We start from the raw sequence: 57,671 nt of genomic DNA, 5'->3' as shown, positions 1-57,671 counted from the left end.
GCGTGCCCGACCCCGCTCGTCGCCTGCATCAGCGTCCAGCCGAACTCTCGGGTGGGCTGCTGCAGCGCGTCATGATCGCATCGACGCTCGCCATGGATCCGGAAATCCTCCTCGCCGACGAGATTACGACCGCGCTCGATGTCACCACCCAGGAAGAGGTGATGGCGGTCATTGCTGATCTCCGGCGCGAGCGTCACTTGTCGCTCCTATTCATTACTCACGATCTCGCCCTCGCGGGGGCGGTATGTGATCGGGTGGTCGTGATGCAGCACGGGCGCACTATTGAGACGTTGGCCGCAGCTGGCATGCGCGAGAATGCGCGTGAGACGTACACCAGGCAACTGATGTCTGCGGCGCTTGACGATGCACCGCTTGACGATGCGGCACGAGGGGTGAGCGCCCCGGCCTTGTCGACGCTCGAGGAACTGGGTGCTCCGGTGCACCCGGAGAGCCCGGCGCAGGGAGCGGCCGAGCGCCACCACGCACCGCTCATTCACGTGGCGGATCTGCGCAAGACCTACCGGGTGCGGGCAATCACCGGGCGAAAACGAGAGACGCTGGTCGCGGTTGACGGCGTCGGATTCGAGCTTTCGGCGGGCGGCTCGCTCGGCATCGTCGGCGAGTCGGGATCAGGCAAGTCCACCACCGCGCGGATCCTGTGCGGCCTCGAACGGGCCGACGCCGGCACCGTTGCCGTCGACGGCGAAGACTGGAGCCACCCCGCCCGCTCGGGCCGCGCCCGCCGCGCCCGAGCGAAGATCGTGCAAATGGTGTTTCAAGACCCGTACCAATCGCTTGATCGGCGGCAAACGGTGCGCCAATGCCTCGCCGAAGCGATCCGGGTGCATCGGCCCCGTGATTCCCGAGACGCCGTTGACTCGCGCATCCGGGAGCTCATGGCTGCGGTGCGATTGGACGAAGCCCTGCTCGACACCCGGCCACGGGCCTTGTCGGGTGGGCAACGGCAGCGCATCGCGATCGCCCGTGCGCTCGCCGCTGATCCGCGGGTTCTCGTGCTCGATGAGGCGGTGTCGGCACTTGACGTGACCACACAGGTTGAGGTGCTCAGTCTGCTCGATCGCATTCGCCGCGAAACCGGGGTGGCCCTGCTCATGATCACGCACGACCTCACCGTGATTCGTCGGCTCTGCGAACGGGTCGTCGTGATGCGGGCCGGACGAATCGAAGAGTCGGGCCCCGCTGCTCAGATCCTCGATGCCCCACGCGCCGAGTACACGCGGCTCCTGCTTGACTCGATTCCGCGCGAGGGGTGGGTGCCCAGGCGCCGACGCCCGATCCACACCTCAGCGATTCCCATCGCCCACGAATAACCTGGCTCAGGAGACCCAAATGACCGAATATGCTGATCTGTGCCTGGTGAACGGGCGAGTGTTTGATGGGCGCGTGCGACTCGCCATGACCGCGGTCGCGGTGCGTGCCGGGCGTATCATCGCGATGGGCGACGACGAGCGTGTGCTCGCGCTGCGCGGCCCCGAGACGCGGGTGGTTGATGCCGCAGGCGGGCTCATCACCCCCGGCTTTGTTGATGCCCACGCGCACGCGGCGTTCGCCGGGGTGGAACGGTTGAGCTGCGATCTCACCTCCGCACGCAGCGTCGAGGAGACCCTGGAACTCATTCGGGCGGCCGTCGCAAGGAGCGAACCGGGGGAGTGGGTCACCGGCGGAGGGTGGGATCACGGGCTCTTCCCGGAGCCCACGCGGCAACAGCTGGATGCGATCTCTGCGAGTCAGCCCATCGCGCTCAGCGACGCCGGGCACCACACGCTGTGGGTGAATTCGCGTGCACTCCAACTGGCCGGCGTCAACCGCGAGTCGCCGCAGCCCGCGAACGGGCACATTCATCTCGATGCGAACGGCGATCCCACTGGGTATTTGAACGAGACGGCCGCCGAGCTTGTGGGCCGCGTTATTCCGCCAGCTGACGATGCCACCATTCGTGCGGGGCTCCTCAATGCGCAGCAGTATCTGTGGTCACTCGGCATCACCGGTTGGCACGAGGCGATTTTGGGAGAGTACAACGGCAAGGCCGACTGCACGGCCGCATACCGTGCTGCAATTGCCGACGGGTCTGTGTCGAGCCGCGTCTCGGGTGCGTTGTGGATCGCGCCCGGCCTCACCGTGGCTGAGGTTCCTGCGCTGGTTGCGCGGTTCGTCGCACTCCGCGCGGAGAACGCGGCCGCGGGCTTTGACACGAACACCGCGAAGGCGATGATCGATGGGGTGCCGCACGGAGAAACCGCGGCGCTCCTGCAGCCGTACTGCAGCCACGCACACAGCGGCGAGCTGCACTTCGACGAGGCCGCCATCTTCGCGTTCGTCGCCGCGCTCGATGCGGCTGGTTTTGCCCTGCACCTGCACGTGATGGGCGACCGTGGCATTCGGGTCGCGCTTGATGCGATTGAGGAGGCCCGCGTTACGAACGGAGCCGGGCCGCGTCACCACATCGCGCACCTCTCGATGATTCACCCCGACGACGCACGCCGATTTGGCCCGCTCGGGGTTGCCGCGAACATGCAGGCGCTGTGGGCCGCGCCCGATCCCTACGTTGTGCCGATGATCGGTGAGGAACGGATGCTGCGGGGGTACCCGTTCCGGGCGATCGCCGACAGCGGTGCGGAACTCGCGATGGGTTCTGATTGGCCGGTGTCTCCGCCCGACCCGTGGCTCGCGATCCACGTCGCAGTGAACCGTGCGCTGCCGGGTGCCCCGCCCGAAGCTGGGGTGCTCGATCCTGCACAAGCGCTCACCCTGACCGAGGTGCTCGCCGCCTATACGAGTGGATCATCGTCGCTCGTGCTCGGTGACCCGGGCCGCATTCGAGTGGGGGCCCGTGCCGATCTGACTGTCGCGACCCATGACCCGTTCGAGGCGCCGAGCGAACGGATCGCGGAGACCGCAACCGCGGTCACCGTCGTCGCTGGAGAAGTTGTGTTCGAGGTCGCCAAATGATGCCCACGCCACCTCTTCCGGAGCTCCGTTTTGTGATGCGGATCGTAGCCGAAGTTGACCCACACTTGGAGATTGAGCGGCGAGGAGACGACTCGCTCCTCATCATCCCCATCACCGGGGGAACCGTCGAGGGTCAGATTGCCGGGCGCGTGCACCCCGGGGGTGCCGACTGGTGTCGGCTGCGCGCCGATGGTGCGTGCGAGGTGGAGGCGCGATACTGGATTCGTACCGACACCGGAGCGATCGTCGACGTGGTGAACGTGGGCCGCATCGCCCCCGGTGAGGAGCCCGGCGAAATGGGCGTGTTCATGACCACCCCGCAGTTCCGTACGACCGAGCCCGAACTGCAGTGGCTCACGCAGCGGGTGTTTCTCGGGCGCGCTGAGGCGTTCGGTACCCACACCACGATCGACGTGTTCGAAGCGGTTGGCTAGGCAGTGCAACGCACACGCACTGCCGAGAGGTCAGTGCGGGCCGCAGTCCATGGGCGGTCCAGGAGGAAGAATCCGCCGCTGCCCCCCACACGAATGTGGGGGGGCATCGCCCTGCAAGCCTTCGCGGGAAAATAACTGGCCTTGACCCCGGAGCGTGGACACGGGATAAGCGGCGAGTTGGATCTGCGCGGCCTGTGACGAGTATTGCATCTTAAAGTCCACTGGCGTGACGTGCCCGATCGAGGAGTGCCGGCGGCGGCGGTTGTAGCGATCCTCGATCCAGTCCGCGACGCCTTGGATCGCGCGGGCTCGGGTGGGCCAAACCCGTCGGTAGTAGAACTCGGTTTTCAACGTCGCGAAGAAGCTCTCGGCCATGGCGTTGTCCCAGATCCCGGTGTAGCCCATCGACCGGGTGATGCCGTTCTGGGCGGCGAAGAAGGTGATCTGTTCTGACGCGTACTGACCATCTTCAAGTCCGAATTCTCTTTCCGAAGCCGCAGCAACTCGGCCCGTTCGGATTCCGTCACCTCGGTCTGTCCGGTCTCGTTGCGAGCCTTGAACGCCGCCACCCACCGGCCCAGCGTCGCCTCGTTGACGCCGAGCTCGCGGGCGACGGTCGCGACCGCTCTGCCGGTGGTCAAAACCAGCTTCACGGCCTCGTCTTTGTACTCAGGAGTGAACTCCCGACGTGATCTTGCCACAGTGAACATTCTCTCTTGTGAGGTGTCCACCCGACGGGGTCAGGGCCACACCTACGTCGAGTCCACTGCGCACTGCGGCATGACCGCAGCGCGCAGTGCGCGAACGATCATTGATCATGCGCCTGCTGCCTGTCTGTGACCCTGCCGACGCAGGAGACTTTTCTTTGAAGCCCAGCGCAACGGAGCGGTGCGGCATGGTTCAAGGAGGAAGTGTTGTCAGACGTAGGTATGCTGCTCAAAGCGATCACGGTCGGTGAATCGACAGGCCGTGCAATCCCCGATGCCGCCACCGGTGAGACCATCGGGTACGCCCCCGTTCACACCGTGGCCGATCTTGATACCACGGTGGAGCGGGCACGGGAGCGACAGCCGGAGTGGGCATCTAGGGGTCACGCCGAACGCTCTCGGCTGCTGCATCTTGCCGCCGACGAAATCGACGCGCATGCGGAAGAACTTGCGGTCATCATTGCTCGGGAGCAAGGGAAGCCGCTCAATGGTGCGGGCGCTCGATTCGAAGCTGCAGGATGCGCGGCCTGGATCCGCAATGCCGCCGACACGACGATTGAGCCCGAGGTGTTGTTTGAAGCTGAGGGGACGCGCTCGGAATTGCACTACGTGCCACTTGGCGTGGTCGCTGCGATTGGCCCGTGGAACTGGCCCGCTCTCATCGGGATTTGGCAGATTGCACCGTCGCTGCGAATGGGCAACGCAGTCGTCGTGAAGCCTAGTAGCTACACTCCGCTGAGCGTATTAGCGGTGGTAGAACTGATGAATCGTCACCTCCCTGAGGGGGTTCTCACTGTGGTGGCCGGCAATCGTGAGGTTGGGTCGCGAATCGCGAGCCATCCTAAGATCGACAAGATCATGTTCACGGGTTCTACCGAAACCGGGCGCGAGATCGTGCGCAGTTCGGCCCACAATCTCGCGCGACTGACGCTCGAGTTGGGTGGAAATGACCCGGGGATTGTGCTTCCTGGCGCCGATGCGAAGGTCATTGCCGAAAGCCTGTTCTGGGGCATCTTCATCAACACAGGCCAGACCTGCGCGGCGCTGAAACGGCTCTATGTGCACGATTCCGTTTACGATGAGGTGGTTGCCGAGCTGAAGGAGCTCGCTGAGAGCACCCCTATGGGGCACGGTACAGATGAAGCGAGTCTCCTCGGGCCTCTGTCGACTCCGCAGCAGTTTGACATTGTGAGCCGCCTCGTCGCGGATGCAGTCGAACGTGGTGCCACCATTGTCACCGGGGGTGAGGCCGCACCCGAGCTCGGGAAGAACTTCTTCCGAACGACGATTGTTACCGACATTGAAGACGGCGCAGCATTAGTCGACGAGGAGCAGTTTGGTCCGGTCATTCCCGTGATTCGTTACACCGATCTCGAGGATGCAATCGTGCGCGCCAATGCGTCCGAGCAAGGACTCGGCGCCTCGGTATGGGGCGACCCGGAGGAAGCTCGCAAGGTTGCAGAGCGGATCGATAGCGGTACGGTATGGATCAACCAGCACGGCACGCTCAATCCCATGGTGCCATTTGGCGGCATCAAAGCATCGGGTTACGGTCTGGAGTTTGGCGCACACGGCCTCAAATCGGTTGCGGCGCCCAAGGTCATCACCGTCTAGTCGACCCGCTTGCACCCCGGCGCGTGCAGGGTCGAGTTGCCCTGCGGCGAACTGAATTGACACTGGCGCGCACGGTCGCCTTATGGGTGCCTTGTCAGGGCTCCCTACCACTTACGGTTGCTCTAAGTGAAAATCTTAGGTTTTCGCCTCAGGTGATTGCCGGGCATTCCCATATTTCAACGATGAAACAAAGCACAGGAATGGAACACAATATGAACGCTTTCACACGTCCACAACGAGACGCATACCGGTATAGCGGTGTCCGCAGTACCATGGCCCTCGGCCTTCTGGTTCCCATCGCACTCGCGCTTACGGCCTGCTCCGGTGGTGGGACGTCAAGTGCCGGGGCTGGTAACAGCAGCGCACCCGAAACGGTTAGCGCCGCCGCCTGTGGCGACGTGCCGACCAAAGCACCCAACGACCCAGACGGTCTTCTCAAGGAGCTTCCGGAGAGTGTTCAGGCGGCTTTCAACGGCTGGCCTGATCTTATCGAAGCCAGCGCATTTGCGGATCTCGAGTCTCAGGTATCAGATGGACCGGTCACGGTCGGGTACCTGCAGCAGGACTCGGGAAGCCCGGTTGCCGCAGCATTGAGCGCAGAGATCGCGAAGCTGGCTGAGCAGTCCATCGTGGCGGGCGAGGTGGCAGAACTGCTCATCGAAACTCCCGGCGGCGCAGGTGGAGAAGTTACCGCGGCTGACCAGGTGCGGGCATTCGAGCAGCTCGTGCGGAAGGGTGCTGATATCATCATCGCGCAGCCGTTGTCCGGTGAAGCCCTCGTGGGTGCAGTCAACGCTGCCGGCGAGCAGGGCATCCCGACAGTGACTTTCACCGGGTATGTGGCCTCCCCATACGCGCTGAACATTAGCCCGAATGGCTACGACTCTGTGGCACAGCATGTTGCGCGCGGTGCACAGATGATTGATCAGTCGGGCAAGGTGCTGATCGTGCAGGGCATCGAGGGAATGACGGTCAATACTACTTCCGTAGAGACCGCGCTGGAGACCCTTTCATCATGCGAGAACATTGAGGTTGTCGGGCAGCCAGCGGGCAACTTCAACGATCCGGGTGCGAAGACGGCGGTCATGAGCTTCTTATCCTCCTACCCGGGAGAGATTGACATGGTGTATCAGGTGGCCTCGATGGGTGCAGGCATCTTCTCAGGCTTCTCGGACAATAACCGCGAGAAGATGCCGCTCGTGCTCGATAATCTTCCGACTGCCGCTTCGCTCGCCTGGTGGGAGCAACTGCGCCCGGAGGGATACGAGGGTCTTGCGATCCCTGGAACAGGCACACAGTTCGGTGAGGCGCTCTGGTCGGTTGCCATGCGCACCATGAATGGGGAAGGGCCCAAGATCAATCAGATCGCGCTCGAGACCCAGTTCATCACCGATGAAAACCTCGGCGAGTATGTCGTTCCTGGTTCGACCACGACCTCCGCTGGTGAGAGTCAGACTGTCGGAAGCCTCTTGCCTGATGAGTACTTGGATGGGTACTTCTCTCAGCCGACTCAATAGGCGCGGGTGCTACCCGGCACGGTTTGGCCGTGCAGTGTTGTGGCGGGGATCGGTCGAAAAGTCTGTGAACCGCCACGCCCCCACCCTGTGGATAGACGTAGATTGCAATCAGCGAGTAGAGGAGCCTGTGTTGACGCAAGTTGTTGGAGGTCGCGAAAGGTTGGATCAAGACGGCCACGTGTTGCTTCGTATCAAGTCGCTGAGTAAGCGATTCGGGCCAACCATTGCCTTGCGCGACGCATCTTTCGAAGTGCGTAGTGGAGAGGTACATGCACTCGTCGGCGAGAACGGCTCTGGCAAGTCCACCCTGGTGAAAATCCTGAGCGGGATCCATGCCCCGAGTGGGGGCAAGATTGAGATCGAAGGGCGGAGCTACGAGAGCTTCGGGTCGCCTCGAATTTCACAGGCGGCCGGCATCGTTACGGTATTCCAGGAGGTGCTCTCGGTCGAAAGTCGCACCGTCCTGGAGAACTTGTGGCTCGGATTCGACGGCTCATTTCTCAAGTCCCTCTCCCATGCCGAGAAGGTCCAGCGGGCACAGATGATACTGAACCGGTTGCTCGAGAACCCGCCAACGCTGGAGACCAAACTTGAGGATCTGTCGTTGAGTGAGCGCCAGGTGTGCAGCATTGCGCGCGCTCTGCTGCGTTCTCCCAAGGTCTTGATCCTCGACGAAGCTACCTCAGCTCTTGATTACGACAGCCGCTCACGGCTTTTCGCAGCTGTTGAAGCGCTACGAGCCGAGGGTGTTGGCATCATTCTCATTACTCATCGCATGGATGAGATCGAAGAGATCGGTGATCGAGTCACTGTGCTGCGCTCCGGTGTGACCGTTGGCACTCTCGACGATGAGCACCGAACAACGGAACAACTGGTCACTATGATGACTGGCGGTGAGTACGTTGCACCCTCCGCGGCGCGTTCCGAGGCGCGTGGAGTATCCGAGGAAGCTCCCGTTTTGTTGGAGACTCGTGGGCTACGGCTGGGCATGGGTCGTGCGCCCATAGACCTACGTATCCGTGCGGGGGAACTAGTCGGACTTGCCGGGTTGGAGGGGCAGGGGCAGGATGCCTTCATCAAGGCGCTTGCGGGTATGGGAACTGGCTTCGGCAAGGTCATTCGCATCGACCGCGATGGACGCGAGACTGTCATCAGTTCCCACGAGCTCGCCCATGCCTCACGCATTGCGTATGTTCCGCGCGAGCGTCGAGGGGAGTCTTTGTTCGAATGGATGTCTATTCTCGACAACTTTGCCATCACAACAATCGCCGAGGATGCGCGAGTGGGAATTTTGCGTCCGAAGGCAACGGTGAAGCGTTTCGCCGACTACGTCTCCCGATTGAGCATCAAGACGGGGAATGTCGCGAACGCGATCACGACACTCTCTGGTGGTAACCAGCAGAAGGTCATCATCTCGCGTTGGCTCGCGACGCGGCCCCAGGTTCTCCTGCTCAATGATCCAACTCGCGGTATCGACGTGAACGCGAAACGGGACCTGTACCGGTTGCTCAGTGAACTCACCGCAGAAGGGTTAGCTGTGGTCATGTTGTCGACCGAGGTTGATGAGCACATCGAACTGATGGATCGCGTCCTCGTCTTTGACGACCTCGAGTGTACGCGAGAAATTCCCCACGCTCGAATGACCCGAAACACTCTGGTCGCGAGCTTCTTTGGAAAGGATTCGGACGATGATACCAACGCTTGAGCGCTCCGCCTCGCGAGTGTTTCCGTCGGCAACTGGAGCAGAGCGGCTGCGACTCTTCTTGCGCGCACGACCCGCCGCGTTCGCTACCGCACTCGCCGCGATAATGCTTGTTGTAAACGTCGTTATGCAGCCTAATTTCGGCCCTGTGCAGCAGTTTGCCGCGTTCGCCCCTCTCGCGCTCGCATCAATGGCTACAGCTGCAGCAGTCATCGGCGGTGGCATTGACCTGTCGATTAGTGCCCAGATGACACTTTCGTCGATTCTGCTCGTCGGATACCTTACTCCAGCAGGTCTGGGCGGTTACGTGGCGATCCCGATTCTGCTGGTGATCGGTGCCATTATCGGCGGTCTCAACGGACTTCTTGCCGTCGGCTTGCGCTTGCCTCCGATAGTCGCATCTCTCGCTTCGATGTTTATCCTCACCGGTATCAACCTGCGATTGGCGCCCACCCCCGTCATTCTCTACGACGGCTGGGTACTCGACTTGACCAGACAGGTCTGGGTGATCCCCACCGCATTGTTGGTCGTCGCCGTGCCGCTGGTAGCGTGGATGTTGCTCATGCGCTCGGCTTACGGTCGTAATCTGTACGCGGTAGGAGGCAATGACACTACAGCGTTCTCTGCTGGGGTCAACGTTTCTCTCATCCGAATCGTGTCCTATTCGATCGGAGGCATGATCGCGGCGATCGGTGGCATCGCTCTGACGGCCCTCGTCAGTTCTGTCGATGCCTCTTCAAGTTCCTCCTACATAATCGGAGCGATCACCGCGATCGCTCTGGGCGGCATTTCCCTCATGGGCGGCCGGGGTGGGCTGCTTGGAGCCATAGCCGGCGCGGCTGTGATCTTCCTCGTGCAGAACATGCTCACTCTGTTCAATGTCTCGCAAGTCTGGCTCAACTTCGTGTTCGGTGCACTGCTGCTCTTCGCGGTAATCGCCGGCGCAATCATGGCCGCACCGCGGAAGGAAAAGAAGGCATGACCACGCCGCTGAACACCCAAGTTGTGAATGCAATGGATCAACGCCCACGATTCCTCGAAGCGCTCGGTCGGGCGCAGAGGCGTTTCCCGATCATGCAACTGGCGATCACGATTATCGTGTTTCTGATCGGTGCCATCACGCTCGAAGGGTTCGCCTCGGCGAACACCGTGAAGTCCCTCCTCATCCTGGCATCGCTCGTGGGGCTTGCCGGTATCGGCCAGACCCTCGCGATCCTGCTCGGCGGAGTGGACATGTCGGTGGCCAATTTCCTCGTCGTCGGCGCGGTCTTTGCCACTCAGATCACCAGCCTCTACGGTATTGACTTTGGCATGGCGATGCTCATTCTGGTGCCGTTCACTCTGCTGCTCGGGGCCATCGTCGGATGGGTCTGCCACAAGTACAAGGTCGAACCCTTGGTGGTGACGCTCGCGATGGGCACCTTCGCGCTCGGCCTGATGCAGATCCAGACCGAGGGCACCATTGCCGGGGGCGCACCCGAGTGGCTCATGGCACTCACCTCACTGCGATCCACCACCTTCGGTCTCCCGTTTCCTCCGGTGCTCCTGATCTGGGCGATTCTCATCGGTCTCCTCAGCTTGTTCATCCATCGGACAACAGTCGGCCGCCGAATGCTCGCCGCTGGGGCAAACGACCGCGCCGCGGAGCTCTCGCTCATTAAGGTTCGACGCATGTGGATCATGGTTTTCGCGCTGAGTGCTCTCTGCGCAGGTTTGGCCGGCGTGGCTCTGGCGGCCTTCTCTGGCACAGTGAACACCTCAATCGGTGGACCATACCTCTTCCAGAGCCTTGCCGCGGTGATTATCGGTGGCACGGTGTTCGGTGGCCCCGGCGACTACTCGCGCACGGTGATCGGCGCGCTCATGCTCACGGTGATCACCACAGTACTCATCGGGCACGGGCTCGCAACGAGCGATCAGCAGATCCTCTACGGGGTCGTCATTCTGGTCGCAATGGTTATTTATGGTCGGGGGCGATCGCTCAGTGATCGGGTCTGAACGCTTTGCATAGGGGTCCGTCAGCCCGCAGAAATCGACGTGTAACTTACCTCACACAGAAATCAAAGGAGATAATCATGACCGCAGCTGACCCGCTTGAGTACTGGCAAGTGCCTCACTTACTGGCACTCGACTTCGATGCACTGATGCAGTTGTTCACCACGCTCGACGCGCCGTCTCCGGGTGAGATGCGTGGAGAGTATGCCGGTATTGATTATTACGGCCTGACAGAGGAGACGTTTGCCGCGGCCCTCGGTCGGGTAAAAGCTGGGAACGGTTCGTTCTGGCTGGGGAAGGGATTTCCGGGCGAGGAGGGCGAGGGTGCGTCGGGCTACAATCGGATCCTCCACCCCAATGGAACGGTTGCACGCCGAGACCGGTTCGGTATCTACCGGCTTCCATCTCCCCTCGACGGGAAAATCTCGCTCTGTTTGAAGTACAGTGACTTTGATAACGGCGCAGGGAATATCGGCTTTTTCGACGAGATTCGCAAAGTGAATGACACACTTTTTCTCTGCACAGGCACCCCCGAGGAAGGAGCAGGTGCTCCTGGGTTTTTCATTCTCTCTGGACCAGCCGTGCCCTTCGGCGGCGTCGACGATCCTCAGGGAGAGCTGCTGCCGAATTCGCCGCAAAGGGGTGACGCATAGTGCGCGCCGCCGTCGTTCGTGCCCCGGGTGCTGGGTTCGAGATCGCCGAGATCTCACTCGCCGAACCCGGCCCACAGGAGATAGTCATCGACGTGAAGGCGAGCGGACTCTGCCACAGCGACCTCTCGATCTCGCAACACGGCATGGGATTTCCGATGCCGGTATTGCTGGGTCACGAGGTGGCCGGCGTGGTCGCCGAGGTGGGGCACGCTGTGACCACCGTGCGAGTCGGCGACCGAGTTACGGTATGTATGGTTGCAGGCTGCGGAATCTGTGGTGAATGCCGCCGGTCGCGCCCGTACCGCTGCCAGCGAGTGAGCACTCTTGAGCGGGGGCCGGAGGAAGAGCCGCGACTTCGTCTCGAGACCGAGGGCATTGCGCAGTTCATGGGTGTCGGTGGCTTCGCCGAGCAGGTTCTCGTGCATCAGAATCTCGCTATTCCTATTCCCAGTGACATCCCGTTTGAGGCAGCATGCCTACTCGGGTGCGGGGTTGTGACCGGCGCCGGAGCGGCGATCAATACCGCCGGTATCCGACCAGGCGACACAGTTGCAGTCATCGGCTGTGGGGGGGTCGGCCTCAACACGATACAGGGAGCGGCTCTCGCCGGCGCCGCGCGCATCATCGCGGTAGACCTGCAGCCCGCGAAACTCGAACTCGCGCGACGGTTCGGCGCAACCGACCTGGTGAACGGGGCAGACTGTGACCCGGTCGAAGCGGTGCGAGATCTCACCGGAGGCGGGGCGACGTACGCCTTCGAAGTGATCGGTCGCTCGTCCACCGCCGAGCAAGCAGTGCGCATGCTCGCCGTAGGGGGCGCCGCCCTCTTAATCGGTGTGCAGAAGGCCGGTACACAACTGGGTCTCGATCTCTTTGGTGAGATCATCCTGCCTCAACGTCGCATCGTGGGCGTCGCAATGGGATCGACGAACCCGCACATCGACATCCCGATGTTCGCGAGCCTGTACCTGCAGGGCAGGTTCAATCTTGACGATCTCGTTTCCGAACGGATCGGCCTCGAAGAGATCGACCGGGCCTACGACGACCTCGCGAGCGGTGGGGTTGCTCGCGCCGTGATCACGCGGTTCTAGATCATAGGTACGTCGGTACCGCTTCGGTAAAACTGCACACCCCAGCCTTGACATTGGCAGTGTCGAAGTGAATGACGAAGACAGAGAGGAAGTGAGTGCTTGTGAAGGCGCTTGTGCTAGAAGAGATTGGCTCGACCTACCGACTAACAGACGTGACAGTCGACGCGCCGCTGGGGAGGGAGGTGCTGGTCGATGTGAAGGCGAGCGGGCTATGCCAAAGCGATCTGACCGCGAGCTCCTTGGGCGGTTGGCCACTGCCCGCGATTCTCGGCCACGAGATCTCAGGGGTTGTTGCCGCGGTGGGGCCGGATGTCACCGATTTCAAAGTCGGGCAACATGTGGTCGCCTCATTGCAGTCGCACTGCGGCAACTGCGCCGCCTGCGCGTCTGGCGACATTAATATGTGCACGCAGCCTGAGGTCGTCTCGCGTACCTCAGAACAGCCGCCTCGTCTCTCGATCGACGGAACGCCGGTGACCGCAGTCGCGAACTTGGGTGGGTTCGCGGAGCAAGCGTTGCTCCATGAGAATAACCTGGTGCGGATTGAGCAAGAAGTTCCTCACGAGATTGCCTGCATCCTCGGGTGCGGTGTGCTCGCTGGTGCGGGGGCTGTGCTGCGTGCCACACAAGTGCAGGAGCGCGCTACCGTAGCCATCTTCGGATGCGGTGGTTTGGGCCTGACTGCGGTGCAGGCAGCTCTGCTGGCAGGCTCTGAGCGAGTCATCGCGGTGGATGTGGCGGAAGACAAGCTAGAAATGGCGGTCCGCTTTGGCGCAACTGATACGGTCAACTCAACGCAGACGGATCCGGTTGCCGCGATTCGTGAACTGACTGGCGGAGGAGCAGACCACGTGTTTGACTTCGTGGGTCGCCCAGAAGTGACCAAGTTGGCCTACGATTCCGTAGGTCGTGCAGGTGAGCTCGGCGTGGTGGGTATCAATAAGCCTGGGGCGACTTTGGAGATCGGCATCGGCCCGGACTTCATTTGGAACCAAGTCCGCATTCGCCCAATCTTTAACGGTTCCACGAATTTCCGTCGCGATATCCCATACTTCGCCGAACTGTATGCGCAGGGGCGATTCAAACTCGACGAGTTGGTGTCGAGGACAATTTCGCTTGACGAAGTGAACGATGCCTATGCAGACATGGCACGGCACCTGGGCCGTACTGTGGTGACATTCCCTTAGAGCAGTTACATCCCCACACAGCGGGTGCCGTGCGAGTCTTTTCGCGGGTACCCGCTGTGGTATTTGATGCCACCTGTTCGGTAGTCCGTGGTGGGTCGCTGCTGATCGAATCCTACGGAAAAGGCAATTGTCTCACCTCATGAGACTTTTTCACCAGGTGAGACTGATCACACCTAGAGTGATCAGGACGCAATCATGCAACGACGCAAGAGGAAGCGAGATCATTGTGACTGTCCTAAGTTCTACTACCCCGGCTTTCCTAGGCTTACACACGACCGTGACGAAATCGCTCGATGAATACTCTCGGCTCGTACGCAACTCTGTGATGCCGCTCGAGGTGTCGAGTGCTCAACGCAAGCATTTCTCAGGCATCATGCGGATCGCTGGTCGAGGGCGCGTGTACTGTTTCGAGGTCACCGCGCCGGAGCACACGATCCAACGCACCCCTCAGCTGATCGAGGAGAGCGTCGGCAACGGATTCCTTAAGTTGAGCCTCATGCTCACGGGCGAGAGCATCGTTATGCAGGACTCAAGAGAGGCGGTGCTGCGCAAGGGCGATCTTGCGATCTATGACACTTCGCGACCGTACTCACTGCTCTCGAGCGAGGGCGCGCGCACGGCGATCATCATGTTTCCTAGGGAACTACTGAGCCTCACCTCCGAAGCGACCTCGCAGCTCACTGCCGTGCGTTTCGACCGGGAGCGGGGATTCGCCGCGAGCGTCTCGCCATTCATGACTCACCTGATGTCGCAGCTCGATCAGTTGGCCCGCCCATCCGGCTCGCGGCTCCCTTACAACATCGTCGATCTGGTTGGAACCATGCTCTCCTTCGAGCTCGAGGATCGCAGTGACTACGGGTCAAACAGTGCACTGCTGCGGGGGATCATGAACTACATCGAGGAGAACCTGGGAAACCCCGAACTTTGCCTCAAAGCGATTGCCAATGCACATTTCATCTCGCCCAGATACCTTCAGGTGCTGTTTCAGCGCAACGACCTGACGGTGAGCGCATGGGTACGCGAACGCCGTCTCGAGCGCTGCCGGAGGGATCTCGAAGATCCCAACAAGCAGAACGAGCCGTTGGCCAGCCTGGCCGCGAGGTGGGGCTTCACCGAACCGACGCATTTCAGCCGCGCCTTCAAACGCGCGTATGGCTATAGTCCACGGGACGCGCGCGGAATGTTGCGATAGCGAAGCCGCATCCTGAGTCCCGCTCCGAACCAGTGCGTCTGAGGTCAACAACTGTGTTCCCGGTGTCAAGGCATCTTCGAAGGATGTCGATACTGTGAACAGGAGACATTGAGCCTTCGGGGTTCGACGGAGATGAGAGCGAGGAAGCCGATGATTGCTCAGTATCGGCACCCCGTGCCACAGCACGCATTTGGAGAGGAAGCAACCCGGCATACAGTTCGAAGTGTGCACGGCGCCGAACCCTCAGCAGTTCCTGATGTCGCTCAACTGCTCGTTCGGGCGGTAGCACTGCTTCGCTGTTTCACTCAGGATGAGAACACTCTCTCGGCAAAGGAACTCGTGCAGCGTTCGGGAATTCCGCGTTCCACGGCGCATCGACTCATCAGCGACCTCGTATCACTGGGGCTTCTCAGTCGCACCGGGAGTGGTCGGTATTGCGTTGGATCCCTTGTCTGGGAGTTGGCGCAGTTCTCGGAGCTTCAGGTCAAGCTGCGTCGGGTCGCGCAAGTGCACCTCACCCGTCTCTACGATGCGAGCGGTGAGAACGTGTTTTTGGGAGTGCTCACCACAGATTCTCCTGACACTGCCGAGGCTCTCTACGTCGGGAATGTGCGCGGAGCTCAGTCCGCTCCCACTCAGGCGCAGGAGGGAAAAGTCTTCCCGCTGTTTGTTACTGCACTCGGGGCAGCGCTCGTCAGCGCGCAACCGGTGGACTGGCGAGAGCGTGCCCTCCGTCGCGTTACCGGCCGGGATGCGCTGGCGATTCAGGACGGTCTGAACGGCATCAGTAAGTCTCTTTCCGCCTGCCATCAACACGGCTATTTTGTGCAGTACGGCGAGGGAAGCGTAGCGATCGCTGCACCGATTCCGACTCTGACCGGATTCCCTCATGCTGCGATCGAGATGGTTCTCTCGCCCGAGCATTGGGACGAGCGCTATTTCGCCCATCGCATCCGAGAGGCGGCCCAGGCGATCGCGCAGGAGCTTCGCCAAGTGCACTGAGCAGTCTCTACATCACACACTTTTAGCCCTGTCGATACAACTTAGGAGACAAATCCCCATGCAAACCCCAGCAACCGACTTGCCACAACTCATCAACATAACGGCCGTCGCCGGCAAAATTTTCATCGACGGCGAATGGGTCGTAGGTGAGGGCGGGAGTATCCCATCGATCGAGCCCGCGACGGGTGAAGTGCTCGCGCAGGTCGGCATCGCGGGAGCAGCCGACGTGAGCAGAGCCGCGAAGAGTGCGGCGGTGGCACAGCAGGAGTGGGCGGCGCTTCCGCACCCGGCACGAGCCGCGGTACTGCGCCGTGCCGGTGCGCTCTGGGAGCAGCACGCAGAGGAGATCGGCGGCTGGAACGTTCGTGAAGTCGGTGCGATTCCTGCTCTCGCTGGTTTCGCACTTCACGTCTCGGCTGCAGAGTGCTATGAGGCTGCCGCCCTACCCTCTGCACCGCTTGGGACCATGCTCTCCAGTGAAGAACCTCGGTTGTCACTTGCGGAGCGCGTGCCTGTAGGTGTGGTCGGGGTTATCTCGCCCTTCAACGTTCCACTCATCCTCGGTATCCGTGCCGTTGCGCCCGCGCTCGCGCTCGGCAATGCGGTGCTACTCAAGCCAGATCCCCGCACGACGATTACTGGCGGTATTGCAATGGTGCGGATCTTCGAAGAGGCGGGTCTTCCGAAGGGCCTGTTGCAGCTCGTGCCCGGCGGGGCGGAGGTTGGAGAAGCTCTGGTCACGCATCCGTTGGTGCGAGTGATCGCATTCACCGGATCGACGCGTGCAGGTCGAAGCGTGGGCGAGCTCGCCGGCCGGTACCTCAAAAGAGCGCACCTCGAACTTGGTGGCAACTCTGCATTCATCGTGCGGGAGGACGCTGATGTTGATCAGGCGGTGAACCTTGCGACCTGGGGCTCGTTCCTCCATCAGGGTCAGATCTGCATGACAGTGGGGCGTCACATCGTGCACGAGTCCCGCTTCGACGAGTATGTCGAGAAACTCGCGGCAAAGGCAGACTCGATGTTCGTCGGAGATCCCGCTGTAGGTCAGGTGCACCTTGGTCCACTCATCGACGAGACTCAGCGCGACCGCGTGCACGCGCTCGTTGAAGAGGCGGTTGCTCAGGGGGCGATCCTGGCTGCGGGTGGGACATTCGAAGGCCTCTTCTATCGGCCCACGGTTCTATCCCGCCCGCCGCGTACCGCGAAGGCATACTGCGATGAAGTCTTTGGTCCTGTGGCGTCGGTCGTGTCGTACTCGACCGACGAAGAAGCGGTGGACTTCGCTTCCGACACCGAGTACGGACTCTCGCTGGGGATCGTCAGCCGCGACGCGCTCGGTGCTCTGGAACTCGCACGCAAGATTCCGTCGGGCATCGTTCACATCAACGATCAGACCGTGAACGATGAGGCCAATACCCCCTTCGGTGGAGTGGGCTCGTCAGGCACGGGCTCACGTCACGGTGGCTTAGATGCGAATATTGATGCGTTTACCGAGACTCGCTGGATTACAATGCGTCGCGAGCCCGGACAATACCCGCTCTAAGCGATTCGTCGATCACACACGGACTAGGCGGTCCCCAAAGTTTAGGCTTTGGGGGCCGTCTGGGTGTTCACCAGGTGAATGGATGCCAGAATCTATTTGTGTGATTCTGGCGTCTTGCATCGTGTCCGGGCACTTCAAGCACCTCTTCAGGCGAAGCGGGCCCGCAGGTCTGCCTTGCGGATCTTGCCCGAGGCCGTGCGCGGGAACTCATCGACCACGATCGCGCGCTTCGGGATCTTGTAGCGGGCCAGCTTACCGTCGAGCGCGGCCTTCACGGCCTCGGTCGAGACGGTTTCCGGATCCACCCCTTCGCGCACGGTGAGGATCGCCCAGCCCACCTCGCCCCACTGCTCGTCGGGTACGCCGATGACCGCGGCACCGGTCACGCCCTCCATGCTGTTGAGGTGATCCTCAATCTCGGCCGGGTAGATGTTCTCGCCGCCCGAGATGATCATGTCTTTCAGGCGGTCGGCAATGAACAGGTACCCGTCACTATCGAGGTACCCGAGATCACCCGAGCGGAACCACCCATCGGGCGTGAACGCCTGCTCGGTCGCGTCGGGCAGGCCGTGGTAGCCGGCGAACACGTTGGGGCCGCGCACCTCGATTTCGCCGACCGTGCCACGCGGCACGACCGTGCCCGTCTCGGCATCGGTGATGCGCACATCGGTGAAGAAATGCCCGACGCCCACGCTGCCCTGCTTCTCGCGGCTGCGCTCGGGCCGGAGGTAGCTCGCGCCCGGCGATGTTTCGGTCATGCCGTATCCCTGCGAGAAGCCGAGCCCGCGCTGTTCGTAGGCATCGAGAATCCGGGTGGGCACCGCAGATCCGCCGCAGGTGAGCTTGGTGAGGCTCGAAAGATCGGTGCGATCCCAGCTCTCATGGTCGGCCATCAGCTGATACGTCGTCGGCACACCGCTGAGGCTGGTGATGCGGTATCGCTCGATCAGTCCGAGCGCGCGGCCCGCATCGAACCCCTGTTCGAGCACAATGGTGGCACCCTTGAGCACCAGTGGGAGCGCGCCCATCCCGAGCGCCGCGGCGTGGAAGAGGGGTGAGATGAGCAGTGCGATATCGCGCGAGACGAGATCGTAGTCGAGCGCTGTGTTGATGCTCACCCAGGTGAGATTGCCGTGGGTGAGCACCGCACCCTTCGCCCTGCCGGTGGTGCCCGAGGTGTACATGATCATCGCCGAGTCGTCGAGCGTGACCGCAGTGTCGACGTGCCCGCGAGTGCCCGCGCGCAGCAGCGGGCGGAGCCCCGGCATTCCGTCTGAGCCTTCTTCGCCCGTCTGCAGGCGGTGCCTCACCCCGGCGCGCTCAGCCACCTCCGCGACCGTGTCGGAAAAGTCGGGTCCGTGCACGAGCACGGTGGTTCCGCTGTCGGCGAGCACATGCTCAATCTCGGGCGGTGCGAGGCGCGTATTGATCGGCACGAAGATCGCCCCGAGTTGTGCGCAGCCAAACAGAGTCATCAGAAACTCGGGGCAGTTCTCGCCGATGAACGCGACCCGGTCGCCCTTGCTCACGCCATGCTGATGCAAGAGACCAGACATAGCATCGGTGAACTCGGCGAGCTGCAGGTATGTCATCTCGCGACCTTCCCCGTACACGAGCGCGACTTTTTCGGGGGTGGTCTGCCGCCGCTTGGGCAACCAAGCGCCGAGTCCGTGGTTCTGCATGCTGCTCTCCGTTGAGTCATCGGGTGAGATATCAGGGGTGGATCAGGCCGCGTTATCGAGCGCCTCAGCGCATGCGGTGCTCATGTTCGGGCGGTGAGTGGAGGCGCAGGCGCGGGAGTTGTTCGATATGAGGCCCGACAACGCGAAATCAGTGCGACGCACGTGCGCCTCGGTCTGAACTAGCGAGTGGTCGCGAGGTCGTTCGATCCCGCGAGCGTGCGCAGGATCGAACCGAGCCGCTCCGCGTCTTCCTGAGGAAGGATCGAGAACCAGTGATCTTCTGACACCTTTACCGCATCGCGGGCCTGCTCTGCGAGTTGCTTGCCCTGGGGAGTGGCTACCACGACGTTGGCGCGCCGGTCGCGCGGATCGGGTTCACGTGTGACGAGTCCGCGCTTTTCGAGGTAGTCAACCAGAGAAACAATCTGACTGGGGTCTAGTTGCAGGAACTCGGAGAGTTCGCGCTGTGACGGCCGGGCATCGGTCGCAGCAATTGCGAGCACGGAGTAGTGACGGATCTTGATGTCGAAGTCGGCGAGCGCGGCATTGACCCGAGCGAGCGACAGCGCATTCGCGCGCGCGAGGAGAAATGCGAGATCGTCACCGACCTTCGTACCCCAGAGTCGATCGCCCCCGCCAGCGATCCCCGTCGATTCTGTGGATGTCTCAGCCATGGCATCAGTCTACTTGATTACAAGATGATCTCAATAGTTGACATTTTCAAGAATGTGCGATTCCATGGCATTTATTGTCGACCAAAAGGAGTGTCAATGACGACGATGATTCCGTTCGCGGAGCTGCCCGAATACGTAGGGAAGGATCTGGGCTACACCGACTGGTTCGAGATCACCCAAGACCGCGTGAACCTCTTCGCCGATGCGGCTGATGACCATCAGTGGATCCATGTGGACCCGGTACGGGCGGCAGATGGCCCGTTCGGCGCCCCGATCGCGCATGGTTTCCTGACGCTTTCGCTGCTGATCCCGCTCCAGACGGCACTGTTTGACATTGAAGGTGCCAGCACGAAGGTGAACTACGGTCTCGACAAAGTGCGATTCGTCTCACCAGTTCCCGTCGGATCAAAAGTTCGACTGACGGCCACGATCGCTGAAGTGCTCGAGGTGCCGGGCGGTCTGCAAGCCGTCATCGATGTGGTGATCGAACTCGAGGGTGGAACGAAGCCCGCGGTCGTCGCACGTAGCTTGCAGCGCTTCTACGCGTAGGCACACCTGACACACCCGCGTCTCTTGCACATTTTCTAACTGAATATCGGAATGCATCGGCGCTCGCGTCGGTGTGTTCGCCCCCATCCAGTAACAAAGGAGTCACTGAAATGAAAAAACTACGTCTGTCTGCGCTTGCCGCATTAACCGCAGCCGCGGCGCTCGTCTTAACCGCCTGCTCTGGCGGGACGCTGGATGGGGGCACCACCGAGACTTCGGAGCCCGCCTCGGGTGAACTCACCAAGGTCGTCGTCGGTGTGCTGCCGATTGCCCCCGCGGCGGCCGTGCAGCTCGGCATTGACGAGGGCATTTTCGAGAAGCACGGCCTTGACGTCGAGCTGCAGCTGGGCGACGGTGGAGCCGCATTGCTGCCCGCAGTGTCGAGCGGTTCCATGCAGTTCGCAGTCGGCAACCCTCTCTCGGTGCTCACCGCAGCGAGCCAGGGCCTCGACATGCGCATCGTCTCGGGCTACTCACGCAACAACGAGACCCCGAGTGACCCGGAGGAATTGGCTCCTTCAGGAATCACCGTCTTGGCCGACTCGGGGATCACCCGGTGGAAGGATCTCGAGGGCAAGACCGTCGCTATCAACGCGCTGAACACCCAGGGTGACCTGGGTACCAAGGCCATGGTCGAGGCAGACGGAGGTGACCCGAACCTGGTGAAGTTCATCGAGATCGCCTTCCCTGATCAGCTTGCCCAGCTCGAGCAGGGCAACATCGATGCCTCGTGGACACCCGAGCCGTTCATTTCAAAGGCCCGCGCCACTGAGGGCATTGAGTTCCTCGGCGATCCGCTTCGCGCTATTCCCGGGCTGTACACGATGGTGACCTTCACCTCGGGCGACTACGCAGATAAGAACCCCGAGATCGTCAAGGCGTTCCGTGATGCAATCATGGAAACCGCTGAAGCGGCGATGGGAGATACCGACGCGTTCCGCGCCGCAGTTGTCGCGCACACAGGCATGGATGCCGCGGTTGTCGAGACCATCAACCTCGAGTTCATCTCGGGTGACCTTGACCCGAAGGTGATCGAAGAGCTCAGCGCTACGGCGCTCGACTTCGGCTTCATCGAGTCGCAGCCCGACCTGTCGACGGTCATCCTGACCAAGTAACGAAAATCGGGGTGCAGGGCATTGCCCTGCACCCCGACCCGGTCGTTATGGCATCCAGAGGAATTCAGAGAGGAATCCCGTGCAGAACGAAGGCATCGGTCCGTGGATCGAGCGGAAGCGTGAGCGTTTGCGTGGCGTCGTCGCGCTCGTGCATCAGGGGCACCGACTGACCTATGACGAACTCGCCGAACGCATCGCGCGTCTGAGCCGGGCGCTGCACGAACGCGGTATTTCAAAAGGCGACCGGGTCGCCTACCTCGGCAATAACCATCAGGCGTTCATCGAGGTACTCTTTGCGACGCTCAACCTGGGTGCGATCTTCGTGCCGCTGAATACTCGGCTCGCGGCACCTGAACTCGAATACATGCTCGAGAACTCCGGCGCAACACTGCTCGTCTTTCACAGTGAACTTTCTGATCTGGCGCGTGCCGCCAGCTGGTCGACTCAAATCGACCAGCGCATCATTGTCGACGGTGAGGCCCGGGCCGGTGTGGAAGAGCTCGAGGCAGTCATCTCCTCGGGTGCGGATCAGCGGATCGACACGCAGGTGAGTCTCGACGATCCGGCAATCATTCTGTATACCTCCGGCACGACCGGACACCCAAAGGGCGCGGTGATCTCGCACGGCAACATCACCTGGAACTCGTTCAACGTGATGGTCGATTATGGCGTGTCACCGGGCGAGCGGGTACTCCTTATTTCCCCGATGTTCCACGTTGCCGCGCTGACCAACGGTGCGGTTGCGGTACTGCTGCAGGGTGGAACCGTGCTGCTGCATGAGAAGTTCGACCCCGCTGCCGTGCTTGAAACGATTGAGGCCGAGCGCATCACCATGCTCGCCGGAGTGCCGACGACCTATCAAATGCTGCAGGAGCATCCGAACTGGGAGTCGACTGATATCAGCAGCCTGCGCCGACTCACCTGCGGTGGGTCGGCCGTGCCTGAGCGCACGATGGCCGCCTACGAGGAACGCGGGCTCGGATTCTCAGTGGGCTATGGCATGACCGAAACCTCGCCGGGCGCGACCGCGCTGCCGGCCGACAAGGCGATGCAGAAGGTCGGCTCGTCGGGGCTCAGACACTTCTTCACTGACGTGAAGATCGTTGATGATGCCGGCGCGGAGGTGCCGCCTGGCGTTGTCGGCGAGATCTGGGTGCAGGGCCCAAACGTCATTCGGAGTTACTGGCAGAATCCCGCAGCCACCGCGGCCGCGTTTGTCGACGGATGGTTCCGCTCGGGAGATCTGGGCTACTTCGATGATGAGGGCTTCATCTACATCTCAGACCGTCTGAAAGACATGATTATCTCGGGCGGCGAGAACATTTACTCCGCCGAAGTCGAGGGCATCATTATGGAGCTCCCGGCGATCGCCGCAGTGGCACTGGTCGGTGCCCCCGATGAAAAGTGGGGCGAGGTACCACACGCCTATGTGATGGTGCAGCCCGGTGCGACAATTGGTGATGAGGAGATCATCGCGCACCTTTCCGGACGCTTGGCAAAGTACAAGATTCCCCGTCAGATTTACTTCGTTGATGACTTCCCCCGCACCGCTAGTGGAAAGATTCGAAAGAACGAGTTGCGGGCAACGCAGCCCGCACGCTGATTCCAAAGGAGTACAGCTTCCATGACCACGCAAATCGCGCCGCAAGACAACCCCACCAGGGTTGTTGCTATCGCGAGAGAACAGACCAAGAAGCGTAGGGGCCGCCCCAAGCAGCTGCTGCTCGGCTTCGCCGGCATCCTCACGTTACTCCTGATATGGGAGGGCGCAGCGAGAGTCGGCCTGGTCGACTCACGCTTCCTGCCCCCACCCACCGAGGTGATCCCCGCCTTCTTTACCATCCTCACATTCGGCGACTTCTGGATCGCGATGGGCACCACGGTCCTGACGTGGGGCATCGGCCTGGCGGTCGCACTGGTGGCCGGTACCGTCCTGGGTGTCACGGTCGGACTTTCGCCATTCCTGCGACGCGCGACGCACACCACGGTTGAATTTCTCCGGCCGATCCCATCGGTTGCCCTGATTCCGCTCGCGGTCCTGCTGTTTGGCGCGCAGATGCAGGCGGCACTGTTGCTCATTCTCTACGCGTCGTTCTGGCAGATCTTCATTCAGGTGCTGTACGGGGTGGCTGACGTCGACCAAGTCGCCATGTCGACCGGGCGCAGCTACGGCTTCAGCAAGTGGCAGCGCATCCGATACATTGTGTTCCCCACGATGCTGCCATTCCTGATGACCGGACTGCGGCTCGCGGCCGCAGTCGCGCTGATCCTCGCGGTCACGGCACAACTTCTGATCGGCACTCCGGGTCTTGGCCTTGAGATTTCGAAGGCGCAGAACGGTGGCCAGTATGTCACGATGTACGCGCTGATCCTCGCGACTGGCATGCTCGGCGTGCTCATTAACTTCGGCGCCCGTGCGCTCGAGCGGTGGCAACTATCCTGGCACGAATCGGTACGAGGGGAGATCCCAGCATGAACAAGCTACTCTCGGGGATCGGGTTCGCGCTCGGCCTCCCGATCATCCTGATCGCGCTGTGGTGGATCGGGACGATCGTTTCCCCCAACTTCTTTGTGCCGACCCCGCCCGAGCTCGTCGTCACGTTTGTTGAAACCTGGCTCGGGCCGCGTATCTGGATCGACATCCTGCCGAGCATCGGTCGATTCCTCGCCGGTGTGACGATCGCGATCGTCAGTGGCATCGTTTTGGGTGTGCTCGTCGGACTCAACCCGACTCTGCGTTCGTTTACCGAACCGGTGTTTGAGTTCTTTCGCGCGCTCCCGCCGCCAGTGCTGATCCCGGTGCTGCTCCTCCTGTTCGGCACAACCGACGCGATGAAGATCGGGATCATCGCGCTGGCCGCGGTGTGGCCGGTGCTACTCAACACCGTCGAGGGGGTGCGCGCCGCCGACTCGGTGCAGTCTGACACCAGTAGGTCGTACGGCATTGCTGGGTTCAAGCGGGTGAGGTACCAGGTGCTCCCCGGCGCATCACCGCAGATCTTCGCGGGCGTGCGGCAGAGCCTCCCGATCGGCCTCATGCTGATGATCATCTCCGAGATGTTCGCCTCGAGCTCGGGACTCGGGTTCTCCGTGATCCAGTTCCAGCGCCGGTTCGCGATTCCCGAGATGTGGTCGGGCATCCTCGTGCTGGGCTTGCTTGGCCTGACCGTAGCCGTCATCTTCCGCTTCGTGGAGCGCCGCGTGCTCCGCTGGTACCACCGACTGAAGGATCTTGAAAATGCAGCCTGAAACTCAGACCCCACTCGATACCGTCTCTTACGGGCGCACCCTGCCCCCCGAAGAAACTCTGCTCTCGGTGCGGAACCTGAAGAAGATCTACCACACCGATGGCGGCGACATCGAGGCGGTGCGAAACCTCACCTTCGATTTGGGGAAGAACGAGCTGACCTGCTTGGTCGGCCCGTCCGGGTCCGGCAAAACTACGCTGCTGAAGTGCATCGCCGGGCTGCTCGAACCGACAAGCGGTCAGGTGGTGCTCGACGGCAAAGAGGTCACCGCGCCGCCCAAGAAGATGGCGGTCGTGTTCCAGGAGTACGGGCGCTCGCTGTTTCCGTGGCTGCGCGTCGCCGAGAACGTCGAGTTGCCGCTCAAGAATGCGGGAATGCCGAAGGCCGAGCGGCAGAAGCTTGTCGCAGAGGCGCTCGAGAATGTGGGCCTCTCGCACGTGCCGAAGTCGTACCCGTGGCAGCTCTCCGGTGGCATGCAGCAGCGTGTTGCCATCGCGCGGGCCATCGCGTACCAGCCCGAGGTCCTGCTGATGGACGAGCCGTTCGCCGCGGTCGATGCGCAGACACGCGCCGACCTGGAGGATCTGGTGCGTAAGGTACGCAAGACGCTCGGCATCTCCGTGCTCTTCGTGACGCACGATATCGATGAGTCGGTGTATTTGGCCGAACGGGTGATCATGCTGTCGAGCTCGCCGACGGTGGTGCAGGAAGATCTCGTCGTGGATTTGCCTGAGGTACGCGATCAGCTCGAGACCCGGGCGCTGCCGCGTTTCACGGAACTGCGTCACCATGTCTACCAGCAGATCCAACTCGCGAAGAAGGGGTTCCGGGCAGACGACGCGTCAGCTCAGTGACGAACCTCGCATCAACGCATGAGCCCCGGCGAATCTCGCCGGGGCTCATGCTTGCGCTCGGGTACGTGGCGATGGCTGCGGCTGTCGCCACCGACCTCTACCTTCCCGCGTTCCCCGACATCGCGTCCGACCTGGGCGCTCGCCCCGCGGTCGTGCAACTCACGCTCACTGCGTTCCTTGGCGGTGCAGCGGTTGGGCAACTGTTCTCGGGTTCGCTCTCTGACGCACTTGGGCGGAAGCGTGTACTGGTCATCGCCTTCACCGTCTTCGTCATCGCCGCGTTTCTCGCCGCCGCCAGCCCGTCGATCGAGGTGCTCATCGCTTTGCGTGCCGTGCAGGGATTCGCGGGTGCGTCGGGCGCGGTACTCGCCCGGGCAATCATCGCCGACATCGCGACACCTCGTGAAACCGCGCGAGCGTTCGGAACGCTCTTCGCGATGATGGCCCTCGGCCCCGCGGTTGCGAACCCGCTGGGGGCGTGGCTGACCGAACTCGGAGGTTGGCGTCTCGCACTGTTGGGCCTCGGTGTCATCACCGCGGGCATGCTCGCCGTGGCGCTGTGGGTGATCCCCGAGAGCCGCCCGCCAGCGCAGCGACACCCCTTCAAGGTGCGGGTATTGCTGCGCAATCTGCGCTCGCTCGCGCGGAAGCTCGTATTCATGGCCTACGTCATCGCGTTTGGCGCAGGCTACGCGGCGATGATGGTCTACATTGCTTCGTCGTCGTTCATCGTGCAGGGGCTGTTCGAGACCACCCCTGTCGGCTACTCACTCACCTTCGTGGTGGGTTCGCTTTCGTTCATGCTGGGGGCGTGGGGGAGCGGACGGCTGGGCAACCGTTTCACCGGGGCACAACTCTTGCGCGTGGGGCAGCTGCTCCAGGTCGGGGCCGGGGCAGTGCTCTTGGTGCTCGCACTCGTGGGGCTGCTCGCCGGCGCTCCTGGACTGTGGGTCTGGGTGCCGCTGATCGCAGTGCTGAACGCCGGCAGCGGCATGGTCATGTCCACGGCCTCGGCCCTCGCTGTGGCGCAGGCGGTCGGCGTGGTGGGAGCCGGATCCGCGCTCGTCGGCTTCAGCCAGTTCGTGTTGGGAGCGATGGCTTCCCCACTCGGAGGCATCTTTGGCACGGGTACGGCCGTGCCCGCCGCGGCTGCGATCCTCACATGCGCACTGCTGTCGCTCGTCAGTGGGCTCGTCGCGGCTCGCGCAGCGCGCTGAGCGGGCACCGCGGGCAAGGTGAGAGAGCGGTGCGCGGCGTCGTTCACCGACCCCAACGTGAGTGATGGTACGGCCAAACTCAGCTCCAACATGGCACAGCGGGCCGGGGAGTTCTTCCCTGGCCCGCTGTGCTCGCGCAGTGCTGGATTACACGAACGCCGAAGCGCCGGTGAGGGCTCGCCCAACGATGAGAGAAGTGATCTCGTGTGTGCCCTCGTACGAATACACGGCTTCGGCATCTGCGAAGAACCGCGCGACATCGGTGTCGAGCACAATGCCGTTTCCTCCCACGATCTCGCGTGCGAGCGCGACGGTCTCACGAGCCCGCAGTGCTACCCACATCTTTGCGAGCGAGGAATTTGCATCACTGAAGATGCCGCGATCCTGCAACTCGGAAATCTGGATCACCATACCGAGTGAGGCGACGGCATTGCCTGCCATGCGCGCGAGTTTCTCCTGGATCAGCTGGAACCCAGCGAGCTTGCGGCCAAACTGCTCGCGCTCGCGCACGTAGCGGATCGCGGCCTCCAGCGCGCCGGCCTGCAGACCTGCCGCGATCCACGCGACGTCGGCGCGCAGTGTGCCCATGATTTCGGAGACATCTCGCCACGAGTTGATGCGCTGCAGCCGTGCGGAATCCGAGACGCGCACGTTGGTGAGTGTGAAGTCGGCGTTCTGCATGGGGCGCAGTGAGACCTTGCCGGTGATCGTGTCGATTGCGACACCCTCGGCCTCGCGGGGCACCAGGAAGCACTTCACCTGACTGTCAGCGGTATCGCGGGCGAACACAGCGAGCACGTCGGCGCTGATCGCGCCGCCGATCCAGCGCTTGTGCCCGGAGATGATCCAGTCGTCGCCGTCACGGGTCGCGGTCGTGGCCAATCCACCAGCGATGTCACTGCCGTGTTCGGGCTCGGTCAGGGCGAAGACGCCCTTCACAGCGAAGTCGCGGATCTGGGGGTCGAGTTCGGCTACCTGCTCAGGTGACCCGCCCATGCGCACGGTCGCCCGAAACAGCCCCGCCTGCGCGTTGTAGACCGTGGCGACCGACACGTCGGTGCGAGCGAGCACATAACTCCGGAAGCCCTTGAAAAGCGATGAGTCGGCCTCTTCTGAGGTCACACCTTCGGGTGCCATGAGACCCAGCGGGGCGAGCGCGCCGATGATGCCGGGAGGCATCGTTGCGGTATCCCACGCCTCATTGACGAGCGGCTTCACGCGCTCGTCGAGGGTGACCTGGAGTTGCTCGAGCGCGGCCCGCGCGGCCTCGCTCAGCTTCCCGTCTGCGAACTCAAACGGGTCGAGACCGATCGCGCCGGTCGCGGTGATCTCTGGCTCACGTAGGGGGGTGCTCACGCGCTCGTCTCCTTGGCTTGGTCAAGGCCCAGCAGGCGGATGGCATTGTCTTTCAGAATGCCGGGGAGTGCCTCAGGCTTGATGTTCGTCTGCTCGATGTCTTTCATCCAACGATCCGGAGTGATGAGCGGAAAATCTGTGCCGAACAGCACGCGCTCTTTCAGGATTGTTCCGGCATAGCGTTGCAGCTCGGCCGGGAAATACTTCGGGCTCCAGCCCGACAGATCGATCCACGTGTTGTGCTTGTGGGTCGCGACCGACAGTGCTTCCTCCTGCCATGGCACCGACGGGTGCGCCATCACAATCTGCAGGGTCGGGAAGTCAGCGGCGACGCCGTCGAGCAGCATCGGGTTCGACAGTCCGAGCCGCAGGCCGCGACCGCCGGGCATGCCCGCGCCGATGCCCGTCTGGCCGGTGTGGAACAGCGCGACCACGCCCGCCTCTTCGAGCACGCGGTAGAGCGGGTAATAGCGTTCGTCGCTGGGGTCGAAGCCCTGCACGGTGGGGTGAAACTTGAAGCCGCGCACGCCGTGGTCTTCGATGAGGCGGCGGGCGTGATCCACAGCAGCATCGCCCCGCAGCGGATCGACCGAACCGTAAGGGATCAGCACGTCGTTGTGACGTGCTGCACCCTCGGCGATGTCTTCGCTGGGAATGGGATCGTGGCCGAGGCTCGTACGCGCATCCACGGTGAAGACCACCGCGGCCATGTTGCGCTCACGGTAATACTCGGCCACGGCATCGAGTTCAGGCCGGAGGCCGCCGTTGCCGAAGTAGGCGCCGACCGCGGCTGCGAGGTCATTGGGCAACGAATTGTGGCCGTGTTCGTCGCCTTCAATGTGCACGTGCGTGTCGATCGCGATGAGCGAGTCGAGATCGAGGGCTGGTTCGTAGCGGGTCATGGGTGCTCCGTAGATTGCGTTGACGGCTCTTGGCGGATCGCTTAGGCGGCCGGGGGCTGGAGCTCTGCGGGCAGTGCCGGGAACTTCTCGCCGACAGACTGCAGGTTCTCGCCGACCACGCGATCGAACTCAGCGGCGAGAGCCTCGGCGTTCCACCCGCCATCGTGGAACGCGGTCGCGACGGGCTCGGGGTGTGACCAGACCTGAATGCGGTCGCCGCCCACGCCAATGGCCTGACCGGTGACACCGGCTGCCGCGTCGGAAGCGAGGTGAGCGATCAGCGGCGCCACGTCTCTCGCGCCGCCGAAGCCAATCTCCTTGCGGAAGAAGTCGGGCATGGGCTCGCCCTTCGCGTCAGCCTCAACTGCTGCGTGAAAGTAGGGAACGGTCGCCGTCATCGCGGTCGCGGCAACGGGGATCACGGCGTTCGCGGTGATGCCGGCTTTCTTGAGCTCAAGAGCCCAGGTGCGCACCATGCCGACGATGCCCGCCTTCGCCGCAGCGTAGTTGGTCTGACCGAAGTTGCCGCGCTGACCGGTGGGGGAGCCGATGCAGATGATGCGCCCGCCTTCGCCCGCTTCGCGCATGTGGATCGCGGCCTCGCGCACGCAGGTGAATGTGCCGCGCAGGTGGACGTTGGTGACGAGGTCAAAGTCTTCGTCGCTCATCTTCCAGAGCACGGTATCGCGCAGCACGCCGGCGTTGGTGACGAGAATGTCGAGGCGCCCAAAGGTCTCGACGGCGGCGGCAACGAGCTGTTTCGCGGTCTCGCTTGGGCCGACCGGGGCGACGACGGCTGTGGCCTTGCCACCCGCGTCCACGATCGAGGCGACGGCCTCGGCTGCGGTGGCTGCATCTACGTCGTTAATGACGACGGCTGCACCCTGGCGTGCGAGTTCCTGTGCGTATGCGAGTCCCAGGCCGCGGCCTGATCCGGTGACGATGGCGACTTTGCCTGCGAGCGACATGTGGGTTCCTCCGCGTTGTGGTTCTGGGGGCGAGCGTGCGTCAGCGAACGAGAGTTCTGACGGCAGTGTCTTAAGTAAACCCGAATTTGATTGAAAAAGTCAACTATTGAAATGACCTCTTTTTGCATGTCTTCGTTGCACGAACTCGGCTGCGCGGGTGCAAGTTCAGATGTGTTCTCGGCGGCTGATACATCAATATTTTTGATGTATCAGCCGCAAATGTTCAGACTTTTGGAGCGGTGAGGTCTGCGCCACACTGGGTGAACCGCAGCGCAGCCATCGCTGCTTCGTGAACAGCAATGACGCAAACGAAGGTGGAGTCCATGCAGAGTCGCATCGACACAACGAATACGAACTTCGCGGGAGTGGTTTCCGCGCATCTCCGGAGCGCTCGGCTTTCTGACATGCCGCAGTCCGTGATCGATCGCGCGAAAGAACGACTGCTTGACAGCGTCGGCAACATTCTTGCCGGGGTGGATGCCACGGGCAATGCAGCTGCGAGGTCGGTCTTCTTGAAAACGGGAGACACACCCGAGGCGACGGTGTGCGGTGTGCAAGGTCGTACCTCCGCTCCGCACGCGGCGCTTCTGAATTCCTTGGCGATGAGATCGTACGATTTTGAAGCAGTCGGGGCGGAAAGCGCAGACGCCAGCATGATTGCTGCGCACATTAGTGGCACCACCGTGCCGGTGGCTCTTGCGACAGGTGAGCGCGCAGCAGCTTCTGGGGCGCAGGTACTTGAGGCACTGATTCTGGGAGATGACCTGGCCTCACGGTTGGCCGTCGCATCCGGATTCCACACCGCGAGCGGCGGAGACAACACGGGCACAGTCAACGTGATGGGTGGCGCAGCGATCGCCGGAAAGATCGCTGGGTTTAGCGAAGTGCAGTACCGATGGGCGCTCGGGCACGCGCTCAATCAGATGGCTGGAACGGTGCAGAGCCTCTTTGACAAGGCGGATTCATTCAAACTCCCTCAGGCGCTGGGTGCTCGTAACGCAGTGGTGGCAGCAGACCTCGCTCAGGCTGGATTCACTGGGTTAAAAGATGCCATACATGCGCCATTCGGGTTCTTTAAAATGTTCAGTCCGAATCCGGCACCGGAAAAGCTGCTGGAAGCACTGGGCGAGACCTTCTACGGAGACATGATCATTAAGCCGTGGTCGTCATGCCGTGCAGCGCACCCGGCGCTCGATGCGGTGCTCCGTGTGCGCGAAGCCAATCACTTGACCGCTGGTGAGATCGAATCGATCGAGGTGCACGTCACTCCCACCACCAAACGCGGCTTCACCGCCCAGGACTTTTCGCAGACCCCCGCGTCAGAAACCGACGGCATTTTCAGCATCCCCTTCAACGTCGCAGTTGGCATGATTGAAGGAACAGTGCGGCCCGAGCATCTTTCGGTTGACTACATGCGCAGCGACGCAGTGCGAGCGATGCTGAATCGAGTATCAATCGTCGACACCCTTCCCGCGGGTGAATACCAAACCGCCGAAGTCATTGTGACGACCAAGTCGGGAGACCGCCTGCATCAACGGGTGGACAACATCCTCGGCGACATCTACCGAAACCGATTGAGCGCTGACGCACTTCTCGAGAAGTACTACATGAATATTGAGTTCGGCGGGCAAAAGAGTCGTGAACAGGCAGAAGAGATCCGGGATGTGATTGGGCGGATCGACGAACTCGACAGCATCAGCGACCTCACCAGATTGCTTGCCTAGCAGTGTCGACCCAAATCCAAACTCACCAGGAGAGCAGAGACATGCACGACCGTCACACGGACACACCCCAGCTCAGCGTCGACGACGTCACCTTTCGGCACGTCGTGGGGCACTTTGCGAGCGGTGTCGCTGTGGTCACCACCGCAGTTGATGGAGAGCTTTTCGGCACCACAGTTTCGGCAGTGAGTTCACTCTCGATGGATCCGCCCATGATGCTGGTGTGTCTGAACCGGTCGAGCAACACGCACGACCAGGTGAAACTCGCGCGTACGTTCGCGATCAACGTGCTCAGCTCACATCAGTCGGATCTGGCCTACCGCTTTGCCAAAAAGGGCGACAAGTTCTCTGGCGTAGACGTCGATATGGTGCAGGGCGTGCCCGTGATCCGCGGCGCGCTCGCGCACATCATCTGCGTGACCGAGGAAGAGGCAGTCGGAGGCACACACACAGTATTTCTCGGCAGGGCCACCTCGGCAGGTGCTTCGGACGCTCAGCCCCTGGCGTACTACCGGGGAGCCTTTGGATCGTTTCACTCGGGAAGCGAGGAGCGCACGTATCTCGACGTTCGCCGGTGGATCCTTGAGCATCGCGACCTGCGGGGTCACGCCGTTTCGATCTCTCGAGTGGTCGAGGAACTGAATCTGCCGCGAGCAGCCGTGGGTCGGGCACTCGCCAAACTGGCGGTGGATCGCCTCCTCGCGATCGAGACCGAGGACACGTTGCAGATCCTGCCGATCACCGCGAAGTTCATGCAAGGCTGCATCGAGGGGCGATCGGCGATCCAGTGCGGGGTGATCACCACCCACCTGGATACACTGACTGATTCAGATGTCACGGAGATGAGAGAGATATTCGAAGAGATGCAGCACCTCCGAGGCTCTGCGGGGGCCATGCGAGCGTTCTTGGATCTCAACGCCCGTCTCCAAGACAGAATCATTGGTCTCGCGGGTTCGGAGGAGCTGACACGGGCGTTCAACCACATGGGCGTCGGTGCCGTCTGGTCCCACACCGTTCCCGAAGATTCGTGGGATGAGTTCTTTGACTCGAGCAACCAGAGGCGACTGATCGACGCGCTCGAGCGCCGAGATATTGCCGCAGCCTGCCAGGCATCCCGCGATCATGCGACCGTGACCCTTGGCTTAGTACACGAGCTCCTGGAGCAGAATGGTGGTGAGGTGTGAATACCGAACTGATGGTGAAGAATGCGACCCAGGTGAAGGTCGATGAGTTTCTCACTCGACCGCTCCGCATGCTCATCGACGGTGCGTGGGTCGACGGCGAACACGGCGAGAGAGAGTTGATCGACCCGACGACTGGAGCGGCATTTGCGCGCGTCACCCGGGGATCGGAGGCCAACGTTGATGCGGCGGTGCGCGCTGCTGAACGTGCCGGTGCCGTATGGCGAGAACTCACACCGGCCCGCCGGGCCGAACTGATCCATCGACTGGGCGAACTGATTCATGAACATGCCGATGAGCTTGCGCTGCTTGAATCGAAAAACACGGGGAAGCCACTCTCCCAGGCGCGGATGTTTGATGTGGCGCATGCCGCTGAAACCGCAATCGCCAATAGCGGGTGGGCGACTCGGCTGAATGGCGAGACCCGAGACATGTCCCGGCCGGGCGACTGGCACGCGATGACGATTCGGCAGCCGCTGGGAGTGGTCGGCGCGATCGTCCCCTGGAACGCCCCGCTTCCCATGGCGGTGAATAAGACAACCGCGGCGCTCGCCGCCGGCTGCACCGTCGTGCTGAAGCCGGCGGAGATTACTCCCGCGACAACCGTACGTCTCGGGGAACTCATTCTTGAAGCAGGTATTCCTGCCGGGGTCGTGAACATCGTCCTGGGGGCTGGATCCGTCGTGGGTGAGGCGATGGTCCAGCATCCCACCGTGGCGAAGATCAGTTTCACCGGATCAACCGAGGTGGGCGTCAGGATCGGCCAAGCCTGCGCGGCCAGCATGAAGAAGTGTTCGCTTGAGCTCGGGGGAAAGTCCCCGGTGATCGTCTTCCCAGACGCCAATCTCGCGAAAGCGGTTCCCGCGGTCGCCATGGGTATTTTTGGGAACAGCGGTCAAGTGTGTGCTGCTGGATCGCGCTTGTTCGTGCACCAGGCGATCCACGAAGAATTTGTGGCCGCGATTGCACAATTTGCGAATCAACTCCGAGTTGGTGCCGCCGGGGATGCAGACCTCGGCCCGCTCATCTCCGATACGCAGAAGCAGACAGTCCTGGGGTACATCGAATCCGGAATCCAAGAGGGAGCCACCCTGGTGTGCGGTGGGGACATTACCGGTCCCGGCTATTTCGTCAGACCGACGGTGATGACCGACGTGCACGCAGACATGAAAATGGTGCGCGAAGAGATTTTCGGCCCGGTGCTCGCAGTGCAAACGTTTGATGACGAGACCTCGCTGAGCGAACTCCTGGCCCGTGCAAACGACTCAGACTATGGTCTCTCAGCATCAGTCTGGACACGTGATATCAGCACCGCCCTCACCCTCGCTCGCGGGCTCGAGGTCGGCACCGTGCGCTTGAACAGCGCGGTCGGCATCGATCCAGCCCTGCCGTTCGGCGGAGTGAAGATGTCTGGCACCGGCCGCGAAAATGGAATCGAAGGCGTCGAACAGTTCACTGAAATCAAGACAATCGTGATTGACCTGAGCAGCTGAGCCAATCGGAGACAGCAGCTCCCCACAGCTCTATTGAGCGAGACAGAAAACGTGCACACCTGTGCGCACTACAAGGAGGTAGTACATCTATGAAGAAAAACCTATGGGCCGCCGTCGCGATCGCGGCAATTGCAGGTCTGGCGCTCTCGAGCTGCAGCGCAGATCCACTTGCCGAGGAGGGTGCAGCCGAAGCAGGAAACGCGGATGCATCGCTCACCTCACTGAAGGTAGTTGTGGCGCCGATTCACTTTGAACCCGCATACATCGCGCAGCAGGAAGGCTTCTTCGAAGAGCAGGGTCTTGAAGTGGAGATCATCCGTGGCGCGGACCCCACCTCGAACATCGCGCGAGTGGTCAGTGGCGAGGTGGATATCACCACCGGCTCCTTGGGAACTCTGATTACCTCCGCGGCGGCGGGTGTGCCGGTTGTTGCCATCGCCGGGAACGGGTACACCGATGCCGAGGTGCCGACTTCTGGCATTTTGGTGCTCGATTCGAGCGACATTCAGTCTCCCGCGGATCTCGCCGGCCGCACGGTGGGCATCCAGGGTCTGAATACCGGTTCCGAGATTCCCATGTTTCTCGCCGCTGAAGACGCTGGGATTGATCCACTGGCGATTGAACGGGTCGAGATCGCCTCTTCAGGCATGGAAACCGCCCTTCTCGAGGGAACCATCGACTCGGTGCTGGCCTCAGCACCGTTCTATGGGCAGCTGATGGCGCGCGACGACGTGCGTCTCATCTCGAACCCCTCCACTGAATACATGGCGGGGAGCCCCATCACGCTCTGGACCGCGACCACCCAGTGGGTCGAAGAGAACGAAGAGAGCGCAGCTGCATTCGTGCGCGCCATGGAGCAGGCGCAGGAATTCTACGAGGATCCCGCGAACGTCGAAGCGGTGCTCGATATCACGGCTGAGGTCTCTGACATTGATCGTGGAACGCTCACTGAGGCCGCGCTCATTCCCGTTTCTGTCGCGATCGACAAGAAGCGTGCTGGCCTCGTTGCCGATGGCTTCTCCAACTACGGCATCGTGTCGACCACCGTCTCTATCGACGATGTTCTGTGGAGCGGCGCCCCTACCCGATGAGTCTGCTCACACAGACAACTACATTGATGAGGATTGACTGAAATGTCAACATTCACCATTCCTGTGGTGCTCCCCGGCGCGAAGGCCCACGGGCTTTCGCGCCGGGCGCGGCTCACCATCTCTCGCGCGCTCGTCTTCGTGGCGTTAGCCGGTATCTGGCAGAGTCTCTATCTCACTGGGGCGCTGCCTGAAGCTGCCCCGGATGTCGCGGGCATCTTCATTGCGCTCGTGACCGTTCTCACGACCTCTGCGTTCTGGGTGGCGGTCGGGCAGACGCTGTTCGGCGCATTCTCGGGCTTGGGGATTGCCGCGGTGGTCGGCATCGTGCTGGGAGTCGCAATTGGAACCAACGGGTTCTTGTCGCGGTCTGTCGAGGTGTTCGTGGAGTTTGGGCGAGCATTCCCGATGCTCGCGCTGATGCCTGTGGTCGTCCTGGTTATTGGGGTCAACGCACGCATGGAGATTCTGATGGTCTTCCTGTCGTGCCTCTGGCCGATTCTGATTCAGTCGATTGCTGGCAGCCGACGTCAGGATCAGTCAGTCGCCGATACTGTATCCGTCTTTCGTATCACCCCGCTTCGCCGCTTCTGGAGGGTCACGCTGCCCTCCGCAATGCCACTGATCTCGACCGGGCTCCGAATTTCGGCGTCAATCTCAATTCTGGTGTCGGTCGGCGTCGGAGTGCTCAGCCAGACCCCCGGGCTTGGGCGACAGATCACCCTTGCGCAGGAGGCATCTCGGTGGGACGTGGCGTTTGCCTACATTATCTTCGCTGGGCTGGTGGGCTGGGCGCTGAATTCTGCCATCGCCGCAGTTGAGGCGAAGGCCCTCAAATGGAACCGACAGGAGATCTAACGTGAAGAGACTTCGGAGAGTTCTGGAGAAGAGCTGGCTCATTGTCGCCCTCGTTCTGCTGTGGTGGTTCGCCTCGAGCGGGAGCACGAACGTGTTCTTTCCGCCCCTCTCGGTGATCCTCGACACACTGTGGCGAGATCTTTCGAACGGGCTCCTCATCGGATACCTCGGGTTCAGCTTGACAAACCTGGCTGTCGGGCTCGCGATTGCCATCGTCGTGGGCATTGGCTTGGGGCTGTTGATCGGAGAAGTGCGCCCGCTCCGGGACGCGCTGGATCCCTATGTGAGCTTTGCGCGCTCCATCCCGCAAGCTGCGCTCGTTCCGCTGATTATCGGAACGTTTGGGTTGGGTCCTGGCCCCAAGATCTACACCATCGCCTTTGCCTGCCTGTTCCCGATTCTGTTAAACACCATCGATGGGGTTCGAGGGATCGAGCCGACGATCCGACGATTCGGCAAGGTGTACCGCATCTCTCCCGCGCGGTACTTCAGAAGAGTAGTTCTCCCGGGGGCCACTCCTCAGATCTTCGCGGGCATTCGTGTGGCGCTTCCGATTGGGATCACCGTCATGGTCGTCAGCGAACTCTTCGCTGCAAACAAGGGTGTCGGGTTCTACATTCTGAATTCGTCGAGCACCTTTCAGATGGCGCAGACCTGGGCCGGTGCCATTTTGGTCGGCATCGTGGGGTACCTCATCACCCTTATTTTCTTCCGCATCGAGCGCATTCCGCTGCGCTGGTATTTCAAGTCAGGAGCAATGGCCCAATGAACACTGAACGAGTTGCAGATACCACTGTGCAGGATCAGGTGAACACCGCTGCCGCAGTTCGAGTTGACCATGTGACAATGAACTTCGGCGAGGGCGAGCAACTCAACCAGGTGCTCGCCAACCTCAACCTGACGGTCGAACAGGGAGAGTTTCTCTCCATCGTCGGCCCGTCGGGGGTCGGAAAGACCACCCTGCTCCGAATCTTCTCGGGCCTCATTCAACCCACTGACGGGCATGTCTACGTAGACAATGAGATGATCCGGCAGCCACATCCGTCGATTGGCGTGGTCTTCCAGGACTACAGCCGCTCCTTGCTTCCGTGGATGACGACCATTGAGAATGTCGCCTTCCCGCTCGAAGGTCGCTTTGGAAAGAAGGAACGTCTCGAACGCGCGGAGAGCGCGCTCGAGAGCGTGGGTCTCGGCGGTCAAGGGAGCAAGTTTCCCTGGGAGATGTCGGGAGGCATGCAGCAGCGTGTGGCCATTGCGCGAGGGCTGGCCTACGAAGCGAAGATCCTGCTGATGGACGAGCCATTCGCCTCTGTCGATGCGCAAACGCGCTTCAGCCTGGAGGACTTGGTGTTGGACCTTCAGCGCCGGCTCAAACTCACCGTCATTCTCGTGACTCACGACATCGACGAGGCACTCTACCTCTCTGATCGAGTGGTGGTGCTTGCCGGAAAGCCCGCTGCCGTGGTCGAAGTGCTGGACACAGATTTTGGTGACCACCGAGACCAAGCATCCACAAAAACCAATCCGAGATTTGGGGAAGCTCGTACTCGCATCCTCGAGCTTCTCGGTCACTAATCGACCACACACACGCACTCGACACGCAGGAGAGAACGATGGAACGTCGCCCCGACAAGATGCATATCACTACGTTTATGCTGCCCGCGGGTTATCACAAAGACAGCTGGCGGCTGGAGGGAAGCCGGGCGGAGGAACTCGGGTATCTCGAATTTGTCGCTGAACTTACCCTGATGGCAGAAGCCGCGAAACTCGATGCGGTCTTCTTTGGAGATATCGTGACGGCCGACACGATTCTGCGCAACGACGTCAAGATGAACGGTCTGTACGAGCCCATGACGGTGCTCGCCGCACTTGCGGCACGTACGACCAAGATCGGTCTGATTGGCACGGTTTCGACTACATTTTCTGAGCCATATAACACCGCGCGACAGATCATGGGAATTGATCACATGAGCGGCGGCCGTGCCGGTTGGAACATCGTGACGAGCTCTCAGGGCAACCAAAACTTCGGGCTAGAAGAAATGCCCGATCCCGCTGACCGCTACCGCCGTGCCATGGAGTATCTCGAGGTGGTGACCCAGCTGTGGGACAGCTGGGATGCAGATGCGGTAGTCACCGACCGCGCATCCGGGGTGTGGGCCGATACCTCAAAGCTGCATCGCATCAACCACCAGGGTGAGTTCTTCAATGTGCAAGGTCCGCTGAACATGCGTCCCTCTCTGCAGGGTCGACCCATCTTGGTGCAGGCCGGCTCGTCGGGCCCGGGAATTGAGCTCGGATCCACGTTCGCGGACTGCATTTATGCCGCGCAACCCGACAAGGCCAATGCTCAGGAGTACTACGCCGACTACAAGCGCATCGTCGCTGAGAAGGGACGCAATCCGAATCAGGTGAAGATACTCCCGGGGCTGGTGCCGATTCTCGGCGACACGCAAGCCGAGGCCGAGGAGCTCGCTCAGCACCTGGCGGATCAGGTAAATATGGAGTTCGGAGTGCAGCAGCTCTCAGCCAGCCACGGAATGGATCTCTCGGGCATCGAGTTGAGCGATCAGGTTCCGGTTGATCGGTTCCCCGAGAAGTTCGCCAGGAGTCGGTCTGAAATCTTCCGTCGACGAGCGGTGCAGGACGGCCTCACGCTGCGCGAACTGATCATTGAGGATGCTCGCGGCACCGGCCACGGGTTCTTCATCGGCACCCCTTCCGCTGCGGCGGACTACATGATCGATTGGTTCGACGGTCGGGCGTGTGACGGATTCAACGTGAACGCGCCCTTCATGCCGGGCGGCATGGAGATGATGTGCACCAAGCTCATCCCTGAGCTGCAGGAGCGAGGCTACTTTCGCACCGAGTATGAGGGAACGACCCTGCGCGAGCACCTGGGACTTGATGCCCCTTCACCCGTGGTACACCGGGACTGACGGCGATGCCAGGAGTCGAGGCCGTCGGTGCCGTACTTCGCGAGTTGGGTGCGCCCCTCGTCGTTGAGTCAATTCAACTCGATGAGGTGACGTCGCACGAGGTTCGCGTGCGGGTACACGCAAGTGGGGTGTGCCGCAGTGACCTCACGGTCGCACACGCTGATCACGGGTTCCCCCTGCCGCTCATGCTGGGGCACGAGATCGCAGGAACCGTCGAGGCGATCGGATCTGCGGTGCGGGGGATCGCCGTAGGTGACCATGTGGTGGCATGCCCGGTGAACCACTGCGGCCGGTGCGCGAGGTGCAGAAACGGGCAGCCGTTTCTCTGCCATGATCACCACGCCACGGCGCGAACTTCTGAACAGGCATCGCGGGTGAGCGTTGCCGGTGAATCTGTGACTCAGTTCATTGGGATCGGTGGCTTCGCTGATCGTGTCGTGCTGCACGAGAACCTGGTTGTGCCGATTCCTCACGAGGTTCCATTCGACGTTGCGTGTCTGCTCGGGTGTGGTGTCTCGACCGGCCTGGGCGCGGTGCTCAATACTGCGGGAGTCACCCACGGAGACACCGTCGTGGTGGTCGGATGTGGGGGCGTTGGTCTCAACGCAGTGCAGGGAGCTCGCATTGCCGGCGCGCGCCGCATCATTGCGATCGATCTCAACGACGAAGCATTGCGGCTCGCGACAGAGCTCGGCGCCACCGATGTGATCAACTCCAGCTACGGGGATCCGGTGGCTGAGGTAAAGCGTGTGACCAATGGGCTGGGGGTGACGCACGCTTTCGAGATCATCGGACGCCCGGAGACTCTCGAGATTGCGCTGGCATCACTGGGCAAGGGAGGAAGCGCGTATCTCGTGGGTGTGCAGAAACCTGATGCGATTCTCGGCATTCCATTCCGACACTTTTTCGATCAGAAGTCGGTGCACGGGGTCGCGATGGGGTCAACGATTCCGCAGATTCACATTCCCGAGTATGCGGAATTGTATCTCCAGGGGCGTTTGCGTCTCGACGAACTGGTCGCGAACCGGATCACGCTCGCGGAGGTCAATGAGGGTCTTGATCGCTTGCGAACCGGGGGCGTCGCCCGATCCGTGATCTTGTTTGAGTAGCCGGAACTGTGATGTCCAGGCGACACAGCGTGGTGAACGCTCAGAACGTCCTCGCGGGTTCCTTCCTCGGATGCGGTGAGGTGCATCGGCTCGGCTCACACCGTGAAGATGGCCTCTGCGGCCTCGATCCACGAACGAGCCAACGTGCTGGGCCTCGAGTCGCGGGGCAGGGCGACGCACACCGTCAGTGCGTCGTCCTCTCCTCCGGCCAGAGGCTTCGACACGATATCGATGTCGTCAACGGTCTTCAGCAACGTGTACTTCTCATACGAAAGCCCCAACACGGTGCCCCGGCCGACAAAGGCACGCAGCGTGCCCATGCTTCGGCAGGTATGCGCAATATTCGGTTCGATTCCGGCATCCCGGAACAGTCGCAGGTAGGCGTCATACAGCGGGTGTGCCCCGAACAGCACGAAGCGCTCGTCTGCCACCAGGCTCAGGGGAATCGTCGCGGGGGCATCAGCTTGCGCCAGCGGGTGATCGCCCGACAGGAGAAGATTCGGTGTCATCCGCAGCAGCGGCTTGCGCTGGATGCGGTGATCGAGGCTCAGGTCATACATAAAGGCAAGGTCAATGTCGCCCTGCAGCAGTCGCTCCTGCAACACGCTCTGGGTTTCCTCCACGAACTCCACGCTGGCGTCGGGGAAGACTTCGGCGAATCGTTTGTGGGTGGCGGGCAGGAGAAACGGAGCGATGGGTGTGGTGCAGCCCACAATGATGCGCCCCGTGTTGCCCACGCCCTGCCGGCTAAACAGAATCTCGAAATCGCGCAGATCCGCGAGCATGTTTCGCGCCCGCACGAGAGCCGCCTCGCCAGAGGGCGTGAGCGTCAGCCCCTTGGCCTTGTGGCGAATGCACAACTGTACGCCGAGTTCACTTTCCAGTTGGTCGATGGAGTACGAAATCGCCGACGGCGCCATGCGCAGCGCGCGACCAGCTTCCGCGAGCGTGCCCGCATCAGCGGCCACTACGAAATGGAACAGCTGGCGAACGCTGAGGTTGGGCAGCCGAAGCGCGACAGTTTGCTGGCTCATTTATTCAATCTATCGGCGGCGACGGTCGTCGTCGCCCCGAACTCCGAGGGAGCACGATGACTCGAACTGGTGTCGCGGCAATTGTCGACCAACTCGATGGAGTATTTCGTATTGACGAAGTTGAATTCGATGACCCGAGAGGGCGCGAAGTGCTGGTCGAAGTGCATGCCGCAGGCTTGTGTCACTCTGACCTGAATGTCGCCTCCGTTGATCGCGGCAGATCTCTTCCGCTCATCGCCGGGCACGAGCTTGCCGGCGTGGTGCGCGCCGTGGGCGACGCAGTGAGCAATCTTCGGGTGGGGGACCACGTGGTGGGTACTGAGGTGCGTGCCTGCGGATCCTGCTCTGCGTGCAACATTGGTCGCCCCACGCTCTGCACGTTTCCTGACAGCTTGGAGCGGTTGCCGACCGAACCTCCACGGGTGCGTCGAGGTTCTGATCGCATCAATACGCTCGGGGTGTCGGCGTTCGCCACCTATTCGCTCGCAGATGAGCGGCAGTTTGTTCGCATTCCGGCAGAGCTTCCCTTTGACGTGGCGAGCCTCCTGGGGTGCGGCGTGACGACGGGAGTCGGCGCAGTGCTCAACGTGGCACGGGTCGCCCCGGCGGAGCGCGTCGCGGTATTCGGTCTCGGGGGTGTGGGTCTGAACATCGTTGCCGGTGCGGCCCTCGCTGGCGCGCGGCAGATCGTCGCGGTCGATGTGGATCAGCGCAAGCTCGAACTTGCCCGGCAATTTGGCGCGACCCAGGTAGTGCAGAGTGCGGGCACTGCGACGCACGAAGCCGTGCGGGCCGTCTGCCCGCACGGGGTGGATCACGCGTTTGACGCGGTAGGAATTCCCGACGTGACGACCGAGGCGATACGCAGCACCGCCTCCGGTGGCACAACCTATCTCATCGGCATTCCGAAGCCTGGTCAGGTACTCGAAGTCGACACGATGGCCGACATGATCGGCGCCCAGCGGGGGATCCGCGGAATCTATATGGGCGGAACGAACCCGGCTCGCGACATCCCATTGTTTGCTGAGCTGGCACTTTCGGGGCGCCTTCCCATCGCCCAATTGATCTCAGAGCGGATCACGATCGGTGATATCAACCGTGCATATGCGAGCCCTGCGGCCTCCGGCGCACGGGCGGTGCTCACCACCCTGCGCTGACCTCCGACGAGGCGCACACAGCTCGCGCCTCGCCACCACATCATCAAGAAAGAGAGACAATATGACTACGGCAACATCAACCGAACTGCGGGCTATCCCTACGTCTGAACTGAAAGAACGCATCGCGAAGATCAGGGAGGGGATGCGCGCCCAGGGCATCGAAGTGCTTCTGGTCGCGGGATTGCAAGACATCTTCAACCGGGGCCACATCCGCTACATCTCAAATCAGGGCGGCGGCGGCATGATCGTGTTGCCGCTCGAGGGGAATCTGACCCACTTCATCCATCCGGTACTTGCAGATTCGCCGAAGATGGACAAGAACGGAAACATTCGTGAGTTCATCGACATTCGCCCGTTCGGTGACGGAGCCTATGGGTTCAAGAATGATTCGGTGGGTCTCATCAAGAGCATGAATGTCACCGGGAAGGTCGGGTACGTCGGCGGATCCGCGATTGGTATCGGTGTGTATCGTGCGCTCGTCGAGGCGGTCGGTGAAGACCGAATCGTCGATGCATCCGATATCTTCATGCGGCTTCGTGCGATCAAGAGCGAGACTGAGATCAGCCTCATGCGCAGGTCGGCGGCAATTGCCGATGACTGCTACGACATGCTGGTTGACCTGGTTGCGCCGGGCGTCACTGACTACACCATCTACGCGGAGACGAAGCGCTTCCTGTTCGAGCACGAATCGCCGTACTCGCTCGAGGTGATTGATGCGGACGGCCCGTTCCTGAATTTTGATCGCTACCCGACGGGTGATGTGCTCACCTCCGGAGGCACCCTGTTCATGGAGATCACGCCGGCGTTCGGAGGCTACTACGCTCAGTTGCCGGTGTCGATGCCGGTTGACGAACTCAGCCCGGAACTGTTGCGCCTGGCGAAGGCGTGGAACGAGGGGTTTACTCTGGGCGAGTCGATGTTGCGCCCGGGCGTCAAGGTGTCGGACATCTCACGGGCGATGCGAGATCGCATCGCAGCAGAAGGCGCGATGAACCCCTTCTCGCACGGGCATGCAATCGGGCTCGATGTCGCGGATGGGTGGGTGCTGGGCGACCAGAATGAGTTGGAGTTGCAACCTGGAATGACCATGGCAGTGCACCCCGCGGCACTGACCAAGGTCGGTGGCGCCGGATTCACCGCCGGATATACCTACCTCATCACCGAAGACGGATCCGAGCGTTTGAGTCGACACGACTTCAACTACGGCTGGTAATTCGGGCCCCGCGGGTTGAACGGCGAGTTGAGGCGTTCAACCCGCGTCTGGTGAACCCACGATTGTGAACTCGTCAAGCGCAGTTCCTTCGACGTAGGGCCCAAAGAAAAGATCAGCTCCTGCTGCGGTCAGTGCGACTCCGGTGCCAATTCGCACCTCTGGGTTGCGTGGCTCCGCACCGGAAGCCGCGGGTGAGAACTCACCGACGGTGGCAAGGTCGATCCGAGTAGCTGGTGCATACGGATCTGAAATCGTGATGACCCAGTCTTCTCCTCGCTGTTCGAGGGCGGGAGAATCCACGGTCAGATTGAGCAGACCGCCGTGCCCAGTGAACCGTATTCCGCCGCGGAATCGGAGGATGCCGGGCGACTGCGCGGGGGCACTGGGGAAGGCTCCCTTCCCGTCGTCGAAGCTGGCGGGGGGCACGGCCTCGACTGAGCCATCCGACATCTCGCTGAGGTAGCGAAGGAACGAGGCCTTGATGCCCCAGTGCAGGGTGCTCATGCTGCGCTGCTCTGTGTCGGCTGGTGCCACGAAATGGTCTGAGAGAACTCGATGAGTGCGGTCACTCGGGCCGGGGTGGGCGTAGAAGCCGACCAGATGACATCGATGCCCACGGGTGGCACCGCCGGCGAAATCTCCTTCATGACCACTGGGTACCCCTCATAGCTCTTGTCGTTGGTGATTCTTTGCACGAGTATGCCGTAGCCAAGCTGACGCCCGACCAGTGTGCGCACGGCTTCGTAGTTGGCCGTTCGATGGCGAATGCGGGGGGTGAGGCCCAGCTCAGCGAAGAGAGACAGGGTGTGCTCACTTGAGGGGGGAGCGTCGAGCAGGATGAGATCCTCGTCTGCGAGCTCTTCGAGTCGTACCGATGCTGCGTCTGCGAGCGGGTGACTGCCGGGAAGGAGCACGTGGGCGGGGAGTTCGACTAGACGTCGTCGCAGCGGAGCCCCGGGAACCTGAGTGCCGTAGACGAACGCCACGTCGACCTCACCGGATTCGAGCCGACCTGCCAGGTGGTCGTGTGTGACTTCGAGAATATCGAGTTGCACGTTTGGATGAGACCGCCCGAACTCAGCGAGGAGCGGAGGAAGGATGACGGGGGCGAGCGTGGGGTAGCAGGCGATGGTGATCGGCCCGGTGAGTTCGAATTCGTTCCCGTGCACTCCGGCGGTCAGGTCGGCGGCAAGCTCGAGGAGTTGTCTCGCCTGCACGATGACCTTCGATCCGCTGCTCGTCAGTGTCACGCCCTGGGCGCGTCGGCGAACCGTGAGCGGGGTTCCCACGGCTCGGTCGAGCTCGTGGAGCGCCTCGGACACGGCTGACGGTGACACGTGCAGACGCGCTGAGGCGGCGGCAATACTGCCGGCTTCGGCTGCGGCGATCAGGTATGACAGCTGCCGAAGCGTGAAACTCGGTGCCCGAAGAGCGCTCATAAATGGTTTTTCCTCATTGAAATACTGGATATACCCGCTTTTCCCATGCTTTGTTCATGATCATACTGGCAGGAAAGGTTTGAGTGAATGGTGGGGTACGCATATGACCGGTCGAGCAGCTCCCGTCGCTGACTGGGTAACAATTCCGGATCTTCACCGAGATCCGTTTCCGATATACGAGCGGCTTCGAGCCGAGGGCGGGGTGCACTGGGTGCCCGCGGTCGGTCGCTATCTGGTGAGCTCATATGAAGCGGTGCACGAAACCGAACTGGATCAGGAGCTCTTTTCTGCGAACGAGGAGGGGTCACTGCAGATTCGAGCAATGGGGCATTCGATGCTGCGTCGAGATGACCCAGAGCACTACCTCGAGCGGAAGGCCTGGCAGCCGGCGCTTCGACCCGGTGAAGTGAAACGTACCTGGACACAGGTATTTGAGCGCAACGCCGCCAAATATCTTGATGAGTTCGCGGCGAACGGACCGGCCGCCGATCTCATCTGGGATTTCGCAGCGCCCTATGCAGCCGAAAATCTGCGGGAACTGCTCGGCCTCCATAACGCGCACCAGACCGACCTGCAGCGTTGGTCACAAACCATGATTGACGCGACGGGAAATTACGCTGACGATGCGCGGATATGGGAATTGGGAAAGACGTCGTTCGATGAGGTCGACCTTGCGCTCGACGAGATGCTTGCGTGGCATGCGAAGCATCTCGACAACAACCCCACGCTGATCGCGCAGCTTTTGCGGGCGCCGGGTGAACTCATGCCGATCGAGCGTATTCGTGCCAATGTGAAGATGACGATCGGTGGAGGGCTCAACGAGCCACGCGACGCGATTGGGGTCGCCGCGTGGGCACTGCTGACCCACCCCGATCAGCGTGACGCTGTCGTGGCGGACTCGACCCTCTGGCCCGCGGTGTTCGACGAAGCGCTCCGCTGGGTGGCCCCGATTGGCTTGTACTCGCGCCAGGTCACGCGCGACACCGAACTTGCGGGCGTTCATCTTCCCGCTGGCGCCAAGTTGGGGATCTGCCTGCTTTCTGCGAACCGAGACGCGACCGTGTGGTCGCGTGCCGAGGAGTTTGATATTCACCGCGAGGTACAGCCGCACCTTGCCTTTGGAAAGGGCGTGCACGTCTGCCTGGGCGCGTGGGTCGCGAAGGCAGAAGTCGCCGCGGTCGGGCTCCCACAACTCTTCAATCGATTCGCGGGGCTGTCGCTGGTTGATGACGATCCCGCAGAAATCGCCGGTTGGGTGTTTCGAGGAATGACCAAACTGCCCGTGGCCTGGCAGGACGCCCCTGCGACCGGGCGAAGCCCTGCCGCTGAGCTCGCGCCTCCGGCCAGTGCGCCCGAAGCCAGGAAGCGGATCGCGATCGTCGGAGCAGGACCTTCGGGATGCTTCATCGCGCAGGCGCTTCGCAAGTCGATGCCCGAAGCGGAAATCGACATGATCGAGGCGCAGCCGGTGCCCTACGGGCTGGTGCGCTACGGAGTAGCTCCCGATCACCAGGGCACCAAGTCGGTTGCCAGACAGTTTGATCGACTGCTTCTCGATCCACAGGTGCGTTTTCACGGCAACGTGCGCCTCGGAACGGACGTTTCGCTCGCGAGTTTGCGAGCCAGTGCCGACGCAGTCGTCTTGGCTACAGGTGTGCACCGTGATATTCCGCTGCGCATCCCGGGTGCGGATCTCGTCGGCGTGCACGGTGCCGGCGAACTCACGCGGGTCTTCAACGGGCACCCCGACCAACCGGCAGTGCCCCCGCTCGGCGAAACCGTGGCCATCGTCGGACACGGCAATGTGGCCCTCGACGTTGCGCGATTGCTCACGCGCACCAATTTCACTGGCAGCGATGTCGATGACCGGGTGCATGGGCAGATCGCTGGGGCTGTGCGCACGGTGCACCTCGTGGGTCGCGGCGCCCCAGAATCTGCAAAGTTCGATCCGGTGATGGTGCGTGAACTTGCCGGGCTTCCCGGGGTGCAACATGTTGTGCACGGTGTGGATATCGATGCGGCAGTGGCGGGAAAGGATGCGCGACTCGATGCGGTACTGACCCTGGCCGACTCACGTGTTGCTGATCCGGGTGCCCGGATTGAGTGGTGGTTTGGTGCGACGCCCGAGGCAATCCTGGGTGATGCAAGCGTTTCAGGCGTGCGGATCAGCACCGAGTCTGAAACCCGCACACTTGAGGTGCAGAATGTGATCACAGCGATCGGTTTTTCTGCTCAGCCCGAGGCGGCAGAATCGATTCCGGTGGCGCCGGGTGAGTTTCCGAGCGGTAGGGTCGAGCCAGGCCTGTACGTTGGCGGTTGGTTGCGTCGAGGTTCGCGTGGCACGATCCGTGATCAGCGAGAGGACGCGCGACAACTTGCCCGGCTCATCGCAGAAGACCTGTCGGAGCTGCCTTCCGCCGACTCGAGCATTGCCGCATTTGTGCCTCCCGCGCACGCTGTGGACTTCACCGGATGGCGTCGGATCGACCATGCGGAGCGTCGTGCAGCTGGACCCGGGAGGGTTCGCGCCAAGATCCGCACTCGCGCAGGTCAACTTCAGGCAGCCCGAGATGTCTCGCTCGATCTCCCCGTCGCCGAGGAGCGATCTGACAGTGCCGCGACACCTGTCGAGCCAGTCACGATCCTCTTTGCAACCGAATCTGGCGGTGCGGAGCTTGCGGCAGAAGAGTTGCACGCGAGAGTCGGCGAACTCGCAGATGTTCGTGTGCGAGACATAGCGGATCTCTCGCCCGCGGAGCTTGATCCCGCACGCCTGCACCTCATTCTCTGCTCCACCTATGGCGACGGGGAGCTGCCGACGAGCGCCCGGGCGTTTCACGCGCAGCTGTCGCTCAAGCAGCACGATTTGAGTGGGCTGCGCTATGCAATGTTCGGCTTGGGGGATCGCAGCTACACGAAGACCTATTCGCGAGGCAGCGAACTCCTGGACGAAGCGCTCGCGGAGTGTGGAGCGCGTCGCGTGGGCGAATTTGGCAGGCACGACGCCGGCGGTGCGCTTGAAACGACGGAGGCCGCGATCGAGTGGGTAGACGGTGTGTTCGCTGAGGTGCAGGCGGGGGAATCAGTGCTGGCTGGAATTGTTCGCTAGGAAGTTCTTCGTCAGCAGTTCGGGTCGCCCAGACGATCGCCGCCTACACCGGCGAGCACCGTCTCGTATTCTGGCTCAGGCCTCGCCCGGTGTGAGCCCGTCAAGTAACTCCAGCCCCTCCCGTGCCCAGGCAATCTCAGACTCAGCGCGCGCGATTTTGCCACGGTACGCGAACAGCTTGAACGCGATGACACGTTCGTGGTGCTCCGGATCGGTCATCGTGAGACGCCGATTGAGCGTCTGGTTCGTACGGGCTTCGATTGCCGTGATCTGACCCTGAGCGCTGTCGCGCATCGCGTCGAAGTGCGAAATGTGGTCGAGTAGACGTTGCCGCGCGTCAGAGGGATGGGGTGCCCATTCAAAGTAGGCGGCAAGCAGGTGGGCTTGGTCCCGTTCTGGGGCGTAAGTGAGGGGAGATGCCTGCCAGCGCGCCAGGGCCTCTGTGCCCGCAGGTGTGATTGAGTACTGCGTTTTGGTCGCGTGTTTCTGGCCCCAGGGAATGTCTTCGGCGTGGAGGAGATCCTCCTGCTGCATGCGTCGCAGCTCGGGGTAGATCTGCGAGTCAGGCGCGTGCCACAGGTGCCCGACGGTGCTGCGAAACTGCTTGGCGATGTCGTACCCGGTTGCGGGACCCGCAGAGATGAGCGCGAGGAGAGCAGCTCTGAGACTCACAATGCCTCCATTTTTCGGATCGCGACGGCGAAGTGAAACGCGTGCTAGCCAAGCCTAGCCAATTCGCGTAGAGTGAGACAGAAATCACTATGGATATAGTTATTTAACGAAGCGCGTTTGGTGCCGCGCGGCACCGCTGAGCGACTATCCGTGACCGGCAAAGGAGCCTCCATGCATGCAGAACCCGGCAGTAGTTCACCGGCGAAATTGCTGACCTACCCCTTCAACGCGTGGTACGTCGCCGCGTGGGACCATGAGGTCACCAATAAGGGACTCCTTGCCCGCACAGTGGCCGGTCGCCCACTCGCGCTCTACCGGACGCAGGATGGGCGTCCGGTTGCCCTGGCTGATGCATGTTGGCACCGTCTTGCGCCGCTGTCTCAGGGTAAGCTGATGGGCACCGATGAGGTGCAATGTCCCTACCACGGGCTCAAGTTCAACTCCGCGGGCAGGTGCACGGGGATGCCGGCGCAGGAGACGCTGAACCCTTCTGCGGTAGTTCCCTCGTTTCCGGTTGTTGAGCGCTATCGGTATCTGTGGGTGTGGCTCGGCGATCCGCTGCTCGCTGATCCAGATCGAATTCCTGACATGCACCAGCTCGACTCCGAGGAGTGGGCTGGCGATGGCGAGACCATCGAAGCTCCCTGCAACTACCAGTTGGTGCTCGACAACCTGATGGATCTGACGCACGAGGAGTTTGTACATTCCTCGTCGATCGGGCAGGAGGAGCTGAGCGAATCCGAGTTTGTCGTCACGCACGATGAGCAAACGGTCACGGTGACTCGCTGGATGCTGAACATTGACGCACCGCCATTCTGGTTGAAAAATATGCGCGACAAGTTTCCCGGATTTTCCGGCAAAGTCGATCGTTGGCAGATCATTCACTACACCTACCCCTCAACCATCTGCATCGATGTCGGGGTCGCCGCGGCCGGCACGGGGGCTCCCGAAGGCGACCGATCGCGCGGAGTCAACGGGTACGTCATGAACACGATCACTCCCGAGGGCGATCGCAGCTGTCACTATTTCTGGGCTTTTATGCGTAACTATCGGCTCGAGAGCCAGTTGCTGACCACCCAGTTGCGCAACGGCGTGCACGGGGTCTTCGGCGAAGACGAGGCGATGCTGAAGGCACAACAGGAAGCGATCGACGCGAACCCCGACTACGAGTTCTATAACCTCAACATTGATGCTGGCGGCATGTGGGTGAGGCGTTTGCTCGAGCGTGGCCTTGCTGCTGAAGGGCGAGGCGCTGCGGCACCCGTGCCGTCGGCTGGGGGGTACCGTCTCACCGGATCCGCTGCCCGCGGCGGCCGCGCCGACGTCACTGAGCTCGTGCAGAGTGCGTCAGAGGGCAGCTAGGCATGGCTGATAAGCAGACTGCGTGGCAAGACGCCACGGTGGTGGCGACGCGGCGAGTTGCCGAAGGGATCCAGCGCATTGAACTGGCTCCGAAGCTTCCGGTGCCGGTGAAGCCTGGCACGCACGTCGATATCGAAGTGCACGTGACCGACCGGGTTGACCTGCGCTCGTATTCCATCGTCGATGCGAGCGAATCTGGAGACACCTTCGCGCTCTCGGTATACCGCTCCCCGGTGAGTCGGGGAGGCGCAGAATACATGCATTCCCTCCGACCCGGCGATCGGGTGCGGGTGACCCAGCCGCTGCAGGATTTCCCATTTCGAGTCGGTGCCCCTTCTTACACTCTCGTTGCTGGCGGGGTCGGCATCACCGCCATGCTGGGCATGGCGAGAGTGCTGCGCAAGCTGGGAGCCGAGTACGAACTGCACTACGTTGGTCACTCGCGCGAGCGCATGGCATACCTCGATGAACTCGGTGACGAGCACGGCGAACGACTGATTCCTCACATCACGCAGGAGCACGGGCGCATGCAGGTCGCCGATCTGATCGCAGAGGTGCCCCCAGCCGCTGAGCTCTACATGTGTGGCCCCATTCGCCTGATGGAAGAGATCCGCCGGCTGTGGGATCGCGGCGGACGAGACCGCACCCTGCTGCGCTCGGAGACGTTTGGAAACTCCGGTTGGTTCGATGCTCAGCCCTTTGTTGTCGAGGTGCCGCAATACGGTGCGCGCGTTGACGTGAGGGCTGACGAATCGATGCTGGAAGCGCTGGAGCGCTCGGGCGTCGACATGATGTTCGACTGCAGGCGCGGCGAGTGCGGCCTGTGTGAAGTGCGTATTCTCGACCTCTCCGGCGCTGTGGATCACCGTGACGTGTTCTACTCCGAGCGTCAGAAGGCCCCGAACTCGAAGCTGTGCTGCTGCGTGTCTCGCGTGGTGGCGAGTGGGGATCCGGCGCTTTCCTCGGGTGAGGCGCTCGCCGCAGCTTCGGCTGAAGACCCAGGCGGATCCGCAGCCCAGTATCGGCCCACCGGCCGTGGCGCGCGGATCGTCATTGAGGTGAGCTAAGGCTTAGCCGCAGTGCCGCGCGAGCGGTTCATGTGGGTGCTCAAGCTACCGATCGAGCACGAACCTGGGCCGCCCGACCGACACCCCGAGGGCAATCTGCGCCACCGCGGCGCCCCAGATGAGGGCGAAGGGCGCGATCCACCCGCCGCTCGCACCCAGCAGCGCACCGAACGCGAACGGCCCCACTGCGGCGATGAGGTAGCCGAGTGACTGCGCCATGCCCGAGAGGGCAGTCGCGTGCTCGGCGGTGCGCGCGCGCATTGCCATGAGGGTGAGCGCCATCGTGAGTGACCCGCCGCCGGCAAGACCGCCGATGACGAGCCACGCGACGATCGCGCTGGGCCACAGGGCGATTCCGAGCATCGCGATCAACGTGAGGGCCGGCAACAGCCCGGGCAGCCAGCGCTTGCGACGCGGCCCGCGAGCTACGAGGGGCAACGCGAGCGACCCCGCGATGCCGATGACCTGAAACGTCATCAGCACGAGCCCTGCGGCGACCGGCGTGCGGCCGTTCGCGATCTCATACGGCGCGAGCCAGGCCGCGAGACTGTAGAAGATCGCCGACTGCGAGCCCATATAGAGCGACACTTGCCAAGCGAGTGGATCGCGCCAAATGCGCCGCCCCGCACTGCCCGGGGGCGCGGCGATCGGTCCCGTGGTGACCGGCACGGCCACGGTGGTGCGGCGCCCCAGGCGGTTCGCGATGATCCACACGGCGAGTGCGATCGGAATCGGCGCCCCCATCAGGAGTAGCGAGGCCTGCCAGCCGAGGCGCTCGCCGCCGAGGGGCAGGTCGGCCAGGGGGGCCGCGAGGCCGGCGCCGATCGCGCCGGTGCCGCCGAGCAGCGCGGTGTAGACCCCCATGAGCAGTGGCACGCGCGCGGGAAAGTCGCGCTTGATCACCGCGGGCAGCAGCGCATTCGCGAAGCCCAAGCCTACGCCGATCAGTGCGGTGCCGAGCCAGAGGTTCGCCTCAGTGCCGGGGAGGGAGCGCCAGGCTGTACCCGCGGCGAGCGCGACGAGCGCCCATGACACCGCGCGAGTCATGCCGAGCCGGGCGCTGAGCCCGTGCGCGAGCGGCGACACGAGGCCCCAGGTGATCAGGGGGAGGGAGCCGAGCAGGCCGAGCGCGGCGGGGGAGACGCCCCGATCCGCGGCGATCTCGTCGAGCAGCGGGCCCACCGCGGTGATGGTCATGCGGAGGTTCGCCGCAACGAGGCACACCGCCACGAACAGGAGTATGCCGGCGTGGCGTGAAGGCGGGCGAAGGTCAGGCACGATCCGCACTCTATCGAAGTTGCGACAACGCAGGTATTATTGATTTCGACTGACGAAACTAGTTTCGCAGAGCGAAAATAGTGGACTCTTGGTAGCGACGCCCATGAGGCAGGAGGAACGCATGATCGACAAGACAGTGCCGTCCATCGAGGAGGCGGTCGCGGGGATTCCCGACGGCGCCACCGTGATGATCGGCGGATTCGGGCGGGCGGGCCAGCCCGTCGAGCTCATTGACGCACTCATTGAGCAGGGCGCGGGCGACCTCACGATCGTCAATAACAATGCGGGCAACGGCGACACCGGGCTCGCCGCGCTGCTCGCGAAGCGCCGCGTGCGCAAGATCGTGTGCTCGTTCCCGCGCCAGAGCGACTCGTGGGTGTTCGACGGTCTCTACCGCGAGGGCGCGATCGAGCTCGAGCTAGTGCCACAGGGCAACCTGGCCGAGCGGATCCGCGCCGCCGGTGCCGGCATCGGCGCGTTCTACTCGCCGACCGCCGTCGGCACCGAGCTCGCGGAGGGTCGCGAGACGCGCGTCATCGACGGCCGCACCTACCTGCTTGAGTACCCGATCCGCGCCGACTTCGCCCTCATTAGCGCACTCAAAGGCGACCGCTTTGGCAACCTCGTCTTCCGCGAAACGGCCCGCAACTTTGGCCCGATCATGGCGACCGCTGCGGCCACGACGATCGTGCAGGTCGACGAGATCGTGCCGCTCGGTGCGCTCGATCCTGAGTCGGTCGTGACCCCCGGTATCTTTGTGGATCGCGTCGTCGCCGTGGGCGAGCGCCGCTGGTTGCAGGGTGGCGAGTTTGTCGGAGGCGTAGACATTGAGGGCAGACCGCTCGATGGGGCTAAAGAGACACAGGAGGACGCACGATGAGCACTCGCATCAGCAGGCAGGATCTGGCGGCGCGCATCGCCGCAGATATCCACGAGGGCTCGTACGTGAACCTCGGCATCGGCGCCCCAACCCTCGTGGCGAACTACCTTCCGGATGACCTCGAGATCATCCTGCACACCGAGAACGGCATGCTCGGCATGGGCGAAGCTCCCGAGGAGGGACGGATCGATCCCGACCTCATCAACGCGGGCAAGCAGGCCGTCACCGCGCTTCCCGGTGCCGCCTATTTTCATCACGCAGACTCCTTCGCCATGATGCGCGGCGGACACCTCGACGTGTGCGTGCTCGGCGCGTTCCAGGTCGCGGAGAACGGCGACCTCGCGAACTGGTCGACGGGCGCCCCCGGGGCGATCCCCGCCATCGGTGGCGCGATGGATCTTGCCATCGGCGCGAAGTCGGTCTACGTGATGACCGACCTGCTCACGAAACAGGGGGAGTCGAAGCTCGTTGACGCCTGCAGTTACCCGCTCACCGGCGTGGGCTGCGTCTCGCGCGTCTACACCGACCACGCGATTTTCGACGTCACCCCCGACGGCTTCGCGGTCACCGAGGCGTTCGGCACCAACACCGTGGCGTCGCTCGCCGAACTCACCGGGCTCGTCTTGAGTGACGCAACCGGTGGATCCACTGCCGCCTCCACCCCAGCCAAGGAGAACTGATCATGACCAGCACCTTCATTTACGATGCCGTGCGCACCCCGTTCGGCCGTGCCGCCGGAGCACTCTCGGGCGTGCGCCCCGACGACCTGGCCGCGCACGTGATGCGCTCCATCGTCGAGCGCACGAGCATCGACCCGGCCCGCATCGAGGACGTCATCTTCGGCGACGCGAACCAGACGGGCGAAGACAACCGCAACGTGGCCCGCTTCGGCGCGCTGCTCGCGGGCTTCCCCACCTCAGTTACGGGTGTCACCGTGAACCGCCTCTGCGCGTCCTCGGTCGAGGCCGTGATTCAGGGCTCGCGCGCGATCGAGTCGGGCGACGCCGAGTTGGTGCTTACCGGTGGCGTCGAGTCGATGAGCCGCGCCCCGTTCGTGGTTGAGAAATCGGCGAAGCCGTGGCCCGCAGTTGGCAACCAGACCATGTGGAACACCTCAATCGGGTGGCGCATGGTCAACAAGGCGCTGCCGAAGCACTGGACGATCTCGAACGGCGAATCGGCCGAGAAGATCGCCGGCGAGTGGGGCATTTCCCGAGAGGCGCAAGACGAGTTCGCCGTGCGCTCGCACCGGCTCGCCGCCGAGGCATGGGCGGCTGGTCTCTACGATGCCGAGATCGTGCAGGTACCGGGCTACGAGATGGCGCGTGACGAGGGGATCCGCGAGGATTCGTCGGTGGAGAAGCTTGCCAGCCTGAAGCCGTTGTTTGCCGCCGACGGCACGGTGACCGCGGGCAACGCGTCGTCGATCAACGATGGGGCATCCGCGGTGCTGCTGGGCGGCGAGGGTGCGCTGGATTCCGAGCCGCTCGCGCGGATTGCGGGTCGTGCCGCGCACGGTGTGGATCCCGATCAGTTCCCCATCGCGCCCATCGAGGCGGCGAACAAGGCTCTCGCGCGTGCGGGCAAGACCTGGGCCGATGTCGACTTTGTCGAGCTCAACGAGGCCTTCGCGTCGCAGTCGCTCGCGTGCCTCGCCGGGTGGCCCGACCTCGATCCCGCGAAGCTCAACATTCACGGCGGCGCGCTCGCGATCGGGCACCCGCTGGGCGCCTCGGGCGGCCGCATCATCGGGCACGCGGCGCAGGAGCTTAAGCGCCGCGGCGGCGGTGTCGCGGTCGCCACGATCTGCATCGGCGTGGGCCAGGGCCTCGCGGTGGTGCTCGAACGTTAGCCGATCCACCGCCGCATGATTCGAGTGGGCAGTAAATGTCGGAATGCAGCAACTTTCGAGCATCTACTGCCCACTGAATGAGAGTGAGGCGCACGAACCCGTTGCCTGCCCGGTTCTCCGGGCCAACTCGCTGCTTTCTCCCTCATGCTGAATGAATTCGGCGCGTCGGGCCTACTACATTGAAAATTCGCACGCACGTAGGGGCATCATGGGAGATGACATGAGCGAGCATCAAGCCAAACGGCCCCCTGAACGCCCCGGTGGTTTTGGCGCCACCCCCGATAGCGCCGACTTCGTGCAGTCGCTCGCGCGCGGCATCGGGGTGATCCGCGCGTTCGATGCGGATCACCCCGAACTCACCCTGAGTGACGTCGCCCGCCGCGTCGACATCTCCCCGGCGGCGGCGCGCAGGTTTCTCCGCACGCTCGAGACCCTCGGCTATGTGCGCAGCGACGGCCGGCACTTTGCGCTCACCCCCCGCGTGCTCGAACTCGGCTTTAGCTACCTTTCGGCGCTGTCGCTGCCCGAGATCATGCAGCCGCACCTCGAGCGTCTCTCACGAAGGGTGGACGAGTCGGTCTCCGCGGCCGTGCTCGCCGGTCCCGACATCGTGTACGTCGCGCGCGTTCCGACCCGCCGCATCATGTCAGTGCGGATCACGATCGGCACCCGCTTCCCCGCGTATGCGACGAGCCTCGGGCGGGTGCTCCTCGCCCACCTGCCCGAGCAGGATCTCGCCCAGGTGCTGCGCGAGACCGAGTGGCGCGCCCTCACGGAGCGCACGATCACCGAACCCGCAGCGCTCATGTCCGAGCTCGACCGCGTGCGCGAGCAGGGGTATGCGCTTGTTGACGGCGAGCTTGAGCTGGGGCTCCGTTCGGTCGCGGCGCCCGTGCGTGGACGTGACGGGCAGGTGACGAGCGCGATCAATGTGTCGACGAGCGCCAGTCGCGACTCTCTCGGGCGAGTGCTCGAGCATCACCTGCCGCTGCTGCTCGACAGCACCAGAAAGGTTGAGGCAGATCTCCGCCTGCTCTGAGTCGTGCCAGTAGTCGCCCGCTCCAAATCTCTCGTCTGACCTGAAGATGGCGTCTGAGCTAGAGCTGGCACTCATACCGGATCTGGATCTGGCGTTGCCGTTGGGGTCATCGGCAGATTCTCGGCCTGCACCTCTGGTCGAATGAAATGTCAGCCGTCGCACCCAGCAAACTACACTGGGCGATGTGAGCGAAGCGCGAACGGCAATCGGGATTGATGTTGGCGGTACTGGCATCAAGGGCGCGGCGGTTGACGTCGCGACCGGCGCTCGCCTGACCTCACGACACAGGGTGCCGACGCCCGCGGGCGGGTTGCCGGCAGACATCGCCCGCGAGGTTGGTCTGATGGCGAACGCGATCCACACCGAGTTGGCCGGAGAGGATCCCGACGAGCGACTCGCCGCACTGCCGGTCGGAGTTACCTTGCCGGGGGTCGTGCAGCACGGCATCATGCGCACGGCGGCGAACATAGGCCGAAGCTGGATCGGCACCGACGCGGCAGCCCGCTTCGGAGCGGCGGTCGGTGCACCGTGCACGGTGGTCAACGATGCCGACGCGGCAGGGCTCGCTGAGGCGGCGTTTGGCGAGGTGCGCGGTCTCCCGGGCACCACGTTGGTGCTGACGTTCGGAACGGGCATCGGCAGCGCCCTGATCCACGATGGTCTTCTCGTGCCAAACCTCGAACTCGGGCATCTTGAGCTTGACGGCCACCCCGACATCGAACGATTCGCATCGGCGAAGGTGATCGAGCGCGAGGGCATCACGCTGGCGGAATGGTCCAGCCGCGTCGCGCGCTACCTGATCCACTTGGAGCTGCTGTTCACCCCCGACCGCTTCGTCATCGGCGGCAGCATCAGCAAGGCATCGGCACAGTACCTGCCGTTTCCCGGGGTCAACGCCCCGGTGGTGCCGGCCCGCTTTCGTAACAACGCCGGCATCGTGGGCGCGGCCTGGCTCGCGTCGCGTTCCTGAAGCGATGGGTGGATCAGGGAACGGCGGCGACGGCTGGC

General features: G+C 62.4%; 53 protein-coding genes (2 of these 53 cut by a window edge). 41 read left to right on the top strand and 12 right to left on the bottom strand.

Annotated elements, in window-relative coordinates; all coding sequences use genetic code 11:
- The 3 genes in view from nikE to ACR0R4_RS05395 are tightly spaced (at most 19 nt apart) and all read left to right on the top strand, a layout consistent with a single transcriptional unit that may run on beyond the window.
- Positions 1–1,331, top strand: partial view of a nickel ABC transporter ATP-binding protein NikE gene (gene nikE, locus ACR0R4_RS05405; protein ID WP_433646349.1) — the 3' portion only. Its footprint begins 406 nt before the window's first position; 1,331 of the gene's 1,737 nt are visible here — the last part of the coding sequence; its start codon lies off the left edge, out of view; it ends in the stop codon at positions 1,329–1,331.
- A 19-nt stretch (positions 1,332–1,350) separates the two neighbouring features.
- The gene (locus ACR0R4_RS05400; RefSeq protein WP_433646348.1) at positions 1,351–2,970 is read left to right on the top strand and encodes an amidohydrolase; all 1,620 of its coding nucleotides are present in this window, start codon (positions 1,351–1,353) and stop codon (positions 2,968–2,970) included.
- Positions 2,970–3,404 (top strand): DUF3237 family protein, encoded by a 435-nt coding sequence (locus tag ACR0R4_RS05395; protein WP_433646347.1) that lies wholly within the window; start codon positions 2,970–2,972, stop codon positions 3,402–3,404. The genes ACR0R4_RS05400 and ACR0R4_RS05395 overlap by 1 nt, the downstream gene beginning before the upstream one ends.
- A 30-nt stretch (positions 3,405–3,434) precedes the next feature.
- Here ACR0R4_RS05395 and ACR0R4_RS05390 read toward each other — a convergent pair whose 3' ends face one another.
- Together ACR0R4_RS05390 and ACR0R4_RS05385 are read right to left on the bottom strand one after the other, a co-directional pair.
- On the bottom strand, positions 3,435–3,779 hold the full coding sequence (locus ACR0R4_RS05390; RefSeq protein ID WP_433646346.1) for an integrase core domain-containing protein: 345 nt from the start codon (positions 3,777–3,779) through the stop codon (positions 3,435–3,437).
- Positions 3,752–4,114 (bottom strand): transposase, encoded by a 363-nt coding sequence (locus tag ACR0R4_RS05385; RefSeq protein ID WP_433646345.1) that lies wholly within the window; start codon positions 4,112–4,114, stop codon positions 3,752–3,754. The genes ACR0R4_RS05390 and ACR0R4_RS05385 overlap by 28 nt, the downstream gene beginning before the upstream one ends.
- Positions 4,115–4,318: 204 nt before the next feature.
- On the opposite strand from ACR0R4_RS05385, the gene ACR0R4_RS05380 reads away from it, so the two are divergent.
- The 11 genes from ACR0R4_RS05380 (at position 4,319) to ACR0R4_RS05330 (ending at position 17,610) form a co-directional block, all read left to right on the top strand.
- Positions 4,319–5,725, top strand: coding sequence for an aldehyde dehydrogenase family protein (locus tag ACR0R4_RS05380; RefSeq protein WP_433646344.1), 1,407 nt, complete (start codon positions 4,319–4,321; stop codon positions 5,723–5,725).
- Positions 5,726–5,937: 212 nt separating this feature from the next.
- Entirely contained in the window at positions 5,938–7,242 is a 1,305-nt protein-coding gene (locus ACR0R4_RS05375) for a substrate-binding domain-containing protein (RefSeq protein WP_433646343.1), read from the top strand.
- A 178-nt stretch (positions 7,243–7,420) separates the two neighbouring features.
- Positions 7,421–8,947, top strand: a complete 1,527-nt coding sequence (locus ACR0R4_RS05370; protein WP_433646342.1) for a sugar ABC transporter ATP-binding protein — start codon at positions 7,421–7,423, stop codon at positions 8,945–8,947.
- Positions 8,931–9,926: an ABC transporter permease gene (locus tag ACR0R4_RS05365; RefSeq protein WP_433646341.1), complete on the top strand. Its 996-nt coding sequence runs from the start codon at positions 8,931–8,933 to the stop codon at positions 9,924–9,926. Before ACR0R4_RS05370 ends, ACR0R4_RS05365 begins: the two co-directional genes overlap by 17 nt.
- Positions 9,923–10,942, top strand: a complete 1,020-nt coding sequence (locus tag ACR0R4_RS05360) for an ABC transporter permease (RefSeq protein ID WP_433646340.1) — start codon at positions 9,923–9,925, stop codon at positions 10,940–10,942. The genes ACR0R4_RS05365 and ACR0R4_RS05360 overlap by 4 nt, the downstream gene beginning before the upstream one ends.
- Before the next feature lie 77 nt (positions 10,943–11,019).
- Entirely contained in the window at positions 11,020–11,592 is a 573-nt protein-coding gene (locus ACR0R4_RS05355) for a hypothetical protein (RefSeq protein WP_433646339.1), read from the top strand.
- Positions 11,592–12,683 (top strand): Zn-dependent alcohol dehydrogenase, encoded by a 1,092-nt coding sequence (locus ACR0R4_RS05350; RefSeq protein WP_433646338.1) that lies wholly within the window; start codon positions 11,592–11,594, stop codon positions 12,681–12,683. Before ACR0R4_RS05355 ends, ACR0R4_RS05350 begins: the two co-directional genes overlap by 1 nt.
- Before the next feature lie 152 nt (positions 12,684–12,835).
- Positions 12,836–13,870 (top strand): zinc-binding dehydrogenase, encoded by a 1,035-nt coding sequence (locus ACR0R4_RS05345; RefSeq protein ID WP_433646337.1) that lies wholly within the window; start codon positions 12,836–12,838, stop codon positions 13,868–13,870.
- 277 nt (positions 13,871–14,147) lie between these two features.
- The gene (locus tag ACR0R4_RS05340) at positions 14,148–15,062 is read left to right on the top strand and encodes an AraC-like ligand-binding domain-containing protein (protein ID WP_433646336.1); all 915 of its coding nucleotides are present in this window, start codon (positions 14,148–14,150) and stop codon (positions 15,060–15,062) included.
- 225 nt (positions 15,063–15,287) lie between these two features.
- A complete protein-coding gene (locus ACR0R4_RS05335; protein WP_433646335.1) occupies positions 15,288–16,064 on the top strand; it encodes an IclR family transcriptional regulator in 777 nt (258 codons plus the stop codon).
- Positions 16,065–16,122: 58 nt separating this feature from the next.
- Positions 16,123–17,610 (top strand): benzaldehyde dehydrogenase, encoded by a 1,488-nt coding sequence (locus tag ACR0R4_RS05330; RefSeq protein WP_433646334.1) that lies wholly within the window; start codon positions 16,123–16,125, stop codon positions 17,608–17,610.
- 146 nt (positions 17,611–17,756) lie between these two features.
- Here ACR0R4_RS05330 and ACR0R4_RS05325 read toward each other — a convergent pair whose 3' ends face one another.
- Entirely contained in the window at positions 17,757–19,292 is a 1,536-nt protein-coding gene (locus ACR0R4_RS05325) for an acyl-CoA synthetase (RefSeq protein WP_433646333.1), read from the bottom strand.
- A gap of 179 nt (positions 19,293–19,471) precedes the next feature.
- The gene (locus tag ACR0R4_RS05320; RefSeq protein ID WP_433646332.1) at positions 19,472–19,966 is read right to left on the bottom strand and encodes a MarR family winged helix-turn-helix transcriptional regulator; all 495 of its coding nucleotides are present in this window, start codon (positions 19,964–19,966) and stop codon (positions 19,472–19,474) included.
- A 96-nt stretch (positions 19,967–20,062) separates the two neighbouring features.
- On the opposite strand from ACR0R4_RS05320, the gene ACR0R4_RS05315 reads away from it, so the two are divergent.
- From ACR0R4_RS05315 to ACR0R4_RS05285, 7 genes are all read left to right on the top strand, one after another.
- Positions 20,063–20,515, top strand: coding sequence for a MaoC family dehydratase (locus tag ACR0R4_RS05315; protein ID WP_433646331.1), 453 nt, complete (start codon positions 20,063–20,065; stop codon positions 20,513–20,515).
- A 110-nt stretch (positions 20,516–20,625) separates the two neighbouring features.
- Complete coding sequence (locus tag ACR0R4_RS05310; protein ID WP_433646330.1) at positions 20,626–21,630, top strand: ABC transporter substrate-binding protein; 1,005 nt, start codon at positions 20,626–20,628, stop codon at positions 21,628–21,630.
- A 79-nt stretch (positions 21,631–21,709) separates the two neighbouring features.
- Positions 21,710–23,233, top strand: coding sequence for an o-succinylbenzoate--CoA ligase (gene menE, locus ACR0R4_RS05305; RefSeq protein ID WP_433646329.1), 1,524 nt, complete (start codon positions 21,710–21,712; stop codon positions 23,231–23,233).
- A 21-nt stretch (positions 23,234–23,254) separates the two neighbouring features.
- On the top strand, positions 23,255–24,106 hold the full coding sequence (locus ACR0R4_RS05300; RefSeq protein ID WP_433646328.1) for an ABC transporter permease: 852 nt from the start codon (positions 23,255–23,257) through the stop codon (positions 24,104–24,106).
- Positions 24,103–24,879, top strand: a complete 777-nt coding sequence (locus ACR0R4_RS05295; protein ID WP_433646327.1) for an ABC transporter permease — start codon at positions 24,103–24,105, stop codon at positions 24,877–24,879. The genes ACR0R4_RS05300 and ACR0R4_RS05295 overlap by 4 nt, the downstream gene beginning before the upstream one ends.
- On the top strand, positions 24,869–25,732 hold the full coding sequence (locus ACR0R4_RS05290; RefSeq protein WP_433646326.1) for an ABC transporter ATP-binding protein: 864 nt from the start codon (positions 24,869–24,871) through the stop codon (positions 25,730–25,732). The genes ACR0R4_RS05295 and ACR0R4_RS05290 overlap by 11 nt, the downstream gene beginning before the upstream one ends.
- Entirely contained in the window at positions 25,729–26,949 is a 1,221-nt protein-coding gene (locus tag ACR0R4_RS05285) for a multidrug effflux MFS transporter (RefSeq protein WP_433646324.1), read from the top strand. The genes ACR0R4_RS05290 and ACR0R4_RS05285 overlap by 4 nt, the downstream gene beginning before the upstream one ends.
- Before the next feature lie 147 nt (positions 26,950–27,096).
- Here ACR0R4_RS05285 and ACR0R4_RS05280 read toward each other — a convergent pair whose 3' ends face one another.
- Genes ACR0R4_RS05280 through ACR0R4_RS05270 form a run of 3 tightly spaced genes read right to left on the bottom strand, consistent with a single transcriptional unit; the run spans position 27,097 to position 30,175 of the window.
- A complete protein-coding gene (locus tag ACR0R4_RS05280) occupies positions 27,097–28,305 on the bottom strand; it encodes an acyl-CoA dehydrogenase family protein (protein ID WP_433646323.1) in 1,209 nt (402 codons plus the stop codon).
- Entirely contained in the window at positions 28,302–29,207 is a 906-nt protein-coding gene (locus ACR0R4_RS05275; RefSeq protein ID WP_433646322.1) for an amidohydrolase family protein, read from the bottom strand. Before ACR0R4_RS05275 ends, ACR0R4_RS05280 begins: the two co-directional genes overlap by 4 nt.
- Before the next feature lie 41 nt (positions 29,208–29,248).
- Entirely contained in the window at positions 29,249–30,175 is a 927-nt protein-coding gene (locus ACR0R4_RS05270) for an SDR family oxidoreductase (protein WP_433646321.1), read from the bottom strand.
- Between the two features lie 323 nt (positions 30,176–30,498).
- On the opposite strand from ACR0R4_RS05270, the gene ACR0R4_RS05265 reads away from it, so the two are divergent.
- From ACR0R4_RS05265 to ACR0R4_RS05225, 9 genes are all read left to right on the top strand, one after another.
- Positions 30,499–31,899, top strand: coding sequence for an MmgE/PrpD family protein (locus ACR0R4_RS05265; protein WP_433646320.1), 1,401 nt, complete (start codon positions 30,499–30,501; stop codon positions 31,897–31,899).
- 41 nt (positions 31,900–31,940) lie between these two features.
- On the top strand, positions 31,941–33,080 hold the full coding sequence (locus ACR0R4_RS05260) for a flavin reductase (protein ID WP_433646319.1): 1,140 nt from the start codon (positions 31,941–31,943) through the stop codon (positions 33,078–33,080).
- Complete coding sequence (locus ACR0R4_RS05255) at positions 33,077–34,570, top strand: aldehyde dehydrogenase family protein (RefSeq protein ID WP_433646318.1); 1,494 nt, start codon at positions 33,077–33,079, stop codon at positions 34,568–34,570. Before ACR0R4_RS05260 ends, ACR0R4_RS05255 begins: the two co-directional genes overlap by 4 nt.
- A gap of 89 nt (positions 34,571–34,659) precedes the next feature.
- Complete coding sequence (locus tag ACR0R4_RS05250) at positions 34,660–35,661, top strand: ABC transporter substrate-binding protein (protein WP_433646317.1); 1,002 nt, start codon at positions 34,660–34,662, stop codon at positions 35,659–35,661.
- Between the two features lie 42 nt (positions 35,662–35,703).
- Entirely contained in the window at positions 35,704–36,516 is an 813-nt protein-coding gene (locus tag ACR0R4_RS05245; RefSeq protein WP_433646316.1) for an ABC transporter permease, read from the top strand.
- Between the two features lies 1 nt (position 36,517).
- A complete protein-coding gene (locus ACR0R4_RS05240) occupies positions 36,518–37,285 on the top strand; it encodes an ABC transporter permease (protein ID WP_433646315.1) in 768 nt (255 codons plus the stop codon).
- On the top strand, positions 37,282–38,091 hold the full coding sequence (locus ACR0R4_RS05235) for an ABC transporter ATP-binding protein (protein ID WP_433646314.1): 810 nt from the start codon (positions 37,282–37,284) through the stop codon (positions 38,089–38,091). Before ACR0R4_RS05240 ends, ACR0R4_RS05235 begins: the two co-directional genes overlap by 4 nt.
- A gap of 38 nt (positions 38,092–38,129) precedes the next feature.
- Positions 38,130–39,452 carry an LLM class flavin-dependent oxidoreductase gene (locus ACR0R4_RS05230; protein WP_433646313.1) on the top strand — a complete coding sequence of 441 codons (1,323 nt, stop codon included), beginning with the start codon at positions 38,130–38,132 and terminating at the stop codon, positions 39,450–39,452.
- Between the two features lie 5 nt (positions 39,453–39,457).
- Positions 39,458–40,561, top strand: a complete 1,104-nt coding sequence (locus ACR0R4_RS05225) for a zinc-binding dehydrogenase (RefSeq protein WP_433646312.1) — start codon at positions 39,458–39,460, stop codon at positions 40,559–40,561.
- Positions 40,562–40,656: 95 nt separating this feature from the next.
- Here ACR0R4_RS05225 and ACR0R4_RS05220 read toward each other — a convergent pair whose 3' ends face one another.
- On the bottom strand, positions 40,657–41,595 hold the full coding sequence (locus ACR0R4_RS05220) for a LysR family transcriptional regulator (protein WP_433646311.1): 939 nt from the start codon (positions 41,593–41,595) through the stop codon (positions 40,657–40,659).
- Positions 41,596–41,651: 56 nt separating this feature from the next.
- Between ACR0R4_RS05220 and ACR0R4_RS05215 the strand changes: the two genes are divergently transcribed.
- Positions 41,652–42,752 carry an alcohol dehydrogenase catalytic domain-containing protein gene (locus tag ACR0R4_RS05215; RefSeq protein WP_433646310.1) on the top strand — a complete coding sequence of 367 codons (1,101 nt, stop codon included), beginning with the start codon at positions 41,652–41,654 and terminating at the stop codon, positions 42,750–42,752.
- A 61-nt stretch (positions 42,753–42,813) separates the two neighbouring features.
- Entirely contained in the window at positions 42,814–43,965 is a 1,152-nt protein-coding gene (locus tag ACR0R4_RS05210) for a M24 family metallopeptidase (protein WP_433646308.1), read from the top strand.
- Between the two features lie 36 nt (positions 43,966–44,001).
- On the opposite strand, the gene ACR0R4_RS05205 is transcribed toward ACR0R4_RS05210, so the two are convergent.
- Complete coding sequence (locus tag ACR0R4_RS05205; RefSeq protein WP_433646307.1) at positions 44,002–44,469, bottom strand: HtaA domain-containing protein; 468 nt, start codon at positions 44,467–44,469, stop codon at positions 44,002–44,004.
- A complete protein-coding gene (locus ACR0R4_RS05200) occupies positions 44,466–45,404 on the bottom strand; it encodes a LysR substrate-binding domain-containing protein (RefSeq protein ID WP_433646306.1) in 939 nt (312 codons plus the stop codon). The genes ACR0R4_RS05205 and ACR0R4_RS05200 overlap by 4 nt, the downstream gene beginning before the upstream one ends.
- Before the next feature lie 103 nt (positions 45,405–45,507).
- Here ACR0R4_RS05200 and ACR0R4_RS05195 point away from each other — a divergent pair, with 103 nt between their 5' ends.
- A complete protein-coding gene (locus tag ACR0R4_RS05195; protein ID WP_433646305.1) occupies positions 45,508–48,513 on the top strand; it encodes a cytochrome P450 in 3,006 nt (1,001 codons plus the stop codon).
- Between the two features lie 75 nt (positions 48,514–48,588).
- On the opposite strand, the gene ACR0R4_RS05190 is transcribed toward ACR0R4_RS05195, so the two are convergent.
- The gene (locus tag ACR0R4_RS05190) at positions 48,589–49,185 is read right to left on the bottom strand and encodes a PadR family transcriptional regulator (RefSeq protein WP_433646304.1); all 597 of its coding nucleotides are present in this window, start codon (positions 49,183–49,185) and stop codon (positions 48,589–48,591) included.
- A 171-nt stretch (positions 49,186–49,356) separates the two neighbouring features.
- Here ACR0R4_RS05190 and ACR0R4_RS05185 point away from each other — a divergent pair, with 171 nt between their 5' ends.
- Both ACR0R4_RS05185 and ACR0R4_RS05180 read left to right on the top strand, forming a co-directional pair.
- Entirely contained in the window at positions 49,357–50,547 is a 1,191-nt protein-coding gene (locus ACR0R4_RS05185; RefSeq protein ID WP_433646303.1) for an aromatic ring-hydroxylating oxygenase subunit alpha, read from the top strand.
- A 2-nt stretch (positions 50,548–50,549) separates the two neighbouring features.
- Positions 50,550–51,614: a PDR/VanB family oxidoreductase gene (locus ACR0R4_RS05180; RefSeq protein WP_433646302.1), complete on the top strand. Its 1,065-nt coding sequence runs from the start codon at positions 50,550–50,552 to the stop codon at positions 51,612–51,614.
- A gap of 45 nt (positions 51,615–51,659) precedes the next feature.
- Here ACR0R4_RS05180 and ACR0R4_RS05175 read toward each other — a convergent pair whose 3' ends face one another.
- On the bottom strand, positions 51,660–52,892 hold the full coding sequence (locus tag ACR0R4_RS05175) for an MFS transporter (protein ID WP_433646301.1): 1,233 nt from the start codon (positions 52,890–52,892) through the stop codon (positions 51,660–51,662).
- A gap of 121 nt (positions 52,893–53,013) precedes the next feature.
- Here ACR0R4_RS05175 and ACR0R4_RS05170 point away from each other — a divergent pair, with 121 nt between their 5' ends.
- From ACR0R4_RS05170 to ACR0R4_RS05145, 6 genes are all read left to right on the top strand, one after another.
- Positions 53,014–53,772 carry a 3-oxoacid CoA-transferase subunit A gene (locus ACR0R4_RS05170; RefSeq protein WP_433646300.1) on the top strand — a complete coding sequence of 253 codons (759 nt, stop codon included), beginning with the start codon at positions 53,014–53,016 and terminating at the stop codon, positions 53,770–53,772.
- Positions 53,769–54,452, top strand: coding sequence for a 3-oxoacid CoA-transferase subunit B (locus ACR0R4_RS05165; RefSeq protein WP_433646299.1), 684 nt, complete (start codon positions 53,769–53,771; stop codon positions 54,450–54,452). The genes ACR0R4_RS05170 and ACR0R4_RS05165 overlap by 4 nt, the downstream gene beginning before the upstream one ends.
- A 2-nt stretch (positions 54,453–54,454) precedes the next feature.
- A complete protein-coding gene (locus tag ACR0R4_RS05160; protein WP_433646298.1) occupies positions 54,455–55,624 on the top strand; it encodes a thiolase family protein in 1,170 nt (389 codons plus the stop codon).
- Between the two features lie 220 nt (positions 55,625–55,844).
- Positions 55,845–56,663 carry an IclR family transcriptional regulator domain-containing protein gene (locus ACR0R4_RS05155; protein ID WP_433646297.1) on the top strand — a complete coding sequence of 273 codons (819 nt, stop codon included), beginning with the start codon at positions 55,845–55,847 and terminating at the stop codon, positions 56,661–56,663.
- Positions 56,664–56,847: 184 nt separating this feature from the next.
- On the top strand, positions 56,848–57,633 hold the full coding sequence (gene ppgK, locus ACR0R4_RS05150) for a polyphosphate--glucose phosphotransferase (protein ID WP_433646295.1): 786 nt from the start codon (positions 56,848–56,850) through the stop codon (positions 57,631–57,633).
- Positions 57,634–57,637: 4 nt separating this feature from the next.
- A protein-coding gene (locus ACR0R4_RS05145; RefSeq protein ID WP_433646294.1) for an FUSC family protein crosses the window boundary here: on the top strand, positions 57,638–57,671 show its start. Its footprint extends 1,046 nt past the window's final position; 34 of the gene's 1,080 nt are visible here — the first part of the coding sequence; it begins with the start codon at positions 57,638–57,640; its stop codon lies beyond the right edge, outside the window.

The organism is Leucobacter fengyongliangi (assembly GCF_050971685.1).
Classification (GTDB): domain Bacteria; phylum Actinomycetota; class Actinomycetes; order Actinomycetales; family Microbacteriaceae; genus Leucobacter.
This window is presented reverse-complemented; position numbering and strand designations above follow the sequence as displayed.

Bases quoted from the DNA above. Each gene is read 5' to 3' on its own strand.
- ACR0R4_RS05400 (WP_433646348.1), top strand. From the start codon at position 1,351: ATGACCGAATATGCTGATCTGTGCCTGGTGAACGGGCGAGTGTTTGAT.
- ACR0R4_RS05395 (WP_433646347.1), top strand. From the start codon at position 2,970: ATGCCCACGCCACCTCTTCCGGAGCTCCGTTTTGTGATGCGGATCGTA.
- ACR0R4_RS05390 (WP_433646346.1), bottom strand. From the start codon at position 3,779: ATGGCCGAGAGCTTCTTCGCGACGTTGAAAACCGAGTTCTACTACCGA.
- ACR0R4_RS05385 (WP_433646345.1), bottom strand. From the start codon at position 4,114: ATGTTCACTGTGGCAAGATCACGTCGGGAGTTCACTCCTGAGTACAAA.
- ACR0R4_RS05375 (WP_433646343.1), top strand. From the start codon at position 5,938: ATGAACGCTTTCACACGTCCACAACGAGACGCATACCGGTATAGCGGT.
- ACR0R4_RS05365 (WP_433646341.1), top strand. From the start codon at position 8,931: ATGATACCAACGCTTGAGCGCTCCGCCTCGCGAGTGTTTCCGTCGGCA.
- ACR0R4_RS05360 (WP_433646340.1), top strand. From the start codon at position 9,923: ATGACCACGCCGCTGAACACCCAAGTTGTGAATGCAATGGATCAACGC.
- ACR0R4_RS05355 (WP_433646339.1), top strand. From the start codon at position 11,020: ATGACCGCAGCTGACCCGCTTGAGTACTGGCAAGTGCCTCACTTACTG.
- ACR0R4_RS05330 (WP_433646334.1), top strand. From the start codon at position 16,123: ATGCAAACCCCAGCAACCGACTTGCCACAACTCATCAACATAACGGCC.
- ACR0R4_RS05325 (WP_433646333.1), bottom strand. From the start codon at position 19,292: ATGCAGAACCACGGACTCGGCGCTTGGTTGCCCAAGCGGCGGCAGACC.
- ACR0R4_RS05320 (WP_433646332.1), bottom strand. From the start codon at position 19,966: ATGGCTGAGACATCCACAGAATCGACGGGGATCGCTGGCGGGGGCGAT.
- ACR0R4_RS05315 (WP_433646331.1), top strand. From the start codon at position 20,063: ATGACGACGATGATTCCGTTCGCGGAGCTGCCCGAATACGTAGGGAAG.
- ACR0R4_RS05310 (WP_433646330.1), top strand. From the start codon at position 20,626: ATGAAAAAACTACGTCTGTCTGCGCTTGCCGCATTAACCGCAGCCGCG.
- ACR0R4_RS05300 (WP_433646328.1), top strand. From the start codon at position 23,255: ATGACCACGCAAATCGCGCCGCAAGACAACCCCACCAGGGTTGTTGCT.
- ACR0R4_RS05295 (WP_433646327.1), top strand. From the start codon at position 24,103: ATGAACAAGCTACTCTCGGGGATCGGGTTCGCGCTCGGCCTCCCGATC.
- ACR0R4_RS05290 (WP_433646326.1), top strand. From the start codon at position 24,869: ATGCAGCCTGAAACTCAGACCCCACTCGATACCGTCTCTTACGGGCGC.
- ACR0R4_RS05275 (WP_433646322.1), bottom strand. From the start codon at position 29,207: ATGACCCGCTACGAACCAGCCCTCGATCTCGACTCGCTCATCGCGATC.
- ACR0R4_RS05270 (WP_433646321.1), bottom strand. From the start codon at position 30,175: ATGTCGCTCGCAGGCAAAGTCGCCATCGTCACCGGATCAGGCCGCGGC.
- ACR0R4_RS05265 (WP_433646320.1), top strand. From the start codon at position 30,499: ATGCAGAGTCGCATCGACACAACGAATACGAACTTCGCGGGAGTGGTT.
- ACR0R4_RS05260 (WP_433646319.1), top strand. From the start codon at position 31,941: ATGCACGACCGTCACACGGACACACCCCAGCTCAGCGTCGACGACGTC.
- ACR0R4_RS05250 (WP_433646317.1), top strand. From the start codon at position 34,660: ATGAAGAAAAACCTATGGGCCGCCGTCGCGATCGCGGCAATTGCAGGT.
- ACR0R4_RS05245 (WP_433646316.1), top strand. From the start codon at position 35,704: ATGTCAACATTCACCATTCCTGTGGTGCTCCCCGGCGCGAAGGCCCAC.
- ACR0R4_RS05235 (WP_433646314.1), top strand. From the start codon at position 37,282: ATGAACACTGAACGAGTTGCAGATACCACTGTGCAGGATCAGGTGAAC.
- ACR0R4_RS05230 (WP_433646313.1), top strand. From the start codon at position 38,130: ATGGAACGTCGCCCCGACAAGATGCATATCACTACGTTTATGCTGCCC.
- ACR0R4_RS05225 (WP_433646312.1), top strand. From the start codon at position 39,458: ATGCCAGGAGTCGAGGCCGTCGGTGCCGTACTTCGCGAGTTGGGTGCG.
- ACR0R4_RS05220 (WP_433646311.1), bottom strand. From the start codon at position 41,595: ATGAGCCAGCAAACTGTCGCGCTTCGGCTGCCCAACCTCAGCGTTCGC.
- ACR0R4_RS05215 (WP_433646310.1), top strand. From the start codon at position 41,652: ATGACTCGAACTGGTGTCGCGGCAATTGTCGACCAACTCGATGGAGTA.
- ACR0R4_RS05210 (WP_433646308.1), top strand. From the start codon at position 42,814: ATGACTACGGCAACATCAACCGAACTGCGGGCTATCCCTACGTCTGAA.
- ACR0R4_RS05205 (WP_433646307.1), bottom strand. From the start codon at position 44,469: ATGAGCACCCTGCACTGGGGCATCAAGGCCTCGTTCCTTCGCTACCTC.
- ACR0R4_RS05200 (WP_433646306.1), bottom strand. From the start codon at position 45,404: ATGAGCGCTCTTCGGGCACCGAGTTTCACGCTTCGGCAGCTGTCATAC.
- ACR0R4_RS05195 (WP_433646305.1), top strand. From the start codon at position 45,508: ATGACCGGTCGAGCAGCTCCCGTCGCTGACTGGGTAACAATTCCGGAT.
- ACR0R4_RS05185 (WP_433646303.1), top strand. From the start codon at position 49,357: ATGCATGCAGAACCCGGCAGTAGTTCACCGGCGAAATTGCTGACCTAC.
- ACR0R4_RS05180 (WP_433646302.1), top strand. From the start codon at position 50,550: ATGGCTGATAAGCAGACTGCGTGGCAAGACGCCACGGTGGTGGCGACG.
- ACR0R4_RS05170 (WP_433646300.1), top strand. From the start codon at position 53,014: ATGATCGACAAGACAGTGCCGTCCATCGAGGAGGCGGTCGCGGGGATT.
- ACR0R4_RS05165 (WP_433646299.1), top strand. From the start codon at position 53,769: ATGAGCACTCGCATCAGCAGGCAGGATCTGGCGGCGCGCATCGCCGCA.
- ACR0R4_RS05160 (WP_433646298.1), top strand. From the start codon at position 54,455: ATGACCAGCACCTTCATTTACGATGCCGTGCGCACCCCGTTCGGCCGT.
- ACR0R4_RS05155 (WP_433646297.1), top strand. From the start codon at position 55,845: ATGAGCGAGCATCAAGCCAAACGGCCCCCTGAACGCCCCGGTGGTTTT.